At 67.3% G+C, this 57,671-nt stretch carries 44 protein-coding genes (1 of these 44 running past the window's edge); 27 read left to right on the forward strand and 17 right to left on the reverse strand.

All coding sequences use genetic code 11. The features are described 5' to 3' along the window. On the forward strand, positions 1 to 108 hold a 108-nt coding region (locus tag PO605_RS09480; RefSeq protein ID WP_272206511.1), incomplete at its 5' end, for an IS3 family transposase. Positions 109 to 171: 63 nt separating this feature from the next. Here PO605_RS09480 and PO605_RS09485 read toward each other — a convergent pair. The 4 genes from PO605_RS09485 to PO605_RS09500 form a co-directional block, all read right to left on the reverse strand. Then, positions 172 to 450 (reverse strand): hypothetical protein, encoded by a 279-nt coding sequence (locus PO605_RS09485; RefSeq protein ID WP_016445950.1) that lies wholly within the window; start codon positions 448 to 450, stop codon positions 172 to 174. A 701-nt stretch (positions 451 to 1,151) separates the two neighbouring features. Further along, complete coding sequence (locus tag PO605_RS09490) at positions 1,152 to 2,567, reverse strand: HD domain-containing phosphohydrolase (RefSeq protein ID WP_272206365.1); 1,416 nt, start codon at positions 2,565 to 2,567, stop codon at positions 1,152 to 1,154. A gap of 97 nt (positions 2,568 to 2,664) precedes the next feature. After that, positions 2,665 to 2,862, reverse strand: coding sequence for a hypothetical protein (locus PO605_RS09495; RefSeq protein WP_156135960.1), 198 nt, complete (start codon positions 2,860 to 2,862; stop codon positions 2,665 to 2,667). A gap of 305 nt (positions 2,863 to 3,167) precedes the next feature. Then, on the reverse strand, positions 3,168 to 3,398 hold the full coding sequence (locus tag PO605_RS09500) for a hypothetical protein (RefSeq protein ID WP_197065089.1): 231 nt from the start codon (positions 3,396 to 3,398) through the stop codon (positions 3,168 to 3,170). Between PO605_RS09500 and dusA the strand changes: the two genes are divergently transcribed. From dusA to rsxB, 3 genes are all read left to right on the forward strand, one after another. After that, the gene (dusA, locus tag PO605_RS09505; RefSeq protein ID WP_047468283.1) at positions 3,388 to 4,365 is read left to right on the forward strand and encodes a tRNA dihydrouridine(20/20a) synthase DusA; all 978 of its coding nucleotides are present in this window, start codon (positions 3,388 to 3,390) and stop codon (positions 4,363 to 4,365) included. The genes PO605_RS09500 and dusA overlap by 11 nt on opposite strands. Before the next feature lie 168 nt (positions 4,366 to 4,533). Beyond that, positions 4,534 to 5,907 (forward strand): polyhydroxyalkanoate depolymerase, encoded by a 1,374-nt coding sequence (locus PO605_RS09510; RefSeq protein ID WP_047468286.1) that lies wholly within the window; start codon positions 4,534 to 4,536, stop codon positions 5,905 to 5,907. Between the two features lie 23 nt (positions 5,908 to 5,930). Continuing rightward, complete coding sequence (gene rsxB, locus PO605_RS09515) at positions 5,931 to 6,647, forward strand: electron transport complex subunit RsxB (RefSeq protein WP_047468288.1); 717 nt, start codon at positions 5,931 to 5,933, stop codon at positions 6,645 to 6,647. 36 nt (positions 6,648 to 6,683) lie between these two features. Here rsxB and PO605_RS09520 read toward each other — a convergent pair whose 3' ends face one another. Further along, positions 6,684 to 8,222 (reverse strand): methyl-accepting chemotaxis protein, encoded by a 1,539-nt coding sequence (locus PO605_RS09520; protein ID WP_047468292.1) that lies wholly within the window; start codon positions 8,220 to 8,222, stop codon positions 6,684 to 6,686. 188 nt (positions 8,223 to 8,410) lie between these two features. Between PO605_RS09520 and dapC the strand changes: the two genes are divergently transcribed. From dapC to PO605_RS09595, 15 genes are all read left to right on the forward strand, one after another. After that, on the forward strand, positions 8,411 to 9,616 hold the full coding sequence (dapC, locus tag PO605_RS09525; protein WP_272206370.1) for a succinyldiaminopimelate transaminase: 1,206 nt from the start codon (positions 8,411 to 8,413) through the stop codon (positions 9,614 to 9,616). Positions 9,617 to 9,667: 51 nt separating this feature from the next. Next, positions 9,668 to 10,492 carry a 2,3,4,5-tetrahydropyridine-2,6-dicarboxylate N-succinyltransferase gene (dapD, locus tag PO605_RS09530; RefSeq protein ID WP_012205450.1) on the forward strand — a complete coding sequence of 275 codons (825 nt, stop codon included), beginning with the start codon at positions 9,668 to 9,670 and terminating at the stop codon, positions 10,490 to 10,492. A gap of 180 nt (positions 10,493 to 10,672) precedes the next feature. Continuing rightward, on the forward strand, positions 10,673 to 11,842 hold the full coding sequence (locus PO605_RS09535; RefSeq protein ID WP_016445943.1) for a PilT/PilU family type 4a pilus ATPase: 1,170 nt from the start codon (positions 10,673 to 10,675) through the stop codon (positions 11,840 to 11,842). Positions 11,843 to 11,928: 86 nt separating this feature from the next. After that, positions 11,929 to 13,089, forward strand: coding sequence for a succinyl-diaminopimelate desuccinylase (dapE, locus tag PO605_RS09540; RefSeq protein WP_034363910.1), 1,161 nt, complete (start codon positions 11,929 to 11,931; stop codon positions 13,087 to 13,089). A gap of 22 nt (positions 13,090 to 13,111) precedes the next feature. Continuing rightward, positions 13,112 to 14,089 carry a 50S ribosomal protein L3 N(5)-glutamine methyltransferase gene (gene prmB, locus PO605_RS09545; protein ID WP_046238306.1) on the forward strand — a complete coding sequence of 326 codons (978 nt, stop codon included), beginning with the start codon at positions 13,112 to 13,114 and terminating at the stop codon, positions 14,087 to 14,089. A 1-nt stretch (position 14,090) separates the two neighbouring features. Then, positions 14,091 to 15,098, forward strand: coding sequence for a LysR family transcriptional regulator (locus PO605_RS09550; RefSeq protein ID WP_016453487.1), 1,008 nt, complete (start codon positions 14,091 to 14,093; stop codon positions 15,096 to 15,098). 179 nt (positions 15,099 to 15,277) lie between these two features. Beyond that, on the forward strand, positions 15,278 to 16,870 hold the full coding sequence (locus PO605_RS09555; RefSeq protein WP_272206375.1) for a class I adenylate-forming enzyme family protein: 1,593 nt from the start codon (positions 15,278 to 15,280) through the stop codon (positions 16,868 to 16,870). 1 nt (position 16,871) lies between these two features. Beyond that, the gene (locus PO605_RS09560) at positions 16,872 to 18,095 is read left to right on the forward strand and encodes an acyl-CoA dehydrogenase family protein (RefSeq protein WP_012205444.1); all 1,224 of its coding nucleotides are present in this window, start codon (positions 16,872 to 16,874) and stop codon (positions 18,093 to 18,095) included. Between the two features lie 65 nt (positions 18,096 to 18,160). Beyond that, on the forward strand, positions 18,161 to 19,171 hold the full coding sequence (locus tag PO605_RS09565; RefSeq protein ID WP_272206377.1) for a tripartite tricarboxylate transporter substrate binding protein: 1,011 nt from the start codon (positions 18,161 to 18,163) through the stop codon (positions 19,169 to 19,171). A gap of 94 nt (positions 19,172 to 19,265) precedes the next feature. After that, the gene (locus tag PO605_RS09570; protein ID WP_017405039.1) at positions 19,266 to 21,338 is read left to right on the forward strand and encodes an ABC-F family ATP-binding cassette domain-containing protein; all 2,073 of its coding nucleotides are present in this window, start codon (positions 19,266 to 19,268) and stop codon (positions 21,336 to 21,338) included. A gap of 283 nt (positions 21,339 to 21,621) precedes the next feature. Next, complete coding sequence (locus PO605_RS09575; RefSeq protein ID WP_231574450.1) at positions 21,622 to 22,551, forward strand: MurR/RpiR family transcriptional regulator; 930 nt, start codon at positions 21,622 to 21,624, stop codon at positions 22,549 to 22,551. Beyond that, positions 22,548 to 23,585 (forward strand): amino acid ABC transporter substrate-binding protein, encoded by a 1,038-nt coding sequence (locus tag PO605_RS09580; RefSeq protein WP_047472629.1) that lies wholly within the window; start codon positions 22,548 to 22,550, stop codon positions 23,583 to 23,585. The genes PO605_RS09575 and PO605_RS09580 overlap by 4 nt, the downstream gene beginning before the upstream one ends. Positions 23,586 to 23,641: 56 nt before the next feature. Beyond that, a complete protein-coding gene (locus PO605_RS09585; protein WP_231574449.1) occupies positions 23,642 to 24,655 on the forward strand; it encodes an ABC transporter permease subunit in 1,014 nt (337 codons plus the stop codon). A 17-nt stretch (positions 24,656 to 24,672) separates the two neighbouring features. After that, a complete protein-coding gene (locus PO605_RS09590; protein ID WP_047218122.1) occupies positions 24,673 to 25,755 on the forward strand; it encodes an amino acid ABC transporter permease in 1,083 nt (360 codons plus the stop codon). Beyond that, complete coding sequence (locus tag PO605_RS09595; protein WP_272206381.1) at positions 25,752 to 26,726, forward strand: isoaspartyl peptidase/L-asparaginase family protein; 975 nt, start codon at positions 25,752 to 25,754, stop codon at positions 26,724 to 26,726. Before PO605_RS09590 ends, PO605_RS09595 begins: the two co-directional genes overlap by 4 nt. Before the next feature lie 712 nt (positions 26,727 to 27,438). Here PO605_RS09595 and phbB read toward each other — a convergent pair. From phbB to PO605_RS09610, 3 genes are all read right to left on the reverse strand, one after another. After that, positions 27,439 to 28,176 carry an acetoacetyl-CoA reductase gene (gene phbB / locus PO605_RS09600; RefSeq protein WP_026062290.1) on the reverse strand — a complete coding sequence of 246 codons (738 nt, stop codon included), beginning with the start codon at positions 28,174 to 28,176 and terminating at the stop codon, positions 27,439 to 27,441. Positions 28,177 to 28,388: 212 nt separating this feature from the next. Then, positions 28,389 to 29,570: an acetyl-CoA C-acetyltransferase gene (locus PO605_RS09605; protein ID WP_047470659.1), complete on the reverse strand. Its 1,182-nt coding sequence runs from the start codon at positions 29,568 to 29,570 to the stop codon at positions 28,389 to 28,391. A gap of 123 nt (positions 29,571 to 29,693) precedes the next feature. Next, positions 29,694 to 31,583 (reverse strand): PHA/PHB synthase family protein, encoded by a 1,890-nt coding sequence (locus tag PO605_RS09610; RefSeq protein WP_272206383.1) that lies wholly within the window; start codon positions 31,581 to 31,583, stop codon positions 29,694 to 29,696. 144 nt (positions 31,584 to 31,727) lie between these two features. On the opposite strand from PO605_RS09610, the gene PO605_RS09615 reads away from it, so the two are divergent. Continuing rightward, complete coding sequence (locus tag PO605_RS09615) at positions 31,728 to 32,072, forward strand: hypothetical protein (protein ID WP_016445926.1); 345 nt, start codon at positions 31,728 to 31,730, stop codon at positions 32,070 to 32,072. Here the strand turns inward: PO605_RS09615 and PO605_RS09620 are convergent. After that, the gene (locus PO605_RS09620) at positions 31,992 to 32,885 is read right to left on the reverse strand and encodes a polyphenol oxidase family protein (protein WP_126312832.1); all 894 of its coding nucleotides are present in this window, start codon (positions 32,883 to 32,885) and stop codon (positions 31,992 to 31,994) included. The genes PO605_RS09615 and PO605_RS09620 overlap by 81 nt on opposite strands. Next, the gene (gene maiA / locus PO605_RS09625) at positions 32,882 to 33,547 is read right to left on the reverse strand and encodes a maleylacetoacetate isomerase (RefSeq protein ID WP_016445924.1); all 666 of its coding nucleotides are present in this window, start codon (positions 33,545 to 33,547) and stop codon (positions 32,882 to 32,884) included. Before maiA ends, PO605_RS09620 begins: the two co-directional genes overlap by 4 nt. A gap of 87 nt (positions 33,548 to 33,634) precedes the next feature. On the opposite strand from maiA, the gene PO605_RS09630 reads away from it, so the two are divergent. The 3 genes from PO605_RS09630 (at position 33,635) to PO605_RS09640 (ending at position 38,099) form a co-directional block, all read left to right on the forward strand. Then, positions 33,635 to 34,330, forward strand: a complete 696-nt coding sequence (locus PO605_RS09630) for a fumarylacetoacetate hydrolase family protein (protein WP_046982570.1) — start codon at positions 33,635 to 33,637, stop codon at positions 34,328 to 34,330. A gap of 147 nt (positions 34,331 to 34,477) precedes the next feature. Then, a complete protein-coding gene (locus PO605_RS09635) occupies positions 34,478 to 35,041 on the forward strand; it encodes an NUDIX hydrolase (RefSeq protein WP_016453500.1) in 564 nt (187 codons plus the stop codon). 247 nt (positions 35,042 to 35,288) lie between these two features. Continuing rightward, a complete protein-coding gene (locus tag PO605_RS09640; protein ID WP_272206389.1) occupies positions 35,289 to 38,099 on the forward strand; it encodes a chemotaxis protein CheW in 2,811 nt (936 codons plus the stop codon). A 19-nt stretch (positions 38,100 to 38,118) separates the two neighbouring features. On the opposite strand, the gene PO605_RS09645 is transcribed toward PO605_RS09640, so the two are convergent. From PO605_RS09645 to PO605_RS09665, 5 genes are all read right to left on the reverse strand, one after another. Continuing rightward, positions 38,119 to 39,126: a patatin-like phospholipase family protein gene (locus tag PO605_RS09645; RefSeq protein ID WP_016445920.1), complete on the reverse strand. Its 1,008-nt coding sequence runs from the start codon at positions 39,124 to 39,126 to the stop codon at positions 38,119 to 38,121. Then, a complete protein-coding gene (gene ligA, locus PO605_RS09650; RefSeq protein ID WP_047473871.1) occupies positions 39,126 to 41,261 on the reverse strand; it encodes an NAD-dependent DNA ligase LigA in 2,136 nt (711 codons plus the stop codon). The genes PO605_RS09645 and ligA overlap by 1 nt, the downstream gene beginning before the upstream one ends. Before the next feature lie 47 nt (positions 41,262 to 41,308). Then, positions 41,309 to 42,649 (reverse strand): cell division protein ZipA C-terminal FtsZ-binding domain-containing protein, encoded by a 1,341-nt coding sequence (locus tag PO605_RS09655; RefSeq protein WP_016445918.1) that lies wholly within the window; start codon positions 42,647 to 42,649, stop codon positions 41,309 to 41,311. 57 nt (positions 42,650 to 42,706) lie between these two features. Then, positions 42,707 to 46,234, reverse strand: coding sequence for a chromosome segregation protein SMC (gene smc, locus PO605_RS09660; protein ID WP_272206391.1), 3,528 nt, complete (start codon positions 46,232 to 46,234; stop codon positions 42,707 to 42,709). A gap of 133 nt (positions 46,235 to 46,367) precedes the next feature. Continuing rightward, the gene (locus tag PO605_RS09665; RefSeq protein ID WP_047474542.1) at positions 46,368 to 49,649 is read right to left on the reverse strand and encodes a bifunctional diguanylate cyclase/phosphodiesterase; all 3,282 of its coding nucleotides are present in this window, start codon (positions 49,647 to 49,649) and stop codon (positions 46,368 to 46,370) included. Between the two features lie 581 nt (positions 49,650 to 50,230). Between PO605_RS09665 and prpF the strand changes: the two genes are divergently transcribed. Continuing rightward, positions 50,231 to 51,442, forward strand: a complete 1,212-nt coding sequence (gene prpF, locus PO605_RS09670) for a 2-methylaconitate cis-trans isomerase PrpF (protein WP_047474540.1) — start codon at positions 50,231 to 50,233, stop codon at positions 51,440 to 51,442. A 34-nt stretch (positions 51,443 to 51,476) separates the two neighbouring features. Here the strand turns inward: prpF and PO605_RS09675 are convergent, their stop codons facing one another. Further along, complete coding sequence (locus tag PO605_RS09675; RefSeq protein ID WP_047474539.1) at positions 51,477 to 52,409, reverse strand: pyridoxal-phosphate dependent enzyme; 933 nt, start codon at positions 52,407 to 52,409, stop codon at positions 51,477 to 51,479. Positions 52,410 to 52,476: 67 nt separating this feature from the next. Here PO605_RS09675 and PO605_RS09680 point away from each other — a divergent pair, with 67 nt between their 5' ends. Next, positions 52,477 to 53,397 carry a LysR family transcriptional regulator gene (locus PO605_RS09680; protein ID WP_272206393.1) on the forward strand — a complete coding sequence of 307 codons (921 nt, stop codon included), beginning with the start codon at positions 52,477 to 52,479 and terminating at the stop codon, positions 53,395 to 53,397. Here the strand turns inward: PO605_RS09680 and prpR are convergent, their stop codons facing one another. Further along, on the reverse strand, positions 53,398 to 55,395 hold the full coding sequence (gene prpR / locus PO605_RS09685) for a propionate catabolism operon regulatory protein PrpR (RefSeq protein WP_272206395.1): 1,998 nt from the start codon (positions 55,393 to 55,395) through the stop codon (positions 53,398 to 53,400). Positions 55,396 to 55,614: 219 nt separating this feature from the next. Here prpR and PO605_RS09690 point away from each other — a divergent pair, with 219 nt between their 5' ends. Next, a complete protein-coding gene (locus PO605_RS09690; RefSeq protein ID WP_272206396.1) occupies positions 55,615 to 56,622 on the forward strand; it encodes a tripartite tricarboxylate transporter substrate binding protein in 1,008 nt (335 codons plus the stop codon). A 47-nt stretch (positions 56,623 to 56,669) separates the two neighbouring features. Next, positions 56,670 to 57,671: the 5' portion of a Bug family tripartite tricarboxylate transporter substrate binding protein gene (locus PO605_RS09695; RefSeq protein ID WP_047472440.1), read on the forward strand. The gene runs 3 nt beyond the window's last position; only the first 1,002 of its 1,005 coding nucleotides appear in the window; its start codon is at positions 56,670 to 56,672; its stop codon lies off the right edge, out of view.

A 57,671-nucleotide genomic window follows, 5' to 3' on the forward strand; every position in this document is an offset into this window, starting at 1 on the left:
CAGCGCGGCCTGCGCCGCTACATTCATTACTACAACCACCAACGCATCAAGCTCAAACTAAAAGGCCTGAGCCCGGTGCAGTACCGAACTCAGGCCTTGAGCCGCTAGCTTCCAACCGTCCAACTTCTTGGGGTCAGTTCACAACTGCGGGCCTTTCCTTTGTCCGGGCGTCTACAGGCGGCGCGCGGCGATCAGCAGGCGCTCGGCCAGGGTGGGCTTTGCAGCCAATCGTCCTGCCGTTCCCAATACACCGTCGCGGCCCGTGGCCGCGCGCGCTATCAGTGCCGTGCCCAGCGCACCACTCACAAGGCGGCCCATGCCACTTTCCGCGCGCCGGGCATGGCGCAGCGCCAAGAGGCCGGCACCGAGCACAAGCCAATGCTCTCCCGTGAATCCCTTGCGAGAGTCATCCCACTTGCGCAGGTCCTGGATCTTTTCTGAAATCGCCATTCATTACTCCTGTTGCTTCAGAGCTGTCATGGTGTGCCAGCAACAGGCTGCAGGCTGTCGGTCCCTGGGCAAGATTCCGGTGGCGAGAGTCCTACGGACGCGCAGCGAGGACCGGCTCCAGCAATCCCGCTTGATGCGCTCCCACTGCGGCGCCTGCATGTGTTCCTTGCTCATCCTGCCGAAGGTGGCAGCCTTGGTAGGCACGACGTCGAGATTTACGCCAAGTGACCATCCGTGTTTCCACGTATATCCAGATACTACTCTTGCCAAGCGTGATTTTGATAATAAATTATCAAAATCAATTACTTTGTCAAATTTTGCATCAATTGAAATATCGAGCGGCTTTCATAATAACATTTCATGCTCAAGAATTGGCATGGTGGCGCCAATAATAAATCACAGCACAGCGAGGCATAAAATGATCGAAGGCGGATGGTGGAAAGCCTATACAAAAAAATGGCCGGTATATAGGAATAATCGAAGGAGATGAATTCATAGTCGGAAAAACGAGGATTTTATATAGAATAAGCAAAAACAAGCTGTATTCAACAGAAGTACCGCCTTCACTTATAGCTGACATATCAGAAAAACAAGCAATTACAACCAATGGAGAAATTCTACTCAAATTCTCAAAAACAACCAGAGAGCGAAGGCCATAAAAAACTGGACCAAGTCCAGACCAAAATAATTACTCAATCCAATCAAACAGCCGTCGCTACAGCACGAATTGGAAACTTTCGACCAAGATCAACACGCAATTGCATTCTGCGTATCAACTCTTGCGTCAAAACTCGACCTGCTGTAAGCAAGATCAAGCCTTCCCTCGATACGAAGTCTTGAGCCAAAATCATCCCTAGCCTCAGTTCTGAACAGGGAACATTAATTGGAGCCGGGTCGGTAGCAGGGGTCGCCTGAATCACAATTTGCAAGAAAGCATCCACCACCTCTGGATCAAATTGTGCTCCTCTACTATGCGAAATGAGCGTTCTTGCCTCTGCGCAAGTTAGCGGCTTACTGCTCAAATGCCCCACCATCAGGTCATCGTAAAAATCAGCAACCGCAATTATGCGAGCACCTATTGGAATATCCTTCCCCTTTAGGCCATCAGGGTAACCTGCTCCATCGAATCGCTCATGGTGAGACCTGACTAGAGTAGCGACAAGATGCGCATCATCTATCGACAGAAGCAGCTGCTCCCCCAAACTGCTATGGTTTCTATACTTATCCAGTTCCTCATGACTTAAACTTGGGACGGGCTTGCTTAACATCCCATCGGGAAGAGTAATATGAGCGATATCATGAATGAGCGCAGCGACAAAAGCATTCTGCTGCTCTGCTTCACTTAGCTGCATAATACTTGCGGTTCGGCGGGTTAGATCCGCAACGCGTCTTGAATGTCCGGCAAGTATCCCCCCTCGCCACTCAAGCAGATTTGAAAACATTCGGATCGATGCGACGAAGCTTTTTTTAAGTTTCCTATGCGCCTCCAACAATTCGTCGTCATGCTCATGGGCAGTCAGCTCAACAGCTGCATTTAGTTCTGCCAACTCCTTCGTCAGCGCTCTATTTTTTTGCTCTAGCCGAATATTCTCATAGCGTGTAATTTTTTGATCATTCAGTTGCTCAATGACAGCCAAAAATTGCTCACTATTCCAAGGTTTGACTATATGGCGGTGCAAGCCCAGCAACCGACCAAGGCCTTTCGTAATTGCCACGGGACTGCATTCCGAAAGAAAAATCACGAACAGATCAGGGGACTGCCCAACGAGATTTTCCAGCCACTGCCCACCATCCTTGTCAATTACACGCGTATTGCATATCAACAAATCAATTCGTCCACCAGCAAACTCAGCCAACGCTTCCGGCGCACTTGCCGCCATTCGCGTATCATATCCAGCCTGACCGAGCAACAGGCCCAACCCTGAAAAATCTTCCACCTCGCAATCAACCATCAATGCTTGCAACCGCGATTGCGGCGCGAATGATTCTTGCCTCTCTCTAACATTCATTTGGCGTGCCTCCATTTGTCTTATTCGATGCATGGCCTCGTCAATATGCCATCGAAAAGCAATGTGCAGATAGAAATTCTTTACCAACACCAAATGAATGAAGATCAAATTTATCCGCTTCTCGCCACTCACTTACATCTAGCTACCATTACCCCAGTTTCGCGCAATGGATGAAATTTGCTCCAGGGAGAGCTCTCACTTGGATTCAAGGCAGTCTTGTCGGCCACGCTTGAAGCCCTGCCGCGTAGGCGGGCACCCGCGTGCGCAGCAGCTTGAGCCTGGCGCGATCCAGCACCTGCAGCGGCGCATCAATGCCGCGCGCGGCCGAAGCATGCAGGAAGACCTGGCGCAGCCACACCATGTCATTGAGCACGGCGGCGGGCCGGCCTCGTCCTCCGTGCACCGCTTCTTGGTGTGGCCCATCAGATCCTGCACCGTGAGCTTGGCGGCCTGGAGGTCGGCCCGACCAGAGGCCTGCAGTCGCGCGATGCCGGCCTTTTTGCAACGGCCCCACTCAGTCACGTTTTTGACCGCACTGACATAATCCCGCAGTGGCTCCCCCACTGAAATTTTCTTGTGCACGGCCTGGCGCCTGGCCAAAAGCGTGCTCCCGGTCCATCTCGTGCTCGCGCCTGCGCAGCCACCCATTGGCCAGCACTTTCCGACGATAGGCCTGGCTTTCGCGGTGGACAAACGTGCCGTTCTCCATCAGCCGGATCTGTGCGGTGCAGGCAAGCGAGCAAGCAAGCCGTGTGCGCGCTTGCGTGAAGTGATGGTTCCATCTGTTTTGCGACAGGTGAAGGATGTGGCAAAGCCAGCGAGAAAGTCAGCAAAAACGGGGTTGGATGGCGAAGAACCAGGCAACGACGCCAGAGCAAAAAACCCAATCAGATCAATGACAAACGTAGAAAACCAAGCACCTGCCAGCATGTGGCGCATGTCCGTTGCACCCATGATGGACTGGACTGACAAGCACTGCCGCTACCTGCACCGACTGCTGAGCCGCCATACCCTGCTGTATACCGAGATGGTGACCACGGGCGCACTGCTGCACGGTGATGTGCCACGGCATCTGCGGTTCGAGGCCGAGGAGCATCCGGTGGCGTTGCAGCTCGGCGGCAGCGAGCCGTCGGATCTGGCGCAGGCTGCGCGGTTGGGAGCGCAGTGGGGATATGACGAGATCAATCTGAACTGCGGCTGCCCCAGCGAGCGGGTGCAGCGCGGCGCGTTTGGCGCATGCCTGATGAACGAGGCGCCGCTGGTGGCCGATTGCGTGAAGGCGATGGTGGATGTGGTGGATGTGCCCGTCACGGTGAAGCACCGCATTGGCATCGACAAGGATGAGAGCTACGAGTTCGTGCGCGATTTCGTTGGCACGGTGGCGGATGCGGGCTGCCGCGTGTTCATAGTTCACGCGCGTAATGCCTGGCTCAAGGGCCTGTCGCCCAAGGAAAACCGCGAGATCCCGCCGCTGCGCTACGAGATCGTGGCCCGGCTCAAGCAGGATTTTCCGGAACTGACCATTGCCATCAACGGCGGCATCAAGGCAGATGCCACGGTGCAGGAACTGCTGCAGCAGGTCGATGGCGTGATGGTGGGCCGCGAGGCCTATCACAACCCCTGGTGGCTGGCCTCGTGGGATGCGCTGTACTACGGCGATGCGAGCATGGAGCACACGCGCGAGTCCATCGAGGAGCAGATGGTGGCCTACATGGAGCGAGAGGCGCGCACGCATGGCACGCACTGGTACTCCATCGCACGGCATATGTTGGGGTTGCGCAACGGGCTGGCGGGGGCGCGCCGCTGGCGCCAGGTGTGGAGCAATCACCAGCTCAAGCAATTGCCGCCTTCAGAGGTGATGCGGCTTGCGCGCACCAAACCGGCCGAGGCGGCGCTTGCCGCCTAGCGCGGGGGACTGCATTGCAGGATGGCCAGGGCTGAGGCGGCCGCTCGCCCAGGCCTATCGGTAGAAACTATCACTTACGCGACAGCATCAAAGGGGTTTTACTACCAATTTTCTTAGCTTGCTGCTGATATATTGCACTGCAACATATCCAAACAACCCCTTGTATCCATGCTCTATCAGCTCTACGAAATCCAGCGCGCCATGGTCGAGCCCTTTGCCGATTTCGCGCAAGCTGCAGCCAAGCTCTACAGCAACCCCCACTCGTTGCTGAGCCAAGGTCCGATGTCCCAGCGCATGGCCGCCGGGTTCGATCTGTTCTACCGCCTTGGCAAGGATTACGAGAAGCCCGAATTCAACCTGCACAGTGTGGATGTGGGCGGCGTTGACGTGACCATCCGCGAGCGCGTCGAAGTGGACAAGCCGTTTTGCGAGCTGCGCCGCTTCAAGCGCTTCTCCGACGACACCGATACGCTGCAGACCATGCTGAGCCAGCCCGTGGTGCTGATCGTGGCGCCGCTGTCGGGCCACTACGCCACGCTGCTGCGCGATACGGTGCAAAGCATGCTGGGCGACCATAAGGTCTACATCACCGACTGGAAGAACGCCCGCCTGGTGCCGCTGGCCGATGGCGAGTTCCACCTCGACGACTACGTGAACTATGTGCAGGAGTTCATCCGCTACCTGCAGGGCAAGTACGGCCAGTGCCACGTGGTCAGCGTGTGCCAGCCCACGGTGCCGGTGCTGGCTGCCGTGTCGCTGATGGCCAGCCGTGGCGAGACGCCTCCGCTGTCCATGACCATGATGGGCGGCCCCATCGATGCGCGCCGCTCGCCGACCTCGGTGAACAACCTGGCGCAGAACCGCAGCTTCGAGTGGTTCGAGAACAACGTGATCTACCGCGTGCCCGAAGGCTATCCGGGCGTAGGCCGCCGCGTGTACCCGGGCTTCCTGCAGTACTCGGGCTTCGTGGCCATGAATCCGGACCGCCACGCCAAGAGCCACTACGACTACTTCAAGGACCTGATCAAGGGTGACGACGCCAGCGCCGAGCATCACCGCAAGTTCTATGACGAGTACAACGCCGTGCTCGACATGGATGCCGACTACTACCTCGAGACCATCGCCACGGTGTTCCAGGACTACAAGCTGGTCCATGGCACCTGGGAAGTGCGTTCGCCCGAGGACAAGGTTGAACTGGTGCGCCCGCAGGACATCAAGGGCAGCGCCCTGCTGACCGTCGAAGGCGAGCTGGACGACATCTCCGGCTCGGGCCAGACGCGCGCAGCGCACGATCTGTGCACGGGCATCGCAGCCGAGCAGCGCAAGCACCTTGAAGTGCCGGGCGCCGGCCACTACGGGATTTTCAGCGGCAGGCGCTGGAGAGAGATCGTCTACCCGCAGGTGCGCGAGTTCATCAGTGCCCACCAGCCCGAAAGCGCCACGGCCGCCAGCGCGGCAGGTCACACCAGCAGCCTGAGCGATGACGCGCCCTCGGCCACCGAGCAGCCGCGCAAGCGCGGTGCCAAGGTGCAGGCAGGCTGAGCACCGAGCAAGCCCGGCACGCCATGCCCGCCTTCGCAATCCTTGCCCGCGACGATCTGGCAGCACGCATAGACGCGGCGCTGCCGCAGACACAGTGCACGCGTTGCGGCTACCCTGACTGCGCCAGCTACGCCCAGGCCGTGGCCTCGGGCGAGGCTGGCATCAACCAGTGCCCACCGGGCGGCGCTGCGGGCGTGGAGCGGCTGGCCGCATTGACGGGCCGGCCCGTTGTTGCGCTGAGCGCCGAGCACGGCATGGAAGCCCCGCGCACCGTGGCCGTGATCGACGAGGCCTGGTGCATCGGTTGCACCCTGTGCATCAAGGCCTGCCCCACGGATGCCATCCTGGGGGCCAACAAGTTCATGCACACGGTGATCGCAGCCCACTGCACGGGATGCGAACTGTGCATTCCCGTGTGTCCGGTCGATTGCATCGAACTGCACAATGCCAGCGGCCCGGCCACAGGCTGGTCTGCCTGGAGCCCCCAGCAGGCCGAGCATGCGCGCCAGCGCTATGTGCTGCGCCGAGAGCGTGAAGTGGAGCGCGAGCGTTTGAGTGCAAGCCGGGCACCGACGCCTCGTGCGCAGGCAGAGCAGGCAGCCGACGACGACGCCAGCCCTCACGCACCCTGCCCCGCACCTCCCGTGGCCGAGAGCAAGCAGGCCACCATCGCCGCCATCCTGGCCCGCGCTCGTGCCCAGCGCGCGGGCGGCGGTTCATCGCCGAACGCGTGCCAGTGAAGCCCGCCAGGCGGCAGTCTGCCTTCCAGGCCAAGGCTATGCCGCCAGCGCCAGACTCTTGTAGACCCCGCATCCCCAGTACAGCCCGCCATGCTTGCAGACGAAGGACATCTTGGTCTGCACCTGCTGCGTGGCCGGGTTTCTGAAGTCGTACTCCACCCAGCCCGGCCCGCGCTCGGCCTGGGCAATGATGTCGGTCAGCAGCTGTTCGCCACGCACGCCGGGCAATTCCTGGACTCGCACGCCCACGCGCGCAGGGTTGCCGCCAAAGGCACGGTAGCTGCCGTCGGCTGCCAGGGCGAAGACGTACATGTCACGGTCATGGAAGGGCTGGGCCGGATCGTTCACAGCGGCCAGCAGTGCCTCGGTGGCCACTCCGCGCCGCGCCAGGCCCAGGGCCGACTCGACCAGGGCCACGGCCTCCTCCGCCGTGCCCTGCTGCAGCCGAAAGCGCGACACCGCCCCTGACAGCATCTGCGCGCGGTGCTGCAGCGCCCGGGCCTGGTCCAGCGCGTGGCCCACCATCTGCGCGTTGTGCTGGGTGATCTCGTCGATCTGGTGAACGGCGCGGCTGATCTCGGCCAGACCCGTGCTCTGGCTGCCGGTGGACTGCGACAGCTCTCCCATGTGCTCGGCCACCTGGCGAATGCCTTCGGTCACGCGCTCCATGCCACGTCCGGCCGTGCGGATCAGTTCGGTGCTGTGCTCCACCTGGGCCAGCGCATCGCCGATCAGGTGGCGGATCTCGCGCGCCGCCTCGGCCGAGCGGCCGGCCAGGGAGCGCACCTCGCTGGCCACCACGGCAAAGCCGCGGCCCTGCTCGCCCGCACGCGCCGCTTCCACGGCAGCGTTGAGGGCCAGGATGTTGGTCTGAAACGCAATGCCGTCGATCACACCGATGATCTCGCGCATGCGGCCGGCGCTGCTTTCAATGGTCTCCACCGACTCCACGGCGCGGCCCATGGCCACCACGCCTTCATCGGCGGCGCCGCGCACGGCGCTGGCCTGGTGATGGACCACGCCCACCACATCGGCGTTGTGCTGCACGGCGCTGCTCAACTGCTCCACGCTGACCACGGTCTGGGCCAGGTTGGTGGCCTGCAGTTCGGTGCGATCGGACAGTGCCTGGTGCTCGTTCACCAGTTGTTGCCCGGCCTGCGCCACCAGGGCCGCATTGCTGCGCACATCGGCCACCATGCCAGACAGCGAGGTCACCATGCCGCCCAGCAAGGCCTTGGGCGTCTGGACGGCGCCTGCGCCCTCCTGGGAGGCCGCAGCCTCCACGGCCACGCGCTGGCTCAGGTCTCCCTGGGCGATGCCCTGCATGGCCTGCTGCAGCAATTCGCGCTCGCCGATCACCCGCGACCAGAGCCTGTGCAGGCCGCCCAGCAGCAGCCCGGCCCACAGCAGCAAGGCTGCCCAAACCCAGGGCCCCAGGCCCATCGAATCGGCCACCAACGCCAGCGCCGGTCCCGCCAATGCCCACACCGTGCATACGAGGAAGCCGGCACCTGGGCCGGATGTATGCTTACGATGCCTGCTTCCATCTTTTTCCATGCCAGCGCCTGCCTGCATAGCTGTCTGCCTCTCTTGTCATTGGTATCTGGAATTCACCGTTTGCGAGGCCCCGCCACACGAGTTGGCATGGCCCCAGTCGAGACCATGCCAGAATAGGTAACAGAATGCAAAAAAGCCAGCGTGCAGACCCGCAGTCCCCTGTGACAACGGCATGCCGAAAGCGCATCAATCCATAATGCGAGCCCATGAATCCCCTGCTCTCCCGACTCCAGCCCTACCCGTTTGAGCGTCTTCGCAAACTGTTCGCCGGGGTCCAGCCACCGGCGGGCGTGCGCCCCATCAGCCTTGGCATCGGAGAGCCCCGCCATGCCACGCCGCCCTTCATCGAACAGGCGCTGAGCGCCGACCTGGGCGGCCTAGCCAAGTACCCGGCCACAGCCGGCGAGCCCGCGCTGCGCGAAGCCTGCGCCCAGTGGGCGCGCCAGCGCTACGGCATTGCGCTGGACGCCGCCGCCCAGTTGCTGCCGGTCAACGGCTCGCGCGAGGCCCTGTTCTCCTTCACCCAGGTCGTGGTGGACGCCAGCCAGGACGGCGCGCGCGTGATCTGCCCCAACCCGTTCTATCAAATCTACGAAGGCGCCACCCTGCTGGCCGGCGCCCAGCCGTACTACGCCCCCAGCGATGCTGCGCGCAATTTCGCGGTGGACTGGGACAGCGTTCCCGCCGACGTGTGGGAAAAGACCCAGCTGATCTTCGTGTGCTCTCCCGGCAACCCCACGGGCGCGGTGATGCCGCTGGCCGAATGGGAAAAGCTGTTTGCGCTGTCCGACCGCCATGGCTTCGTGATTGCCAGCGACGAGTGCTATAGCGAGATCTACTTCGACGGCACGCCTCCCCTGGGCGGACTGGAAGCCGCGCAGCGCCTGGGCCGCACGGACTACAAGAACCTGCTGATGTTCACCAGCCTGTCCAAGCGCAGCAACGTGCCTGGCCTGCGCAGCGGTTTCGTGGCGGGCGATGCGGCCCTGATCAAGGCCTTTTTGCTGTACCGCACCTACCACGGCGGCGCCATGAGCCCCGTGGTGCAGACGGCCAGCATGGCGGCCTGGGCCGACGAGGCCCATGTCGAGGAAAACCGCCGCCTGTATCGCGAAAAATTCAATCAGGTCACGCCCGTGCTGGCGCGCGTGATGGATGTGCGCCTGCCCGACGCAAGCTTCTACCTGTGGGCCGGCATTCCCGAATCGCTGGGCCTGGACGACGCCGACTTTGCACGCGAGTTGTATGCCGCCACCGGCGTGACCGTGCTGCCTGGCAGCTACTTGGCGCGCGAGGCCAATGGCCGCAACCCCGGCGCCGGGCGCGTGCGCATGGCCCTGGTGGCCGAGACCGCAGAATGCCTGGAAGCCGCCCAGCGCATTGCACAGTTCATAGAATCGCGCCAGCGCTGAGACAGCCCTGCACTCCCCTTTCCTCACAAACCCTTTGATCACCAAAGCCATATGACGCAACAGCTGCAATCCATCATCGACACCGCCTGGGACAACCGTGCCAGCCTCTCCCCCGCTGCCGCCCCCAAGGAAGTGACCGAGGCCGTGGACCACGTGATCGAAGCCCTGAACAACGGCCAGCTGCGCGTGGCCACGCGCGAAGGCGTGGGCCAGTGGACCGTGCACCAGTGGATCAAGAAGGCCGTGCTGCTGTCCTTCCGCCTCAAGGACAACGTGCTGATGCAGTCCGGCGACCTGAACTTCTTCGACAAGGTCCCCACCAAGTTCGCCGGCATGACCGAGGCCGAGATCGCCGCCACCGGCGTGCGCGTCGTGCCTCCGGCCGTGGCCCGCCGTGGCAGCTTCGTCGCCAAGGGCGCCATCCTGATGCCCTCCTACGTGAACATCGGCGCCTACGTGGACGAAGGCACCATGGTCGACACTTGGGCCACCGTGGGCTCCTGCGCCCAGGTCGGCAAGAACGTGCACCTGTCCGGCGGCGTGGGCCTGGGCGGCGTGCTGGAGCCGCTGCAGGCCAACCCGACCATCATCGAAGACAACTGCTTCATCGGCGCGCGTTCCGAAATCGTCGAAGGCGTGATCGTGGAAGAGAACTCCGTGATCTCCATGGGCGTGTACATCGGCCAGTCCACTCCCATCTATGACCGTGCGACCGGCGAGACCAGCTATGGCCGCGTGCCTGCCGGCTCGGTGGTGGTGTCGGGCAACCTGCCCAAGGACAACGGCCGCTACAGCATGTACGCCGCCATCATCGTCAAGAAGGTCGATGCCAAGACACGCTCCACCACGAGCCTGAACGACCTGCTGCGCGATTGACCTGCATCCGGACCGCGCCAAAGGCGTGGTTGCGGCGCCAAAACATCCCCTGTTCAGGGGATGGACCAAGGCATACTCTCTAGGGCGTCCCCGGCCACCAGGCAGCGGACGCCCGTTTCACGTCAAAAGCGCGTGACAACGATCCAAGAACAGCGACAGCACACGAATTTGGGGGAACACATGGGCACGATGGAGAGGATTTTGCGCCTGATGGGCGAGAAGCAGGCGTCCGACGTCTACCTGGCGGTCAACGCGCCGGCGCTGATCAAGATCAACGGCGAATGCGTCCCCATCAACAACCAGCTGCTGCCGCCCGATGCGCCGCGCAGCCTGCTGGCCGAGATCGTGCCGGCCGAGCGCCTGCAGGAGCTGGACGAGACGGGCGAGCTCAACATGGGCGTGCCGCTGCGCGGCGTGGGGCGTTTCCGCGTCAGCGCCATGCACCAGCGCGGCAGCTGCGCCGTGGTGATCCGCTTCATCGCCCAGCACATCCCGCCCATGGACACGCTGAACCTGCCGCCCGTGCTGGGCGAGCTGATCATGCAAAAGCGCGGCCTGCTGCTGGTCGTGGGCTCCACGGGCTCGGGCAAGAGCACGACCCTGGCCTCGATGATCGATGCACGCAATGAAAAGCTCACGGGCCACATCCTCACCATCGAGGACCCCATCGAATACCAGTTCCGCAACAAGCGCTCCATCGTCAACCAGCGCGAAGTGGGATCCGACACGGCATCGCTGCAGGTTGCGCTCAAGAATGCGCTGCGCCAGGCGCCCGACGTGATCCTGATCGGCGAGATCCGCGACCGCGAGACCATGTCCTCGGCCATGGGCTTTGCGCAGTCGGGCCATTTGTGCCTTGCCACGCTGCACGCCAACAACAGCTACCACGCGCTCAACCGCATCCTGTCCTTCTTCCCCGAGGAAATCCGGCCGACCATGCTGGGCGAGCTGTCGGCAGCGCTCAAGGGCGTGATCTCCCAGCGCCTGGTGCGCACCGTGGATGGCGGCCGCATGCCGGCCGTCGAGGTGATGCTCAACACCAAGCTGATCGCCGACCTCATCGAGCGCGGCAACTTCTCGGGCGTCAAGGAGGCCATGGAGAAATCCATGGCCGAAGGCTCGCAGACCTTTGAAGAGGCGCTGGCCCAGCTGATCCGCTCGGGCCGCATCGACCGCGCCGAGGGACTGGCCTTTGCCGACTCGCCCACCAACCTGATGTGGCGCCTGGAAAACGACGTGGTCAAGGCCGGCCATGCCGCGCCGTCCAGCCAGTTCGCCGAACTGGCCACGCCCGGCGAGGACGACATGCCCTCGTTCACCGAAATCATGCTGGAAGTCAAGCCGAACTGAACAGCCGGGCCTGCAGCGTTCACAATGTCGGAGCACGCTGGCGCCAGCCAGCCCTCCGACTTTTTTGTTTTTTTGACCTTCCCACCATGTCCCGCACCTTGCAACTGACCGAGCAGCTGATCAGCCTGCCCTCCGTCACTCCCGAAGACGCCGGCTGCCTTGAACTCCTGGCCGATGCCCTGCTGCCCATGGGCTTTGCCTGCGAGCGCATCGATAGCGGCCCAGACAGCTTTCGCGTGCGCAATCTCTGGGCCAGGCGCTCCGGCGCAGGCACCGACCGGCCCGTGCTGGTCTTTGCCGGTCATACCGACGTGGTGCCCACCGGCCCCCTGGAGCAGTGGAACAGCCCGCCCTTCGTGCCCACGCACCGCGACGGCAAGCTGTACGGCCGCGGCGCCAGCGACATGAAGACCTCCATCGCCGCCTTTGTCGTGGCACTGGAGGAGTTCCTGGCCGAGACGCCAACTCCCTCCTTCGACATTGCCCTGCTGCTGACCAGCGACGAGGAAGGCCCTTCGGTGGACGGCACCAAGGTCGTGGTCGAGCTGCTGCGCGAGCGCGGCGAGCGCTTGGACTGGTGCATCGTGGGCGAGCCCACCTCCGTGGACCGCACGGGCGACATGATCAAGAACGGCCGCCGGGGCACCATGAGCGGACGCCTCACCGTCAAGGGCATCCAGGGCCACATCGCCTACCCGCAGCTGGCGCGCAACCCCATCCACCAGGCCCTGCCGGCCCTGGCCGAACTGGCCGCCACGCGCTGGGACGAGGGCAACGCCTTCTTCCCGCCCACCAGCTGGCAGATCAGCAACATGCATGGCGGCACGGGCGCATCCAACGTCATCCCCGGCCATGTGACCATCGACTTCAACTTCCGTTTCTGCACCGAGTCCACGGCCGAATCGCTGCAGCAGCGCGTGCACGCCGTGCTGGACCGCCATGGACTGGAGTACGAGCTGGCCTGGACCATCGGCGGCCAGCCCTTCCTGACCACGCCGGGCACGCTGGTGAATGCCGTGCAGGCGGCCATCCGCGCCGAGACCGGCCTGGAGACCGAGCTGTCCACCACGGGCGGCACCAGCGACGGCCGCTTCATCGCCCAGATCTGCAGCCAGGTCGTGGAAGTGGGCCCGCCCAACGCCAGCATCCACAAGATCGACGAGCACATCGTGGTGGCCGACATCGAGCCCCTCAAGAACATTTACCGCCGCACGCTCCAGGAGCTGCAGCGCCAGCAGGCCGCCTGAACGCGCGCCCAAGGAGCCGACGATGACATCCGCCCCCACCCCTGCCAATATTCCCGCCATCTCGGGCAGCACCATCGCCGACCTCGTGGCCTCGGGCGCCGCAGCGCTCACGGCGGCCGGCGTGGCCTTTGGCCACGGCACGGCCACGGCCGAAGACGAATCGGCCTGGCTCACGCTCTGGAAGCTGGGCCTGCCACTGGACAGCGAACTGGCGCCGGGCGCGCCCGAATCCCTGGCCAGCCAGCCGGTGAGCGCCGAGCAGCAGGCCGAAGTGGCCGAGCTGTTCGCCGAGCGCATCCGCACACGCAAGCCCGCCGCCTACCTCACGCGCGAGGCCTGGCTGCAGGGCGTGCCCTTCTACGTGGACGAGCGCGCCATCGTGCCGCGCAGCTTCATTGCCGAACTGCTGGCCGACGGCAGCATCGACGGCTGGCTGTCCGACCGCACGCGCCGCGTGCTGGACCTGTGCACGGGCAACGGCAGCCTGGCCTGCCTGGCGGCCATGGCCTGGCCCGAGGTCGAGGTCACGGGCGCCGACATCTCGGCCGACGCGCTGGCCGTGGCGCGCATCAACGTGGACCGCCATGAACTCGCCGAGCGCGTGCAACTGCTGGAGAGCGACGGCCTGGCCGCCCTGCCCGGCCCCTGGGACCTGGTGCTGTGCAACCCGCCCTATGTGAACGCCGACAGCATGTCGCGCCTGCCCGCCGAGTACCAGGCCGAGCCCGAGCTTGCGCTGGCCGGCGGCGCCGACGGCATGGACTTCATCCGCCGCCTGCTGCAGGACCTGCCCTCGCGCCTGGCCAAGGAAGGCGTGGTCGTGCTGGAGATCGGCAATGAAAAGGACTTCTTCGAAGCCGCCTTCCCCGACCTGCCCGTGTTCTGGCTGGACACCAGCTCGGGCGACGAGCAGGTGCTGCTGATCACCCAGGAGGCACTGCGCGCCTGGACCGAAGGCGATATCGAGGCCCTGCGCCCGCAATACCGCCCCCTGGGCTGAGATGGACCTGCGGGCGCTGCGCTACTTCATCGCCGTGCTGGAGGCTGGCAGCCTCTCGCGCGCCGCGCACTCGCTGTACGTGGCCCAGCCTGCGCTCACGGCGCAGATCAAGAAGCTGGAAGGCGAGCTGGGTGCGCAACTGCTGGAGCGCAGCCACGCCGGCGTGACCCCCACCCCGGCCGGCGCGCAGCTGTACGAGGACGCCCGCCGCCTGCTGTCCGACGCCGATGCCATGCGCGAGCGCATACAGCGCCTGCCCCAAGGCCCCGAAGGCTCGGTCACCATCGCCCTGCCCTTTTTGCTGACCAGCCTGCTGGCAGGCCCCCTGATTGCCAGCCTGCGCCACAGCCACCCGCGCATACGCATCTTCGTGCTCGACGACCTGAGCCTGATGGTGCAAAAGGCCATGCTGGACCGGCGCGCCGACTTGGCCATTCTTGTGGACACGGCCAGCCTGCATGACCTGCAGGTGCAGCCCATGGCAGAGGAATCCATCTACGTCTGCGGCCAGGATGTCGATGGCAGCGTGGCCCCGCTGCTGCGCCCGGCGCCGGACGGCGGCCTGCCGCACATGGACTTTGCCCATGCCTGCCAGCTGCCGCTGGTGCTGCAGTCGCGCCGCTTTTCCATCCGCCAGACCGTGGAGGCCGCCGCCGATGCGCGGGAGCTGCGGCTGAACATCGTCCACGAACACGATTCCGCGCGCGTCATCCGCTCGCTCTACCACTGCGGCGCGGGCTTCACCTTCACGCCCGCCTGCTCGCTGAGCGATGCGCCCGCCTGGCTGCGCGAGGGCGCCAAGGCGGCGCCCACGGGCCTCCAGCCCGGCTGGATCGTGGCCCAGGTCGCGGCGCCCGCGCTGCTGCGCCGCTACTTCCTGGCCGTGCAGGCCAACCGCGGCGGTGACCCGGCACTGCAGGTAGTCCGGCAGGCACTGCTGGACCAGGCCCGGCAACTGATCACGGCGGGCCTCTGGCAGGCGCGCTGGCAGCATCCGCAGCAGATGTGATGCAGCAGCCCAGCGTAGTGCGGCAGTCCGATGGTCATCAGCAAAAACGGCAAGGGTTGGTCTGGACATCAATTTTTCTGATGCAACTGAATCACTAATCGGTATTTCCCGGCCCGGTCCTCTTCTGCAACAGTGCATGGCACGCCGCGCAAAACGCGCGGCTTCAGCCAAGGAATGCCATGCACGAGACATCCCGGCCCACCGCAGGCCACCCCCATTCCCTCCCCATACCCAACGTCGGCGAACTCGTCGCACGCAGCTGCAGGGCCCATGCCGAGCAACCTGCGGTGACCAGCGCCACACGCAGCATCAGCTACGCAGAGCTTGAGCAGCGCTCCAACCGCCTGGCGAACGCCCTGCTTGCCCAGGGGCTGGCCCGCGGCGACCGCGTGGGCATCTACCTGCCCAATTGCGTGGAAATCGTGGAGATCGAGATCGCCTGCTACAAGGCCGGGCTCATCAAGGCGCCCTTCAACGCACGCCTGTCTCCACGCGAAGTAGGCGATATCGCGGCCAACAGCGATGCTTCCATCATCGTGACCACGGCCGCGCGCGCCGAGGCCTTCAAGCCGCACCTGCAGTCTGCCGACGTGCGCCTGCTGCTGCTGGACGGCCCTGCCGACAGCAACTACGAAGCGCTGCTCGCCCGCGCCAGCGACCGCTTCCAGCCCGTGGACGTGCACGAGCATGAGGTGGCCGTGCTGCACTACACCTCGGGCTCGTCGGGCGTGCTCAAGGCCGCCATGCAGACCTTCGGCAACCGCCTGGCCCAGCTGCGCAAATTCCTGATGCGCGGCGAGGGCATGCAGGCCGGCCATGTGCTGGGACTGGTGGGGCCGGTCACCCACGCCTCGGGCATGCAGATGGTGCCGGCGCTGTGCACGGGCGCCACCATCCACCTGTTCTCGGGCTTCGAGCCTGGCGCCTTCATGGCCGAGATGCAGGCGCGGCGCGTCACCCATACCTTCATGGTGCCCACCATGATCAACATGCTGCTGGCCGAGATCGGCGGCCGCTACCGCCCGCTGCCCGACCTGCAACGCCTGGGCTACGGCGCAGCGCCCATGGCGCCCGCGCGCATCCTGCAGGCCATGGACGTGTTCGGCCCCGTCCTGTCCCAGGGCTACGGCGCGGGCGAGACCACCTCCGGCGTCTGCGGCCTGACGGTGCAGGACCACCTGCAGGCGCGCGCATCGCGCCCCGAGCGGCTGGCATCCTGCGGCCGGCCCTTTCTGGAATCCCTGGTGGAGGTGGTGGACGACGAAGGCCGCCGCGTGCCCGAGGGCGAGATCGGCGAGATCGTGGTCAGCGGCGCCGATGTCTTCGCAGGCTACTGGCGCGCGCCCGAGCTGACGGCCGAGGTGCTCAAAAACGGCCGCTACCACACGGGCGACCTGGCCCGCATGGACGAGCAGGGCTTTGTCTACATCGTGGACCGCAAGAAGGACATGGTCATCAGCGGTGGCTTCAACGTCTATCCGTCCGAGGTGGAGTCCGTGCTCTACGAACATGCCTCGGTGGCCGATGCCTGCGTGTTCGCCATTCCCGACGACAAATGGGGCGAGGCCGTGGCCGCCCACATCGTGCTCAAGCCCGGCCTGGCCGGCGACAGTGCCGCGCTGGACAGCTTTTGCGCCGAGCGCCTGGGCGGCTTCAAGCGCCCGCGCCACATCGAATTCGTGCAGCAGCTGCCCAAGAACCCCAACGGCAAGGTCATGCGCCGCGCCGTGCAGGCGCCCTACTGGGCCAACCACGCCCGCAAGGTGAACTGAGATGAACGCCAAAGACACACTCCCCGCCGCCAACGCTGCCCTGCTGGAAATGCCCTTTGAAGGCTCAGAGCGCGCAGCCGGCCTGATCGACGCGCTCAACGCCTTCATCCACGGCGAACTGGCCGACCTCGCCCGCGCGCATGGCGTGGACCATGAAAACAGCGCCTCCACCGAGCTGCTGCGCCAGGTCTGGAAGCTGTCGCATGCGCGCGGCTTCTACGGCATGACCCTGCCCGAGGCCATGGGCGGCGCCGGCCTGTCCGTGCTCGACCAGGTGCTGGTCAAGGAGGCCATCTACGCCACTGGATCGCCCTTCGCGCCCCATGTGCTGGGCGAACTCAGCGGCCCGCCGCGCATAGGCGCGCTGATCCGCAAGGCCACGCCCTTGCAGATGGAGCAGTTCATCCTGCCCGTGGCACGCGCCGAAAAGTCCATCTGCTTTGCGCTGACCGAGGCGGCGGCCGGCTCGGACGCGGGCGCGCTGGAGACGCGCGCCGTGCTGGAAGGCGACCATTACGTGCTCCACGGCCGCAAGCGCTTCATCTCGGGCTCGCCGTTTGCCGACTTCGCCGTGCTCATGGCCTCGACCGCGCCCGAGGGCAGCCCGCAGCGCGAGATCAGCGCCTTCTTCGTGGACCTGCATGCACCGGGCGTGCAGGTGGTCAGCGGCTACAAGACCATGGCCGGTCAATCGAGCACGGGCGACATCGTGCTCGACGGCTGCCGCGTGCCCGCTGCCCAGTTGATCGGCGAGCCGGGCCGGGGCCTGGCCCTGGCGCTGGGCCGCATCACCGTCAACCGCCTGCTGCACTGCCCGGCCATGCTGGGGCTGGCGCAGGTGGCGCTGCGCGATGCGCGTGACTATGCGCTGGGGCGCCAGCAATTCGGCCGCAGCATTGCCCAGTTCCAGTCCATACAGCACATGCTGGCCGACATGGCCACCGAATGGATGGCCGCGCGCGCGCTGATGGTGCAGACGGCCCGCGCCATAGACGCCGGCATCGACGCGCGCGCCCAGGCCTCGATGAGCAAGCTGTTCTGCTCGGAGACGGCGTTCCGCATTGCCGACCGCGCCGTGCAGATCCATGGCGGCGAAGGCATCGTCCAGGGCCGGCGCGTGGAATTCCTGTTCCGCATGCTGCGCATGTACCGCGTGCTCACGGGCACCAGCGAGATACAGCGCAACACCATCGCCAAGGAGCTGCTGGAGCGGGCCGGCGCCTGAGGCTGGCCGGCAGCCCCAGCACTCCCCCAGCAAACAGAAAAGACAAAAGACCAGGAGACAAAGCCATGCCACACATCACCAGCAGCGGCCAGGACCGCCGCCAATTCCTGCGGGCTGCAGGCGCCGCATCGCTTGCGGCAGGCCTGCCCTGGGCCGCCACAGCCTCAGCGCACGACAGCGCCTGGCCCACGCGCCCCATCAAATGGGTGGTGCCCTACCTGGCCGGCACCAGCCCCGACACGGCCGCGCGCATCGTGGCCGAGGCGCTGTCGGCCCAGCTGGGCCAGCCCGTGGTGATAGACAACCGCGCCGGCGCGGGCGGCAACATCGGCGCCCGCCAGGTGGCCAAGGCGCCGGCGGACGGCTACACCCTGCTGTACTCGGGCTCGCCCATGGCCGCCGCCATGCGCATGTACAAAAGCCCGGGCTACGACGTGTTCAAGGACTTCCGCCATGTGCTGGGCATGTCGCGCTCGGACATCCTGGTCGTCGTGCATGCCGACTCCGGCATGCGCACGCTGGACGACCTGGCCGCCCGCGCCAAGGCCAGGCCGGGCGCGCTGGACTATGCCTCGGGCGGCGTGGGCACGCCATCGCACCTGGGCGTGGAGATGCTGGCCTCCAGCATGGGCCTGCAGGTCAACCATGTGCCCTACAAGGGCGCGTCCGAGCTGGTCAATGCCGTGCTGGGCCAGCAGGTGGCCTTCGGCGCCCCGCTGTTTTCCGTGGCCTATCCCCAGGTGCTGGCGGGCAGGCTGGTGCCGCTGGCCATTGCCGGCCCCCAGCGCAACGCCAAGCTGCCCCAGGTGCAGACCCTGGCCGAGCTGGGCGTGCCCGACGTCAACCTCACGTCCTGGGGCGGTGTGTCCGTGCCGGCCGCCACGCCCGATGCCATCGTCCAGCGGCTGCGCACGGCGCTGGAGGAGGTGCTCAGGCAGCCCAAGGTCATCGCCTCGCTGGAGCAGGAAGGCGGCAAGGTCGCCATCACCAGCGCCGACGCCTATGCCAAGGGCTTCGAGCGCGAGATCCAGTTCACCCAGTCCATGATGCAGCGCGTGGGCATACAGCCGATCTAGGGCCTGGTACCAGGGCTTTGCACCGTGGCCGGGCACGGGCATGGCGGGCGGCAATCCTGCCCTGGCGCAATCGCTGGGATAATCCTGCCCATTCATGATCAGCCTTCGCAACATTACCCTGCGCCGCGGCACCCGCGTGCTGCTGGACAGCACCTCCGTCTCCATCAACCCCGGTGAAAAAGTCGGCCTTGTCGGACGCAATGGCGCCGGCAAGTCCAGTCTGTTCGCCCTGCTCAACGGCAGCCTGGCCGAGGACGGCGGAGAGTTCTCCATCCCCTCGCAATGGCGCCTGGGCCAGGTCGCGCAGAACATGCCCGAGACCTCGGAGACGGCCACCCAGTTCGTGCTGGACGGCGACACCCGCTTGAGCGAGCTCAACGCCCAGCTCGCGGCCGCCGAGGCCAGCGAGGACGGCATGGCCATTGCCCACGCCCACGTGGACCTGGCCGATGCCGGCGCGCACGACGCCGTGCCGCGCGCACAGGCCCTGATCCTGGGCCTGGGCTTCAAGGTCTCCGAGCTGGAGCACCCCGTCAACAGCTTCTCGGGCGGCTGGCGCATGCGCCTGCAGCTGGCGCGCGCGCTGATGTGCCCCTCCGACCTGCTGCTGCTGGACGAGCCCACCAACCACTTGGACCTGGACGCCCTGGTCTGGCTGGAAGCCTGGCTCAAGCGCTACCCCGGCACCCTGGTCGTGATCAGCCATGACCGCGAATTCCTGGACGCCATCACCAACACCACGCTGCACATCGAAAACGCGCAGGTCACGCGCTATGGCGGGAACTACAGCAAGTTCGAGGAACTGCGCGCCCAGCAGATGCTGCTGCAGCAGGCTTCGTTCGAGCGCCAGCAGGAAAAGATCGCCCACCTGCAAAAATTCATCGACCGCTTCAAGGCCAAGGCCTCCAAGGCCAAGCAGGCGCAAAGCCGCGTCAAGCAGATCGAGCGCATGGAAAAGGTCGCGCCCATGCTGGCCAGCGCCGATTTCACCTTCGAGTTCAAGCCGCCCGCCAACCTGCCCAACCCCATGCTGGCGATCACGGACGCCGCATTCGGCTACCTGGACGACGAAGGCCAGGCGACCACCATCCTGCGCGGCGTCAACCGCTCGGTGCTGGCGGGCCAGCGCATCGGCATCCTGGGCGCCAACGGCCAGGGCAAGTCCACCCTGGTCAAGACCATCGCGCGCGAGATGAAGGCCCTGGCCGGCACCGTGACCGAAGGCAAGGGCCTGAACATCGGCTACTTCGCCCAGCAGGAACTGGACGTGCTGCGCCCCGGCGAAAACCCGATGGAGCACATGATCCGCCTGGCACGGGACACCGGCGCCACCGGCCCGCAGGCGCGCGAGCAGGACCTGCGCAGCTACCTGGGTACGTTCAACTTCAGCGGCGACATGGTCAAGCAGGCCGTGGGCAGCATGAGCGGCGGCGAGAAGGCGCGCCTGGTGCTGGCCATGATCGTCTGGCAGCGCCCCAACCTGCTGCTGCTGGACGAGCCCACCAACCACCTGGACCTGGCCACGCGCGAGGCCCTGGCCATGGCCATCAACGACTTCGACGGCACCGTCATGCTGGTCAGCCACGACCGCGCCCTGCTGCGCTCGGTCTGCGAGGACTTCTGGCTGGTCGGCCGTGGCGTGGTCGGCCCCTTCGACGGCGACCTGGACGACTACCAGCGCTACCTGCTGGAAGAATCCCGCCGCCTGCGCGAGGAAGCCCGCAAGGCCGAACAGGCGGCTGCGGCCACCAGCAAGGCGGCAGCGCAGGTGGAGCCCGCAGCAGGTGCAGCAGCTGCAGCACCTGCAGTGCAGGCCCCCGTGGCTGCTGCGCTGGCACCGGCTCCCGCTGCCCCGCCCACGCCGCCGGCCGCCAGCGCCGGAGACCAGCGCGAGCAACGGCGCCTGGCCGCCCTGGCCCGCCAGCAGATGGCCGAGAAGACCCGGCCGTTCAAGAAGGAACTGGAACAGCTGGACAAGCGCCTGCCCCAGCTGCAGGCCGAACGCACGCGGCTGGAGGGCCTGCTGAGCCAGCCCATCTCGCCCGCCGAGATGGCCGAAGCAGGCCGCAGCCTCAAGGCCTGCAACGACGAGATCGACAGCCTGGAAGAACGCTGGCTGGAACTGAGCGAGCAGATCGAGCAGCTGTCGGCCGCGATGTCCGACTGATTCCAGTCGTTCTCGAAAATCAGGCGGCCCCATGGGTGCGAGGCCCTTGCTCGCACCCATGACCGTCTGCCACAAGCGTCGTCCCGCGTGAAGACGGCGCTCCACTTCGGCTCCGCCCAAGTGCGGCCCTGAGGCCCCGCCCTCCCCCCCACTCCCCTCACGCCCTCGCACTCCCCCGCAGCCAGCGGAACGCATGGATCGTTCGGTTCAGGGTTTCCCCTGAATGAAAGATTTCACTCCTAAAAAATAATGAATGAAAGATACCATTCAATTTCATTCATTCATGGAACTCCACCCCCACCCCGCCGTACAGGAACTGCTGCGCGCCAGCGTCGATGGCTCGCCCGCCGTCGCCCGGGTAGGCCGCTGGATGGCCGCGCATCCGGTCCTGGCCGTCACGCTGAGCGCCGAGGAAGTGGCCAATGCCTGCGGAGGCTCCCTGGCAGCCGTCAACCGCTTCGCCAAACATGCCGGCTACGAAGGCTTTGCCGATCTGCGCCTGCACCTGGGCCGCCAGCTGCAACAGGCCCTGGAGCCCGTGAACAAGCTGCGCGCGGCGCACGAGCCTGCCGCAAGCGCCGTGGGAGCGCAGGCCTTCGAGCACACGCAGCGCAATCTGCAGGCGGCCGCACAGGCCTGCGACCCCGGCCTGCTCGACCAACTGGCCCAGCGCATCTGCCGCGCGCGGCGCGTCCTGTTCATGGGCTTTGGCAGCTCCCACCATGTGGCAGCCTTTGGCGCCGACGCGCTGCAGCCCTATCTGCCACAGGTGCTGGAAGTGGCCTGCGCAGGCGGCACGGAGCAAGCCGTCCGGCGCATGACGGGGCTGACGGAGCAGGACGTGCTGATCGCGATCTCGCTGCCGCGCTACTCACGCGAAGCGGTGGAGCTGACGGCGCATGCGCGCCAGCGGGGCGCCCTGACCATCGCCATCACCGACGAGGCCACCAGCCCGCTGGCCGGCCAGGCCGACTACGTGCTGCTGGCCCCTGCCGCCCACCCTCTGCTCCCATCGTCGGTGCTGGCGGCCATGGCCATGGTCGAAGCGCTGGCCACCCAGGTCATCCGCGCCACGCCCCAGGCCGTGCGCAGCCTGGTCGAACTGTCCGAGTCGGTGCTTCCCTACCTGACACCGGACAGCAGCCCCGCTTCACCTGCGGCGAGCAAGCCGCAACCCCAGGCCCCCCATCCCGCCGCAAAGGACTCCGCATGAATGCCCCTGCCCGTTTCCGCTTTCTTTTCGCCTCGATGGCCGCCGCGGCCACGCTCGCTGCCGCGCCGGCCCACGCAGGCAAGACGCTGGATGGCATCAAGCAGCGCGGCGCCGTGGCCTGCGGTGTGCACACGGGGCGCGCAGGCTTTGCACTGGCCGACGGCAGCGGCAACTGGTCCGGGCTGGACGTGGATCTGTGCCGCGCCGTGGCGGCCGCCACCCTGGGCGACGCCACCAAGGTGAAATTCATCCCCACCAGCAGCCAGACACGCATCACGGCGCTGCAGTCCGGCGAGATCGATCTGCTGGCACGCAACACCACCTGGACCTTCACGCGCGACAACGGCCTGGGCCTGATGTGGGCGGGCATCAATTTCCACGACGGCCAGGGCTTCATGGCCAGGAAGAAGCCCGGCCTGAACAGCGTCAAGCAGCTCTCTGGCGCCACCATCTGCGTGATCAGCGGATCCACCACGGAAAAGACCCTGTCGGAGTACTTTCGCGCCCACAAGCTCAACTACAAGGCGGTGGTGTTCGACAACCCCGAAGCCGCCCTGCAGGCCTTCAGCAGCGGGCGCTGCCAGGCGTATACCGGCGACCTCGGCGCCCTGGCCGTGCTGCGCGGCAAGGAACTGGCCAACCCCGACGACTACGTGATCCTGCCCGAAGTCATCTCCAAGGAGCCGGCCGGCCCGGCCGTGCGCCGCGGTGACGACGAATGGTTCGCCGTCGTGCGCTGGACACTCAACGCCATGATCGAGGCCGAGGAACTGGGCATCACCCAGGCCAATGCCGACGAGCTCAAGACCCGCTCCGACAGCATTCAGGTCAAGCGTTTCCTGGGCCAGAGCGACGACCTGGGCAAGCAGCTGGGGCTGGACAAGGAATGGGCGCTGCGCATCGTCAAGGCCGTGGGCAACTATGGCGAGAGCTATGAGCGCAACCTGGGCGCCAGGTCGGGCCTGAACGTGCCGCGCGGCAAGAACGCGCTGTTCACCAAGGGCGGCCTGATGATGTCGCCGCCGATGAACTGACGCGCCGAGGGCACCCTGCCATGAATGCCGCGAACGCTGTAGATGCTGTGAAAGCCGTGAATGCCATCGACACCGGGGCACGGCAGCCACCGGCCCCCACCCGGCCACGCTGGGGCCGGCTGGCCTTGCAGCTCGCCATCGGCTGGCTGCTGATCTTGCTGCTGGGCTGGCTGGCGCACAACGCCAGCCGCAACATGGCCGCACGCGGCATTGCCGGGGGCTTCGGCTTTCTGGAGCAGACGGCCGGCTTTTCCATCTCCGAAGGGCTGCTGCCCTACGAGCCCGGCGACAGCTACCTGCGTGCGGTCGCGGCCGGCGTGGCCAACACGGTTCGCGCCGCCGTGCCCGCGCTCGTGCTGGCCACCGTGCTGGGCCTGCTGCTGGGCGTGGCCGCAGTGGCAAGGCATCCGCTGCTGCGCGGCGCCGTGCGCCTCTATGTCGATGTGGCGCGCAACATCCCGCTGCTGGTGCAGGTGCTGCTGTGGTATTTCGCGCTGACTTCGCTGCTGCCCGACGTGGACCGGCCTCTGGCCATCGGCCCCCTGGGCTTTCTGAGCAAGGCGGGGCTGGCCCTACACGGCCCGGTGTACGACAGCGCGGCGGGCTGGCACTGGAGTTCCCCGCAACCGGGCATGTTCGGCATCGACGGAGGACTGGCGCTGACGCCTGAATTCCTGGCCCTGGTGGGCGCCCTGGGCCTGTATGCCGCCGCCTATTGCGCTGAAATCGTGCGCGCCGGTCTGCAGGCCGTACCGCGCGGGCAATGGAATGCTGCCTCGGCCCTGGGCATGCGCCGCGGCCAGCAGCTGCGCCTGGTCGTGCTGCCGCAGGCCTTGCGGGTGATCATTCCCCCCTATACCAACCTGGCGCTCAGCACCATCAAGAACTCATCGCTGGCCGTGGCCATCGGCTACCCCGACGTGGTGATGGTCGCCAACACCGCCATGAGCCAGACCGGCCAGGCCATCGAATGCGTGACCATCATCGCGGTGGTCTACCTGGCCATCAACCTGCTGACCTCGCTGGCACTGAATGCCTTCAACCAGCGCAGTGCCTTCATCACACGCTAGCCGGGAAAGACCTGCCCATGAGTGCCGTACTCCGCGCACCGGCCCTGCCGGTGGCCCCGCCCCGGGTTCCGCTGGCACAGCGCCTGCGCGCCAGCCTGTTTCCAGATGCGCTCTCCGGGCTCATCACCGCCACGCTGCTGCTGGCCGCGCTGTGGGCAGGCTGGAAGCTGCTGGCCTGGGGCCTGCTCGACGCCGAAACCGCAGCCAACCCCGACACATGCCGCGCTGCGGCCGGCGCCTGCTGGGGCGTGGTGCGCGAGAAATACCGCCTGGTATTCCTGGGCCGCTATCCCGTGGCAGAGCAATGGCGCCCCGTCGCCGCCAGCCTTTGGCTGCTGGGCAGCGTGGGCGTGGCGGCACTGCCGCGCTTCTTCGGCCGCGCCGGCATGGCAATGCTGCTGGCCGGGTTGACCGGCTTTGGCGTGCTGATGGCGGGCGGTGTGGCCGGTCTGGCACCCGTGCCCAGCGATCTGTGGGGCGGCCTGCCGCTGACCCTGTTCCTTGCCGTGATCGCCTGCCTGGCCGGCGTTCCGCTGGGCATCCTGCTGGCACTGGGCCGGCGCTCCAGCCTGCCTTTGCTGCGCGTGCTCTGCACGTTGTTCATCGAAGCGGTGCGCGGCGTGCCCCTGATCACGCTGCTGTTCTTCGGGGCCTTCGTGCTGCCCATGCTGGTGCCCGCGCAATGGCGGGTGGACCCCATGGTCCGCATCGCCGTCTGCCTGGCGGCCTTCAGCGCGGCCTATCTTGCCGAGGTGTTTCGCGGCGGGCTGCAGGCCGTGCCCCAAGGCCAGGTCATGGCGGCCCAGGCCATGGGCTTCACCAGGGTGCAGGTGCTGCGCCACGTGGTCCTGCCGCAGGCGCTGCGCGTGACCATCGCGCCCACGGTGAGCAACTTCATCGGCGCGGTGAAGGACACCTCCCTGGTGGCGATCGTGAACATCTACGACATCACTGGCTCCCTGAAGATGGCCATGAGCGACCCCCACTGGATTGCGTACTTCGTGGAGATGTACATGGTGGTCTGTGCCGTCTACCTGCTCATCGGCCTGGGCATCGCCCGCTATGGCCGCTTCCTGGAATCGCGCTACGCACTCCAATGAACATGCCCCAGAACTCCCGAAAATTTTCCATTGCCGTGCACGGCGGCGCAGGCACCGTCATCCAGGGCCAGGCCGACGAGGCCCCCTACCACGCCGCGCTGGCCCAGGCGCTGGAGGCGGGTGCCGCCCTGCTGCGGCGCGGCGCCAGCGCGCTGGACGCCGTCCAGGCCGCGTGCCAGTCCCTGGAAGACTGCCCGCTGTTCAATGCCGGGCGCGGCTCCGTCTACACGCGCGACGCGCGCCACGAGATGGACGCCGGCCTGATGGACGGCAGCAACCTGCGGGCCGGCGCAGTCGCCTCCGTCAGCCAGGTGCGCAATCCGATTGCGCTGGCGCGGCATGTTCTTGACGATGGCCAGTGCGTGCTCCTGGTCGGCGAAGGGGCGCAGCGGTTTGCCGATGAGCGCGGGCTCGCGCGGATGGATGCAGGCTACTTCGACTCTGCCGAGCGCCTGGCACAGCTGCGCCGGGTGCAGGCGCAATCCGGCCAGACCGCGCTGCTGGACCACGACGCCAGCGGACTGGCGGCGCCCCCTGCTCCGCTGAACGAGAACGGCAAGATGGGCACGGTCGGCGCCGTGGCGCGCGATGTGCATGGCAACCTGGCCGCTGCGGCATCCACCGGCGGGCTGACCAACAAGCGCCCCGGGCGCGTGGGCGACACGCCCGTGGTGGGCGCAGGTTTCTACGCCGACAGCACCACCTGCGCCGTGGCGGCCACCGGAACCGGAGAGCATTTCCTGCGCGCAGCCATCGCGCACGACATCCATGCGCGCATGCGCTACCTGGGACAAAGCCTGGAACTCGCAGCCGACGCCGCAGTGCGGGGCACGCTGACACACATCGGCGGCCAGGGCGGCGTGGTGGCCGTGGACAGCCAGGGACGCGTGCACTGCCCCTTCAACAGCGCCGGCATGTACCGCGGCTACATCGTGGACGACGCGCCTGCCGTGACCCTGATTTTTGCCTGATGGACGTTTTCACCCCGGGTTGACCTGTGCCCACGCATTGCGGGCAACGAGGCGTAACAGCATCGACATTGGCCCGCCCCGCCCGTAAGCCTCTGTCAGGAAACGGATTTTTTCTCACCGCGCCAGAAATCTGTCTTCAAACTGACAGATCACCACCTCCGGGCTTGCAATTGCTTGCGTCCTGGGGCAATCCCTGAGTCAACCTGCCGCCACTGCCCCGCGTTGAACACGCAAAGGAGTGACTGCAATGACCGACATCTTTTCCCACACCGCCCTGCAGACCCGCTTTGCAGCCGCTGCGCTGGCCCAAGCTGTCTGGCCATGGGATGACCGTGACCGCAAGCGCGGTCCCCGCAGCGCCTGAAAACCGGGTCACAAAAAAGTTTCGACTTCCTCCGAAAATTTTTTGAAAACCTGTCAACCAGCTGAATCCAGCCCGCGTTAAGAGAGCAATACAGGAGAAGTTTCCATGCAAACGAACGCCATCATGTCCATCTGGCCCGAAGACGAACGCGATCGCAAGCGCTAAGGCGCTGGCTGGCGCACACGGTGCCCCAGTCTCTGACACCACCGGTCTGACGGCCTTCCGTGCAGACCCCCTCTTCCACAGAACCCGCTTCAGCGGGTTTTGTCATTTCTGGGACATTTGCCGCGGGGCTGCCCCACAAAAAAGGAGCCCGGAGGCTCCTTTGCAGTGCGAACCCTTGCAGGTTCAATGCATGTGCAGGCCACCGTTGACCGAAAAATCGGCGCCGGTGGAGTAGCCGCCTTCCTCCGAAGCCAGCCAGGCGATGATCGATGCGATCTCGCTGGGCTCGCCCAGGCGCTTGACGGGGATGGTGCCCACGATCTTCTCCAGCACATCGGGACGGATGGCCTTGACCATGTCGGTGCCGATGTAGCCGGGGCTCACTGTGTTGACGGTCACGCCCTTGGTGGCCAGCTCCTGCGCCAGCGCCATGGTGAAGCCGTGCATGCCCGCCTTGGCGGCCGAATAGTTGGTCTGGCCGGCCTGGCCCTTGGCGCCGTTGACCGAGCTGATGTTGATGATGCGGCCCCAGCCCTTTTCCACCATGTCGCCCACGACCTGCTTGGTCACGTTGAACATGGAGTTGAGGTTGGTCTCGATCACGGCCTGCCAGTCTTCGGGCGTCATCTTGATGAACATGCGGTCACGCGTGATACCGGCGTTGTTGACCAGCACATCGATGTTGCCGTGCTCGGCCTTGGTCTTGCTGAAGGCTTCGACGGTGGAAGCCCAGTCGCCCACATTGCCCACCGATGCATGGAAGGTGAAACCCAGCGCCTTTTGCTCGTCAAGCCACTTCTGGAAGTCGCGCGACGGACCACAACCTGCGATGACCTTGAAGCCTTCCTTGTGCAGACGCTGGCAGATGGCCGTTCCGATGCCTCCCATTCCCCCTGTGACATACGCTACTTTTTGAGCCATTCTTCTCTCCTGTCAATCAATGGTTGCTTCAGATCAATCTATCCATGACAACCGGAACATTGACGCCGGTTATCGCCAAGGGTGCCTGAGCCTCTGGGCCCGGCCCCCTCGCATGGCTAGTATGCAGCGCGTGCGCTGCGCTCCTCTTCGGGCAGGCCCTAGTCAAGCCTAGGATCTACCCTGAAAGCTTGCTAACGTTTTCCCGGAGCCTTTCAGACGCGCTCCACGGTCATGGCCACGCCCATGCCGCCGCCGATGCACAGGCCGGCCAGACCCTTCCTGGCGCCGCTGCGCTGCATCTCGTGCAGCAGGGTCACCAGGATGCGGGCGCCCGATGCGCCGATGGGGTGGCCGATGGCAATGGCCCCGCCGTTGACGTTGACCTTGGCCGGATCGATGCCCAGCTCCTGGTTCACCGCACAGGCCTGTGCCGCGAAGGCTTCGTTCAGCTCGAACAGGTCCACGTCCTGCGCAGACCAGCCGGCGCGCTGCAGCGCCTTGCGCGAGGCGAACACCGGGCCCAGGCCCATGGTGGCGGGGTCCAGACCGCTGGTGGCATAGGAGACGATGCGCGCCAGCGGCGTCAGGCCCAGGGCCTTGGCCTTGGAGGCGCTCATCACCACCACGGCGGCCGCGCCATCGTTCAGGCCCGAGGCGTTGCCGGCCGTCACCGAGCCGGCCTTGTCGAAGGCCGGGCGCAGGCCTGCCAGGGCGTCGGCATTGGTCTTGCGGTTGATGTACTCATCGGCCGCGAACACCACGGGATCGCCCTTGCGCTGGGGAATGCTGACGGGAACGATTTCGTCCACGAACTTGCCTGCGTCCTGTGCGGCCGTGGCCTTTTGCTGGCTGGCCAGGGCCAGGGCATCCTGCTGCTCGCGGCTGACGCTCTTTTCCTTGGCCACGTTCTCGGCCGTGATGCCCATGTGGTACTGGTTGTAGACGTCCCACAGGCCGTCCACGATCATGGTGTCGGCCATCTTCCAGTCACCCATGCGCTGGCCGTCGCGCGAGCCCGGCAGCACGTGGGGCGACAGGCTCATGTTCTCCTGGCCGCCGGCCACGACGATCTCGCTGTCGCCCGTGGCCACGGCCTGGGCCGCCAGCATCACGGCCTTCAGGCCCGAGCCGCAGACCGCGTTGATGGTCAGGGCCGGGGTTTCCTTGGCGATGCCGGCCTTCATCATGGCCTGGCGTGCAGGGTTCTGGCCTGCGCCAGCGGCCAGCACCTGGCCCATGATGACTTCACCGACCTGGTCGGTGCCGACCTTGGCGCGGCTCAGAGCCTCGCGGATCACGATGGAGCCCAGTTCGGTGGCGGGGATCTTGGCAAGGGTGCCGCCGAACTTGCCAACGGCAGTGCGGACAGCGGAAACGATGACGATGTCTTCCATGATGACGGACCTTTCTTTGGACTCTTGAAGGGATGCCCGGGTGCGCACTGCCGAAGCTGCGGCAGCGGCACCCTGCATTCAAGCCGCAGCGTTATTGCGCTGCAGCATCGAAACGATTGTGCCTCAGGCCTTGACCAGCACGTAGCGGCCCGGGGCCGGCTCGATGGCCGTGTATTCCCTGCCCTTGCCGTACTGCTTTGGCGCCGCGACCAGCTTGCCGCCGTGCTCGGCCAGCCAGGGGCTCCAGTCGGCCCACCAGCTGCCCGGGTACTCGTCGGCGCCGGCCTGCCACTCCTTGAGCGTGGGCGGCAGCTGGCCGTCCTCGCGCAGCCAGTAGCTGCGCTTTTTCTTGGCCGGCGGATTGATCACGCCCGCGATGTGGCCGGATGCGCCCATGACGAAACGCTTGTCGCCACCCAGCACCTGGGTCGATGCATAGGAGCCGCCCACGGGCACGATGTGGTCCTCGCGCGAGCCGTAGATATAGGCCGGCAGGCGCAGCTGGTGCATGTCGATGCGCTCGCCGCAGACGGTCAGCGCACCGGGCTGGACCAGCTTGTTTTCCAGGTAGAGGTTGCGCAGGTACCAGGCGTAGTACGGGCCGGGCAGGTTGGTGCAGTCGCTGTTCCAGTACAGCAGGTCGAACGGCGGCGGTGTTTCGCCCTTGAGGTAGTTGCCCACCACGTAGTTCCAGACCAGATCGTTGGGACGCAGAAAGCTGAAGGTCGATGCCAGGTCCTGGCCCTTCATGAGGCCGCCCTCGCCCATCTGCATTTCGCGGAAGCGCACCACGGACTCGTCGATGAAGACATCGAGGATGCCGGTGTCGCTGAAGTCGATGAAGGTGGTCAGCAGCGTGACGCTGGCCACGGGAAACGGCACGCCGGCCGGCGCCGTGGCGCGGGCTGTGGATGTGCGAGCGGCGCTGCGGCTGCCAGCCGCGCGCTTGGCCGCAGGCGCCTTGGCCGCCGGAGCAGCAGCTGCGCCATGCTCGCGGTCGTGGCGTGCCTGCAGCACGGCCAGCGCGGTGGACAGCATGGTGCCGCCCACGCAAAAGCCCAGCACGTTGATCTGCTCGGCCCCCGCGATCTCGCGCGCCACGCGGATGCCGGTGAGCACGCCGTCTTCGATGTAGTTGTCCCAGGTCTTGTGCGCCAGGCTGTCGTCGGGATTGCGCCAGCTCATCACGAAGGTGCGGTGGCCCTGGCTGACGGCATAGCGGATCAGCGAGTTGTCGGGCTGCAGGTCCAGGATGTAGAACTTGTTGATGCACGGCGGCACCATGAGGAAGGGACGCTCGTGCACCTTGTCCGTCAGCGGCTTGTACTCGATGAGCTGGAACAGCTCGTTCTCGAACACCACGGCGCCTTCGGTGGTGGCGACGTTCTTGCCCACGGTGAACAGGCTCTCGTCGGTCATGGAGACATGGCCCTGGCGCATGTCGGCCAGCAGGTTGGCCACGCCCAGGGCCAGGCTCTCGCCCTGGGTTTCGATGGCCTTCTTCTGCGCCTCTGCATTGAGTGCCAGGAAGTTGCTGGGCGACATGGCCGCCAGCCACTGTTCGACAGCGAAGCGCACGCGGTTGCGGGTCTTCTCGTCGGCCTGCACGGCCTCGGCCAGGCCCATGAGCATGCGGCTGTTGAGCAGATAGGTGGCTGCGGTGGCCGCCGTCAGCGGGTTGTCGGCCCAGGATTGGGTGTTGAAGCGCTTGTCCTTGGCCAGCAGCGCCTGGGCGCCGCCCTGCTCGCACATGGCCTTGGCGCCGTCCAGGTACTGGCGCTGCAGCTCCAGCAGCTTTTCGGGGTCCAGCGACAGCGCGTTCTCGGGCAAGGCGCCGGGTTCGGGGACTGCAGCCTTCCAGGCCTGGGCCATGTCCGGCATGCCCGCGCCCTGTGCTCCCGGCATTCCCGGTGATCCCATCTGCTGCAGTATCTGCAGCGTCCGGCTCCATTGCTCGTTCCAGAATTGCTGGATGGGTTGGCCTGGCAGGCCTGCGAGTGGGTCAAAATTCATGCTGCATCCTTGTTCGCGGATGCCGTTCGCAATAGCCTGGGGCTTGCGGGGCATCCGTTTTGATTGTGACCCAGGCGAGCCCCCCGTTGCCCGGCACAGCCCTCCACAAAAACCCGTGCCCGGTGCGCCTTTTTCGAATCGACCATGTATCTCGTTGTTATCGCCTGGTTGTATGTCACGCTGATGATGGCCGTGGCCGAAGCCGCCAGCCCCACGGGCAGCATACTCGGCGCCCTGGTCACTTTCGCACTGTATGGACTGCTGCCGCTGTCCATCGTGATCTACATCATGGGTACGCCCGCGCGCAACCGAAAGCGCCATGCGCGCGAACTGGCCGAGCGCCAGGCCTGGCTGGCGCAGCAGCAGGCCTCGCAGGGCACGGCGGACGCACCGGACGCGCCCGCGCCCTCAGTCCTTCCAGATGCAGGCGGCGAATCGGCCGCTGCTGCCCAGGCGGGCAGCGTCGCGCCGGTGCGAAAAGAACCGTGAGTCGTTGAGCACCGTGCACCATGCGTCGCTGCCGTCATTGCCATGGATGGCAGTGATGCCCAGCGCCGCCAGGCGCTGGCGCGCAAGCCCGGCCAGGCTGGCCAGGTACTTGGGGGTGCCCTCGCCCGCCTGAGGTATGGCGGTGAAATGCGCGGCGGCGGCGGCGTCATGCGCGATGAAGGCAGCGCGCACCTCGGCACCGACCTCAAAGGAACGCGGACCGATGCAAGGGCCCAGCCATGCCAGGGTCTGCGGCGCCACCTGCTCGGGCGCGGTCCGGAGCTGATCGGCAAAGCGCTTGAACAGAGACTCCAGCACACCGCCTGCCAACGGCTGACCCGCATGGCCAGGCGGCATTCCGGCCAGACCGCGCCAGCCCGCATGGGCCGCGCCCACCACGGCGCCGCTGCGATGGGCCAGCAGCACGGGCAGGCAGTCGGCCACCATGATGGTGCAGACCACGCCCGAGGCGCTGGTCACGCAGGCATCGAAGGCCTGGCCCTGCGCGCTGCCTGCATCCAGTGCGATGACATCCACGCCATGCACCTGCTGCAGGAACACCGCGCAGGCATCCGGCGTATCCGCACGCACGATCTCCTGCAGGCGCTGGCGGTTGGCGCGCACGGCCTGCGGGTCGTCTCCCACATGGTCGCCCAGGTTCAGGCTGCCCCAGGGCGCCGTGCTGACGCCGCCTTCGCGCGAGGTGCACAGCGCGTGCACGCCGGGCGGCGCGGGCCAGTCGGGCACCAGCCAGGATACGGGGATGGTGCCGGGGAGGTTGCCGGGGATGGAGTCAGGCCGGGCCGCGCTCATTCCGCGTCGGGGCAGGCCGAGGGATGGGCCTTCTGGAAGGCCGGCAGCGCCTCGCAGCGATCGACGATGGCCGCCAGGCGCGGCAGGCCGTCCAGGCTCACGTTGAAGCGGCGGCCGTTGAAGATCTGCGGCACCAGGCAGCAATCGGCCAGCGTGGGCGTGTCGCCCCAGCAAAACAGCGAAGGCGGCAGGCCGGCGGCCTCGCGCTCGGCGGCCAGCAGGTCCAGCTGGCGCTCGAAGGCCTCCAGGCCCGATCGCACCCAATGCACGTACCAGCCGCTCTTGGCCTCGTCGGAGACACCCAGGTTGCGCACCAGGTACTTGAGCACGCGCAGGTTGTTGAGCGGATGGATCTCGCAGGCCACCATCTGGGCCAGTGCGCGCACATGGGCACGGCCCAGGGCGTCACGCGGCAGCAGCGGTATTTCGGCATGGGTCTCATCGAGATATTCGATGATGGCCATGGACTGGGTCAGCCAGTGGCCGTCCTCGGTCTCCAGCGCCGGCACCAGCGCATCGCCGACATGCTGGGCATAGGCCGGCGCCTTGTGGTCGCCGCGCAGCAGGTGCACGGGTACGGATTCATAGTCCAGGCCCTTGATCTGCAGCGCAATGCGCACGCGGTAGGAGGCCGACGAGCGGAAGTAGGTGTGGAGCTTCATAGACCGCAAAGCATACCGTGCAGCAGCGCCGATGCATGGCACACTTGCGGCGGCGCCCAAGAGACAAGGCGCCAGAGGAACACCGACATGAGCTACGTTTTCAACCCGCCCGCCGTGGCCAGCGTACCCGTCCTGGGCCGCCCCGAGCGCTTCCCCGTGCACCGCATCTACTGCGTGGGCCGCAACTACGAAGAACACGCCAAGGAGATGGGCTTCACCGGCCGCGAGCCGCCCTTCTTCTTCCTCAAGCCTGCCGACGCCATCGTGCCCGTCGAGGCCGGCACCACGGGCACCATGCCCTACCCCACGCTGACCTCCAACCTGCACCACGAGATCGAGCTCGTCGTGGCCATCGGCAAGGCGGGCAAGAACATCCTGGCAGCTGATGCGCTGGACTACGTCTGGGGCTACGCCGTGGGCCTGGACATGACGCGCCGCGACCTGCAAAACGACATGAAGAAGCAGGGCCGACCCTGGTGCATCGGCAAGGCCTTCGAGCATGCCGCACCCATCGGCCCCATCACCCCGGCAGCCGAGGCCGGCGACATCGCCAAGGCCGCGATCTCGCTGCAGGTCAATGGCGCCGACCGCCAGCGCAGCGACATCGGCAAGCTGATCTGGAACATTGCCGAGACCATCGAGCACCTGTCGGCGGCCTGGGAACTGCAGCCCGGCGACCTGATCATGACGGGCACGCCCGAAGGCGTGGCCGCCGTGGTGCGCGGTGACCTGCTGGAAGGCCGCATCGACGGGCTGAGCCCCTTGAGCGTCAAGATCGCCTGAGTTTTCTCTGAGCCTGGCGACAGGCCGGCAAGGCAGCAGGGAGCACGCTCCCCGGCCTGCCGGCCTTTGTGTTTGAACCCACGGTCCGCCGCACGGAATGCCTTACTGCCTTCCGTCTGGCGGCGCTTTCACTTTCATGGTGTCGGCATGATTTTTCGCAGCCCCATCAAGTTCTGCCGAGCCTGCGGCACGGCGGTGGTCTACCGCCTTCCTGACGATGGCGACACGCGCGAGCGCGCCGTGTGCCCGCACTGCCACACCATCCACTACGAGAACCCGCTGAACGTGGTGGGCACCATCCCCGTGACCGACGACGGCCGCGTGCTGCTGTGCAAGCGCAACATCGAGCCGCGCCGGGGCCTGTGGACCCTGCCCGCAGGCTTCATGGAACTGGCCGAGACCACGGCACGCGGCGCCCAGCGCGAGACCGACGAGGAAGCCGGCGCCGACATCGAGATGGGGCCGCTGTTTTCCATCGTGGACGTGCCCAAGGTCAGCCAGGTCCATCTGTTCTACCGCGCCCGTCTGCGCAGCGAGCAGTTCTATCCCGGCCCCGAGACCATGGAGGCCCGCCTGTTTGCGCAGGCCGATGTTCCCTGGGAGGAACTGGCCTTCCGCACCGTGCGCGTGACGCTGGAGCGCTACTTCGCCGACCGGGCTGCCGGCCTGCTGGACGCGCACCGGGTGCACTCCATCGACCTGAGCCTGTAGGCCTGCACGGCCGCCAGGCACCACCGTGCTGCACGGCGCCGGCGTACGCACTGCGGTGATGCCGGGCCATGCCCCGGTGTGGCACCGGACGGGCTGCGGACGGGGAGCAGGCGGCGGTCCGTCATCCCTATGTCACCTTGCAGACACATTTAGTCACAAACTGGCCTCCTTCTTGCTCTTTGCATAGAGCTTTTCCCTGAGCGGAAAAGTTGGTTTACCGAACCTGAACCTGACTGCGGAGCGCCCCATGGCCACATCCCTGCCCACCGACCTGATTCTTCCCCACCTGCGGGAACTCAACCGCAACGCCGCCGACCTGCGCGAGATCCGGCTCATGTGGCGTCTCATCGAGGCTTCGGCCCGCATGCAGGCCTCGCAGCAGGGACAGGCCCTGGTGTCCATGCTGACCGACACGCGCCAGGGGTTGGAGCAGCTGGAGCAAGGCCTGCTGCAGTCGCAACTGGCCCAGTCCGCGCAGGAAGCCATGGCCCAGTTGGGCATGCAGTCCAGCCATGCCATTGACCTGCTGGTGCGCAGCCTCTACGAGCGCACGGCCGATGTCGGCTTCCTGGCCGCCGATTCCGTGCTGTGCGAGGCCATGGCCCAGCTCGGCGATGGCGACATCCTGCTGGACATGGCCGCGGGCGGCCTGCACGCCTGGCAGGCTCCGCTGCAGCTGCACCTGCAGGCCTACCGTGCCAAGTACACGGTCTACGACGACATCCTGCTGCTGGACACCCAGGGCCAGGTCTGTGCACGCGCCCAGGCAGGCGACAAGCCGCTGCCGCCCTGCGCCGAGGGCTGGTTCCAGCAGTGCCTGCAGCAGGCCGGCCATGTCAGCCATTTCGGCGCCAGCTGCGTGCTGCCCGGCGCAGACCGCCTGATCTACGCGCAGCGCCTGCTGCATCCACGCACCATGGCGGTGCTCGGCGTGCTGTGCCTGAGCTTCGACTTCGCGGCCGAGATGCAGGCCATCTTTGCCTCGGGCGGGCCGCGCGCCCAGGTGGGGCTGCTGCTGGATGCGGCTGGAGTGGTCATTGCCAGCAGCGATGACCACTGGATCGCCCCCGGCAGCCGCGTGCCCATGCACCACGGCGATGCCGTGCAGCCGCTGATCCACGCCGGCCGCACCTATCTGGTGCGTACGGCCCGCGCCCTGCCCTACCAGGGCTATGCGGGCCCCGAGGGCTGGCAGACCCAGGTCATGGCGCCGCTGGACCTGGCCTTCGCCACCCAGCAAAGGCCGCAGGTCCTGCAGGCACTGGAGCCTGCCATCGCCGAAGGACTGATGGCCCAGTCCCGGGGCTTTTGCCCGCCCCTGCACGCCATGGCACGCGCGGCCGACGACATACGCCGCGTGGTCTGGAACGGCCAGGTGCTGGCTGCCAGCCAGGCGCCGGAGTCCCCCGTGCAGGGCACGGCCCACCCGGACCCGCTGCAGGCCGTGCTGGAGCAGATGAGCGAGACCGGCGACCTGACCCATGCCGTGTTCACGCGCGCCATCCACGGCCTGCACGAGACGGCGCTGTCCACGCGGCTGCAGGAGCACACCACGCTGAACCGGCTGCTGATGGACCTGCTGGAGCGCAATCTCTACGAACGCGCCAACGATTGCCGCTGGTGGGCCCTGACGCCAGGCCTGCAGAAAGTGCTGCAAGACAACAGCGGCTGCCTGGCCCTGTCGGTACAGGCACACGACGCCGCGCAGCGTCTGCTGGAGCAGCTCAATGCGCTGTACACCGTCTATGCGCGCATTGCGCTGTATGACGCCCAGGGCCTGGTGCTGGCCTGCAGCCATGAGGACGAACCCGGTCTGCCGCTGTCACCCGGCGTGCGCGTGCAGGCCTCGGCACTGCAGGCCACCATGGCGCTGCGCGATGCCCAGGCCTATCACGTGCAGGAGCTGGACGATGGGGGCCTGCCCGTCCACGTCTACCACGCCGCATTGCGCGCCCCCTCAACCACCAATGGACATGGGCATGGGCAGGGCGCAGATCAGGGCCCCGCCATCGGCGGCATTGCCCTGCTGTTCCACACGCGCCGAGAACTGCAGGCCATGCTGCAGGCCGCTGCACAGGAGCAGTCCGAAGACGCCGGCCCCGAAGACCACGGCCTGCCCCGTTTGCCGATGGAGGCTTTCTACGTGGCACGCGACGGCCGCATCATCGCCGCCAGCCACGGCGGTCGGCCGCTGGGCAGTTGCATAGAAGGCGTGGCCGGGCTGGCAACGCTGGCCGATGGAGAGGTACGCAGCAGCATCGAGGAAATCGAAGGCCACTACTGCATCGTCGGCATGGCCGCCGGGCGAGGCTACCGCGAGTTCCGGCTGGACCAGGGCGCGGCACGCGATGCAAAGGAAAGCGCAACGGAGGACACACTGGCCGGCCTCGTCAGCCTGAGCCTGCAGCGGCTGGGGCCTGTGCATGCCGATGCGCGCAACCGCGCCCTGCGCCTGGCGCCGGCCACGCGGCTGGATGGCTCGCGTCCTGTCGCGCGTGCGCTCGCCGCGCACGGCGGCGGCGATGCGCCGGTGGAACTGGCCAGCTTCTACGTGGGCGCCAGCCTGCTGGCCCTGCGCGCGGCCGATGTCTGCGAGGCCCTGCCCGCCAGCGCCATCTCGCCCGTGGCGGCAGGGCGGCTGCCCTTTTGCGTGGGTGCGCTGGCGCGGCGCAGCCAGGGCAGCGTCAGCGGCTATGTCTGGGTGTTCGACCTGGCCGCGCTGCTGCAGGGCCGGCCCGGCGTGGTCACCGAGCAGTCGCAGGTCATCGTGGTCCAGCACGGCGGCCTGCGCGTGGGGCTGCTGGTCAGCGCGCTGCAAGGCGTGCACCGGCTGCCGGCCAGCGCGCTGGTGGAATCGCCCATGCTCAGCGTGGCCTCCACGACGCCGGCCCTGGTGCGGGAGCTGGTGCATGCCGGCGCGGGCCTGCCGCTGATCCAGTGCCTGGATCCGGCTGCATTGATGCAACGGCTGCAGCCTTCGCGCGGCGCGGCGGCCAACGCAGACCGCAGCGCGGCAGCAGTGGAGCGCGAGGCGGCCTGGGATGCCCAGGCGGCATAGGGCGCGTTCCCCCGGGGCCTCACAGACCCCAGTGGCGCAGGCCCGGAAGCGCGGCCTGCGCCGCCTCGTAGCCTTCGTCGATGGCCTCGCGGGCGCGGTGGAAGTCCAGCAGGCCCAGGTGGGACAGGCGCGGGGCGATCACCAGCTCGGGCGGGTCACCCGCCATGCGGCTGCGCGTGATGCGCATCTGCATGATGTTGACGCTGGTCATCACCACGTCCAGCAGCGAGGGCGGCCGGGGCGGGGGCTCGGTCTCGCGGCCTGCCTCATCGCGGTGGTGGCCGGGCATCCACCCCATCACGCCGCGCTGCAGCCGGCGCATCCAGGCCGAGCCGGCCACGGCGCTGGCCTGGCCCGACAGGTCCTCGGGCGCCACGCCCTGCTCCACGGCGGGCGGGGCCTCCTCCAGCGGCGGCGCAGCGGCCATGGCGGCAGCGGGCGCCAGCGGCCGCATGTGGCGCCGCATGATGTCGGCATTGAGATCGACCGCGATCACGATGTCCGCGCCCATGGCGCGCGCCAGCGAGGCGGGCACGGGGTTGACGATGCCGCCATCGACCAGCAGCCGCCCTTCGCGCTGCACGGGCGTGAACAGGCCGGGCAGCGCGATGGAGGCGCGCACGGCATCGGCGATGGAGCCCTTGCGCAGCCAGACCTCGGCACCCGAATGCAGGTCGGTGGCCACGGCGCCGAAGGGAATCTTCAGATCCTCGATGGCCGAGTCCACGAAATGCTCGCGCCAGAACGAGATCAGCTTCTCGCCCTTGAGCATGCCGCCCGCGATGTTGAAGTCCATGAAGCCGAAGACCTTGCGCATGCCCAGGCCCAGCACCCATTCCTCGAAGCGCTGCATTTCACCGGCCGCATAGGAGGCGCCCACCAGGGCGCCGATGGACGAGCCGCAGATGATGTCGGGCCGCAGGCCCGCATCCTCCAGCGCGCGCAGCACGCCGAAATGCGCCCAGCCGCGCGCCGACCCGCTGCCCAGCGCCAGGCCGACCACGGGTTTGCGCGGACTCAGCGCCATCAGCCCTGCTCCGCTGCGGCTGCAGCAGGGGGATCACCTGCCAGCAGGGCCAGCATGCCGGCCTCGTCCAGCACGGGCACACCCAGTTCCTCGGCCTTGGCCAGCTTGCTGCCGGCCTCGGCGCCCGCCACCACGTAGCTGGTCTTTTTGCTGACCGATCCGGAGACCTTGGCGCCAGCGGCCTCCAGCATCTCCTTGGCCTGGTCGCGGCCCAGCGTGGGCAGCGTGCCGGTGAGCACCACGGTCATGCCGGCCAGGGGCTGGGCGGTCTGCTCGCGCGCCGCGCCCTCTTCCCAGTGCACGCCGCAGGCACGCAACTGCTCGACCACCTCGCGGTTGTGGGGCTGGGCGAAGAAGGTGTGGATGCTCTCGGCCACGATGGGCCCGACGTCGCGCACCTGCAGCAGTTGCTCGACGCTGGCGTCCATGATGGCGTCCAGCTGGCCGAAATGGCGGGCCAGATCCTTGGCCGTGGACTCGCCGACCTGGCGGATGCCCAGGCCGAAGAGGAATCGCGCCAGCGTGGTCTTCTTGGATTTCTCCAGCGCATCCAGCACGTTCTGGGCCGACTTCTCGGCCATGCGGTCCAGCGATGCCAGGGCCACCAGGCCCAGGCGGTAGAGGTCGGGCAGCGTGCGCACCACATGGCCGTCCACCAACTGGTCCACCAGCTTGTCGCCCAGGCCCTCGATGTCCATGGCGCGCCGCGCGGCGAAGTGCAGGATGGCCTCCTTGCGCTGCGCCGGGCAGAACAGGCCGCCCGTGCAGCGGTGGTTGGCCTCGCCCTTGGGGCGCGACACCGCGCTGCCGCAGATGGGGCATGCAGCGGGCATGCGGAAGTTGGGCACATAGGCCGGCCGGTCGCCGGGCACGCGGCCCACGACTTCGGGAATCACATCGCCGGCGCGGCGCACGACCACGGTGTCGCCGGTGCGCACGCGCTTCTTGCGGATCTCGAACAGGTTGTGCAGCGTGGCGTTGGTGACGATGACACCGCCCACGGCCACGGGCGCCAGGCGCGCCACGGGGGTGAGCTTGCCCGTGCGGCCGACCTGTATGTCGATGCCTTCCATGCGCGTGGGCATTTCCTCGGCCGGGTACTTGTGGGCCACGGCCCAGCGCGGCTCGCGCGAGACAAAGCCCAGCTGGCGCTGCTGGGCCAGGCTGTTGACCTTGTAGACCACGCCGTCGATCTCGTAGGGCAGCGTGGCGCGCTCGGCGCCCATGCGCTGGTGGAAGGCCACCAGCTCGGCCGCGCCCTTGGCAATGCAGACCTGGGGCGCCACCGGGAAGCCCCAGTCGCGCAGCGTCTGCAGCATGGCGTAGTGGGTGCCGAAGTCGGGGCCGCCCTGCGCGGCCGGCGTGATCTCGCCCAGGCCATAGGCGAAGAAGGACAGCGGGCGCTGGGCCGCAATGCCCGAGTCCAGCTGGCGCACCGAGCCTGCCGCCGCATTGCGCGGATTGGCAAAGCTCTTGCCGCCGGCGGCCTGCTGGCGTTCGTTGAGCCGGACGAAGTCGGCGCGGCCCATGTAGACCTCGCCGCGCACCTCGACCACGGGCGGCACGCCCTTGCCTTCGGGCAGGGACAGCGGAATCTTGCGGATGGTGCGGATGTTGTGTGTGACGTCCTCGCCCACCTCGCCGTCGCCGCGCGTGGTGGCCTGCACCAGGCGGCCATTCTGGTAGCGCAGGTTCATGGCCAGGCCGTCGAACTTGGGCTCGGCCACGTATTCCACAGGCGGTGCGCCTTCGGCCAGTTCCAGCTCCTTGCGGATGCGTGCGTCGAAGGCCTCGGCACCCGTGGCCTCGTTGTCGGTCTCGGTGCGGATGCTGAGCATGGGCACGGCATGGCGCACGGGCATCAGGCCGTCGAGCACGGCGCCGATCACGCGCTGCGTGGGCGAGTCCGGGGTGACCAGTTCGGGGTAGGCACCTTCCAATGCCTGCAATTGCTGGAAGACGCGGTCGTACTCGCCGTCGGGCACGGTGGGCGTGTCCAGCACGTAGTACTCATGTGCCCATTGGTTGAGCTGGGCGCGCAGCGCCTGCACCTTGGCCAGCACCTTGTCGGGGGCGGCCCCGGACTCCGGCGCCGCGGGGGCTGCGCCGGAGAAGAGATCCAGATTGTCGTTCATGGGGTTGAGGCCAGGAGCCTGTTGTGCACCAGGGGCACCGCGCCGCGTCAGCTGAACAGTCGCCGCGCCAGCATGGAGCCCGCCGACAGCTCGCGGCTGTCGAGCTTGTCATAGAGTTGTTCCAGGTCGTGCTGGATGGGGTCCAGCGCCATGGCCGGCAGCAGGTAGCCGTTCTGGTCGCAGAGCACTCCATCCATGGTCTGGCACAGACGCTCGGCCACCTGGCGCAGCTGCACGAAGGCCTGCTCGCCGCGCGGCACCTGGGGCACGTCCAGGCTCAGCAGGAACTCGCGCACCACCGAGGTGTCCAGGTCGTCGGCCATGGCCGCCTGCGGGTCGTAGTTGAGCACCAGCACCGGCGGCATGCCGGGCGTGGGCGAAGGCAGGGCCATGCGCCCGGGCATGGAGCCCGGCAGAAAGCCCTGGCGCGATGCGTTCTGCTGCACATAGCCCGCGCTCCAGGAGGCCTGGCGTGCGCGCAGCATGAAGGTGAGCTGGGCATCGTGCTCGCTGGCGAACTGGTCGAGCTCGCGCGCACGCGCCACTTCCTGCAGCATGTCGGGCACGTCGGGCGTGGCGCCCAGCGCGTCGGCAAAGCGCTGCACCTTGGCAACGAACTCGGAGAACTCGATCTCGTTGAGCGCACCCGTGCGGTTGGCCAGCTGCACGCCGGCCTGGAAACCCAGGTAGCGCTGGCCGGGCTGCAGCGGCTCCCACTGGTGGGTGGACTGGTTCATGCCTTCGATGGCAAACGGCTTGTTGCCCGCGCGCCGCGTGGCCGGCTGGGCCTGCAGCGCCAGTTCGCCAGGCACGGCCTGGCCGACCTGCACGGGGGCAATGGCATCGATCAGCGCATCCAGGCCCGGCCGGCTGGCCGCAGCGCTGGTCAGGGCCGCGTCGTTGAGGGAAGGCTCGATGGACTGCGGTGCCAACGGGGATGGCGCAGGCACTGACGCAGATGCGGGTGCCGATGCGCTGGCGTCTTCAGCCGCCTGCAGGGCATGGGCAGCCTGCGCGGTCTGCACCGCCTGGGCTGCCTTGGCCGCCAAAGCGGCCTGGGCCTCGGCCTGGCGCTGCTGCTCTTCGAGCTGGACCAGATGGGCCAGTTCGGCATCGGTTTCGGCAAAGCGGTCCACGGCGGCAGGGCTCTGGCCCGGGGCTGCCGTGCCGAAGTCGCCCAGCACGGGCTCGCGCAGGCTGTGCGTCAGGTCCGGGCCGTGGCCCACGGTGTCCATGCCGGGTTCATGGCGCGAGGGATCGCGCTGCGCCTCTTCGACGGGGTCGGCGCGCTTGGGTGCGTTGCGGCGTGCGGACCAGCTGTTGTAGGCAATGATCAGGGCCAGCACCACAAAGCCCAGGACGGCCAGACTGATTTGCAGGTTACTCATGGAATGAAGGAATGAAACGTCGTTCCAGCAAATGGGTTCGGAAGGTTGCGGACATGCTCAGGATAGCTCAGCCATGGACAGCGCGGACTCCATGTCCACGGCCACGATGCGGGACACGCCCTGCTCCTGCATGGTCACGCCGATGAGCTGCTGCGCCATTTCCATGGCGATCTTGTTGTGGCTGATGAACAGGAACTGCGTGCCCTTGCTCATGCTGGCCACCAGCTTGGCATAGCGCTCGGTGTTGGCGTCGTCCAGCGGCGCGTCCACCTCGTCCAGCAGACAGAACGGCGCCGGGTTGAGCTGGAAGATGGCGAAGACCAGGGCAATCGCCGTCAGCGCCTTCTCGCCACCGGACAGCAGGTGGATGGTCTGGTTCTTCTTGCCGGGCGGCTGCGCGATCACCTGCACGCCCGAGTCGAGGATTTCATCGCCGGTGATCACCAGCTTGGCCTGGCCACCGCCGAACAGCTCGGGGAACATGCGCCCGAAATGCCCGTTCACGGTCTCGAAGGTGCCCGACAGCAGTTCGCGCGTCTCGGCGTCGATCTTGCGGATGGCATCTTCCAGCGTGTTCATGGCCTGGGTCAGGTCCTCGGTCTGCGCATCAAGGAAGGTCTTGCGCTCGCGCGCCAGCTTCAGCTCGTCCAGCGCCGCCAGGTTGACGGCGCCCAGGGCGGCGATCTCGCGGTGCAGCCGGTCGATCTCGCCCTGCAGGCCGTGCATGCGCACATTGGCCTCGGCAATGGACTGGGAGACGGCGGCCAGGTCGGCACCGGCCTCCTCCAGCAGGGTGGAGTACTGCTCCAGGCCCAGGCGCGCGGCCTGCTCCTTGAGCTGGAATTCGGTGATGCGCTGGCGCAGCGGGTCCAGCGCCTTCTCCAGCTGCTGGCGGCGTTCGTCGCTGGCGCGCAGCTTGTTGGTCAGGTCGTCATATTCGCTGCGGCGCGCGGCCACGGCCTGCTCGCGCTGCATCTTCAGATCCAGCGCGTCCTGCAGGCCGCCCTGGGCGGCGGCATCGGTCAGGCGCGTGAGTTCGTCCTGCGCGCGCTGCTGCTCGTCGGCCAGCGAGCGGGCCTGCTGGCTGGCCGTCTCTATGGTGCGGCTGAGTTCGCCCCGGCGCGCCTCCAGGCTGCGCCGCGAGAAGGTGGCCTCCTGGGCCTGGCGCTCCAGCGTGCGCAGCTGCTCGCGCGATTCGTTCAGGCGCCGCTCGGACTCCAGCACCTTGTCGCCCAGCTGGGCATGGCGCTCCTGGCTGTCGGCCAGCTGCATGTCCAGTTCCTCGAAGCGGGCTTCGGCCGCCACGCGGCGCTCCTCGATGTCGGACAGTTGGGCCTCGACCTCGGCCAGGTCGGCACTGATCTGGGCATTGCGCGCGCGGGCCTGCTCGGCCAGCTGCGACAGGCGCAGGGTCTCGACCTGCAGCTCATGGGCGCGGCCTTGCGATTCGCTGGCCTCGCGCCGGGCGCTGACCAGGCGCTGCGAGGCCTCGGCATAGGCGCTTTCGGCACGCACCAGGGCCGTGCGCGATTCGTCGGAGATCAGCGCCTGGGCGCGCACTTCCTTTTCGAGGTGCTCGATTTCCTGGGCGCGTGCCAGCAGGCCGGATTGCTCCGAGTCCTGCGCATAAAAGCTCACGCTGTGGCTGCTGACGGCATGGCCCGTGGGCACATAGACCGTCTCGCCGGGCCGCAGCTCGCCGCGGCGCGACAGCGCCTCTTCCAGCGTGGGCGCCGTGTAGCAGTCCTGCAACCAGTCGCCGAGCACGGCGCGCAGGCCGGCATCGTTCACGCGCAGCAGATCGGACAGGTGCTGCCAGCGCCCCGGCGCGGGCGCGGGGGCGCCCTGCGGCGGGCTGAAGAAGGCCAGGCGCGCGGGGGGCGCATCGTGCCCGCCTGCGCCCAGGAAGCCGCGCACCATGTCGAGCCGGCCCACTTCCAGCGCGCCCAGGCGTTCGCGCAGCGCGGCCTCCAGCGCGTTTTCCCAGCCGGGCTCGATGGCAATGCGGCTCCACAGGCCCTGCATGCCGTCCAGGCCGTGCTTGGCCAGCCAGGGCTGGAGCTTGCCGTCGGTCTTGACCTTTTCCTGCAGGGCCTTGAGGGCTTCCAGCCGCGCCGACAGGTCGGCATGGCGCGCGGCCTCGGCATTGACGGCCTGCTGGCGCGTGCGGCGGTCCTCGTCGAGCTGGGGCACGGAGTCCTGCAGCTCGTTGAGCACGGCATCGGCCATTTCGGCCAGTTCGCGCGCCTCTTCCAGCTGGGACTGCAGATTGTTCAGGCGGGCCTCGTCGGGTGTCTCCAGCGCATTGCGGTCGGCGCGCAGTCGCTCGAAGCGGGTCTCGAACTGGCGGCGCTGCTCGTCCAGGCTGCGCTGCTCGGCGGCCAGCACCTGGATCTGCTGCTGCACCTGCACCACGCTGGCGCGCTGGTCGGCATCGGCCTTCTGGGCATTGCGCAGCGCCTCTTCCAGGTCGGGCAGGCGCATGCTCTGCTCCTCGACCTGGGCGGCCAGCATCTCGGCCTGTTCCTCGGCGTCCATGCCGGCGCCGTCGAGATTTTCGATTTCGGCTTCGGCCTCCTCGCGGCGGCTGTTCCACAGCAGCACCTGCTCGGACAGCTGCTGCAGCCGCTGCTGCACGCGCTGGCGGCCTTCGAGCACGTAGCGGATCTCGGCCTCCAGCTTGCCGACCTCGGCCGTGGATTCGTAGAGCTTGGCCTGGGCCTGGTTGACCTGGTCGCTGGCGTCGTAGTGGGCCTGGCGCAGGGTTTCGAGTCCGCTTTCGTTGTTGCGGATGTCGGCCATGCGCTCTTCCAGCTCGTTGACGGCCTTCAGGCCCTCCACGCGCACGCGGTCCTGCTCGGCCTCGGCCTCGGCGCGCTTGAGAAACCACAGCTGCTGCTGCTTGAGCGTGACCTGGGACTGCAGCGCGTTGTACTGCGCCGCCACCTCGGCCTGCTTCTCCAGCCGGTCGAGGTTGTTGTTGAGCTCGCGCAGGATGTCCTCCACGCGCGTGAGGTTCTCGGTGGTGGCCGAGAGCCGGTTCTCGGTCTCGCGCCGGCGCTCCTTGTACTTGGACACGCCTGCGGCCTCTTCCAGGAACAGGCGCAGTTCCTCGGGGCGCGACTCGATGATGCGGCTGATCGTGCCCTGGCCGATGATGGCGTAGGCGCGCGGGCCCAGGCCCGTGCCCAGGAACACGTCCTGCACATCGCGGCGGCGCACGGCCTGGTTGTTGATGAAGTAGCTGCTGTTGCCCTCGCGCGTGAGCACGCGCTTGACGGCGATTTCGCCGAACTGGCCCCACTGGCCGCCCGCGCGGTGGTCACTGTTGTCGAACACCAGCTCCACGCTGGAGCGGCTGGCCGGCTTGCGGTGCGTGGTGCCGTTGAAGATCACGTCCTGCATGGACTCGCCGCGCAACTCGCTGGCCTTGCTCTCGCCCAGCACCCAGCGCACCGCATCCATGATGTTGGACTTGCCGCAGCCGTTGGGGCCCACCACGCCCACCAGTTGCCCCGGCAGCATGAAGTTGGTGGGCTCGGCGAAGGACTTGAAGCCGGACAGCTTGATGGAATTCAGGCGCACGATGCAGGCAGATGGCGGTCCGCGGCGAACGGACGAATGAGGACGTGGGGGAACAACAGGGAAGCTCGGAATGATACCGCGCGCCACCCCTGCTCAAGAATGGAAAGCGGCCCGCGCGGGGCCGCTCCGAATGTCAAGAATGGTTTGAAGGGACCTCTGGCCCCGTGCTGGCGTCGGTGCATTCCACCACTACGGGCCGGTGTTGCGCCGGATGGGTCAGGCATGCGGGGCTCAAGGCCGGGGGGCGCTGCGCGGGGGCGGCCTCGCGCACCAGGGCCTCGAAGCTGCGCACGGGCACGGGCGGGCTGAGCAGGTAGCCCTGCCAGACGTGGCAGCTCTGGTCTTCGAGGAATTGGCGCTGCGCCTCGGTTTCCACGCCTTCGGCGATGACCTGCAGTCCCAGGCTGGTGCCCAGGGCGACGATGGTGCGCGCAATGGCCGCGTCGTTGGGGTCGCTGAGCACGTCGCGCACGAAGCTGCGGTCGATCTTGAGCTGGTCCAGCGGCAGGCGCTTGAGATAGGCCAGCGAGGAATAGCCTGTGCCGAAGTCATCCAGCGAGAAGCCGACACCGTGGGCCTTGAGCGTGGCCATCTTGGCGGCCGTGTCGTCCACGTCGGCCAGCAGCAGGCTTTCGGTCAGCTCCAGCTTGAGCAGGCGCGGGTTGGCGCCGTGCTCCTTGAGCGCCTGCAGCACCTGCTCCACGAAGCGCGCCTGGTGGAACTGGCGCGGGCTGACGTTGACGGCCAGCACCATACAGGCCATTTCGGGGTCCGCCGCCCATTGCGCCAGCTGCCTGCAGGCCTCGCCCAGCACCCATTCGCCCAGTTGCTGGATCAGGCCGGTCTCCTCGGCCAGCGAGACGAAGAGCGAGGGCGGCACCAGCCCTTCGCGCGGGTGGTTCCAGCGCAGCAGGCCTTCGGCGCCCACGATGCGTCCGTGCGCCATCTGCGGCTGGTAGTACAGGACGAACTGGCTGCGCACCAGGCCCTCGCGCATTTCCTGCTCCATGGCCGTGCGCGAGCGCAGCACGGCCTGCAACTGCGGATCGAAGAATTGCAGCGTGTTGCGCCCCATGCCCTTGGCCTGGTACATGGCCATTTCGGCGCGGCGCAGCACCTCGTCGGCGCTCAGTTCCTGCTCGCCGAACAGGCTGGCGCCAATGCTCATCGTGATGTGGCAGGACTGGCCTGCCAACTGCAGCGGCTGCTGCAGCAGCGAACGCATGCGCTGGACCTCGCCTTCCAGTTGCGAGGCCGCATGCATGGAGTCCTTGCCCAGGTCCTCCAGCAGCACGACGAAGTCATCGCCGCTGTGGCGGGCCAGCGTGGCCTCGGGCCCCAGGGACTGCGCCAGGCGCTCGGCAATCATGCGCAGCAGCACATCGCCAAGCTCCAGCCCCAGGCTGTCGTTGAAGGCCTTGAAGTTGTCCACGTCCAGCAGCATGACGGCGCCGCAGCGCCCGCGCCGGCGGCTGGAGGCCAGCGCCTGCTGCAACCGGTCCACCAGCAGGCGGCGGTTGGGCAGGCCGGTGAGCGCGTCGTGGAAGGCCAGGCGGCGGATTTCCTCTTCGGCGGTCTTGCGCTGGCTCTGGTCCTGCAGGATCAGCAGGCAGCCTTCGTCCAGCAGCATGCCGCCTATCGATACGGAACGCGTGCGGCCATCGCTGCCCATGAGCTGGTATTCCTCGCAGTTGAGGGTGCCGCAGCTGTCGGACTCGCCGCTGTGCAGGCTCTGTGCCACGCGCGCCCTCGCCTGCGCGGCCTCGAAGCGGCGCTGCATGCGCAGGCGGCGGGCTTCATCGGGACACATGTTGCACCACCAGCCATCACCATCCATGCCGGCCGTGGCACCGTGGCCCGCCAGGCGCATGAATTCCTCGTTCCAGTAGGCGAAGCGGCCATCGTCCTGAAGCATGGCCAGGCCCAGAGGCAGGCGCTGGATGACCATGCGCAGATGGCGCGATCCATCGCGCTGCATCTGCTGCAGGTGGCGCCGCGCGCTGATGTCCTGCACCAGTGCCATCAGCCGCCGGGACGGGCCATGGCCCAGCGCGGAGATATGCAGCTCCACCCAGACCAGGGTGCCGTCGCGGCGCCGCAGCTGCCGCTCGATCTGCAGCGCCCCGCGCTGGCCCGCCGTCAGTTCCTGCAGCAGCACCCGGTCGCCCTCCAGGGTTTCGGCCGCCAACAGGGCCAGCAGGGGCCGCTGGCACAGCTGCTGCGCCTCATGGCCCGTAATGTCGCAGTACCTGCGGTTCACATGCAGGACGTTGCCGCTGGCCGCATCGACCTGCACCACGCCCACGGCAGCCTGCTCGAACAGGGCCTGAAAGCGGGCATCGCTCTCGCGCATGCTGCGGGAGGAGGCGCGCAGCTGGGCCCAGCTGGAAGGATGGCGCCGCCACCAGGCTGCCGCCAGCGACGCCAGCAGGGCCGACACGAGCATGCCCAGCGCGAAAAGAACCAGGGGCTGGACACGCTCGGTCCAGGACAGGGCCGTCCCCATGGGAATGAAGTTCAACCGCCACAGCCGGTCCTGGGCCTGCAGCGTCTGCTCCAGCACCACCTGGCCGGTGTCGCCCATTCCGGCCGCCTCCTGCCCGCGCTCCGGCCAGGCCGCGCCCAGGTACAGCGGCAGCGGCGATATGCCGGCCGGCGGCAGGGGCGAGGTCGGGCCTGCGTCATGCATGGCCAGCGCAAGCCGGCGCAGAAAGCCGCGTTCATGCAGGTCCTGCACCAGGTCGTGCACGCGCACGCTGACGTCGGCAGTCCCCAGAAACAGCGGCTGCGCGGCCTCCCCGTCCGGGGACTGGTGGTCCACAAGCGCAAAGACAGGCGCGCGCACCAGCACGGCGGTGGCATGCTCGCCGGGCTGCTTCAGCGCAAACGGTGCCGAGACCACGGCGGCCGCGCTGTCGCGGCTGCGCACCATGCTGGCCATGAGGCTGGGGCGGTCGTGCATGTCCAGGCCGGCAATGGACTCGTTGCCCTCCAGCGGCCAGAGATAGTCGATGAAGAAATAGTGGGGCCCGGGCCGGGCGGTGAAGGCCTGATCCTGGCCGGGCAGACCGCGCTGCGTTGCGGCCCGTGTAAAGGACAGCGCCTGCATGCCCGGCTGCGCCTGTATGCGCAGCGCCTGCGCCATGCGCGCGAAGGCCGATTGCCCCATCTCGGGAGAGGCGGCCAGCTGGTTGGCCACATGCTGGACCATGACCGCGTAGGCATCCAGGCGCATCTCCAGCGCCTGGCGGGCCGACTGGGCCTGCTGGGTATGGCGCTGCAGGTCGATACGCTCCAGCGCCCGCTGCTGCTGCAAGGCAAGCACAGCGCTCAGGCACATGCCCACCGCCATGACGGTTGCGGCTGGCCAGGCGGCCCGGATGGCTACAAGCGTGCGCTGGGCAAAAACTGACATGGAGCGGCTAAGGCGGAATAGGCGGTCACGGGAAATCGGTCCAGGAGCACGGAACCGCTCGTTGCCAGCCCCATGGCAGGTTCACCGGAAAGGGCAGTACAGGCCATGTGGAGCAGAGCGCGAGGATAAATGGATTTCGGCACGCGGCAGGCGAACAATGGATAAGACAAATCCTACAAACACCCTTCCTCTATCGTCTGCAAGCACACTTGCTGAAGGCTGGCCCGGGCAAACCCTAGAGAGCTCCGCAGGCCGGCGTGGGACTGGGGGACCGAACCGTTGCACGCTCCCTCATCCATGAAATCAAAAGCAGCAATTTTGAAACGACAGTGAAACGAATGTTGCGGCGGCAGCCAGCACCGCAGTGCACACGCCCTGTGCTGGCGCGCTGCAAGGCTTGCACGGGTTTTCCCTTGATGCGGATGGCATGGCGCTTGCAACAAACCTGGCCTACTGACATCGCCTGACACCGCAGGGGACACCGTCCATGGGCATCAACCGCCGCCAGAGGCTGCGCGCTCCGGCGATCGGCAGACCGCAAGAACAGACACAGATACGAACAACAGCACAGGAGGCCTGAGATGGGCGCGATCCCCGAAACCTTTCTTCCCCAGTTGCGCATCCCTGCCACCTACCTGCGCGGCGGCACCAGCAAGGGCGTGTTCTTTCGCCTGCAGGATCTGCCCGAGGCGGCCCGGCACCCCGGACCCGTGCGCGACGCCATCCTGTTGCGCGCCCTGGGCAGCCCCGACCCGTACGGCAAGCAGATCGACGGCATGGGCAATGCATCGTCCAGCACCAGCAAGGCCGTGATCCTGGCTCCCAGTACGCGGGAAGGCCATGACGTGGACTATCTGTTTGGCCAGGTCGCCATCGACCAGCCGTTTGTGGACTGGAGCGGCAACTGCGGCAACCTCTCGGCCGCCGTGGGGCCCTGCGCCATCCACATGGGACTGATAGATCCCGCGCGCATTCCTCGCAACGGCACGGTCACCATCCGCATCTGGCAGGCCAACATCGCCAAGACCATCGTGGCCCATGTGCCCATCACGCAAGGCCAGGTCCAGGAGACCGGCTCCTTCGAGCTCGATGGCGTGACCTTCCCGGCCGCCGAAGTGGCGCTGGAGTTCCTGGATCCCGCCGATGAAGGAGACGATGGCGGAGCCATGTTCCCGACAGGCCACCTCGTGGACCGGCTGGACGTGCCCGGCGTGGGCAGTCTGGCGGCCACGCTGATCAACGCGGGCATTCCGACCATCTTCCTGAACGCCCAGGACCTGGGCTACACGGGCTGCGAGCTGCAGGACGCCATCAACACGGACGACGAGGCCCTGGCCCGCTTCGAGGCCATACGCGCCCACGGCGCGCTGCAGATGGGGCTGATCAAGGACCTGGCCGAGGCCGCCAGACGGCAGCACACGCCAAAGATCGCCTTTGTGGCGCCACCGGCCGCCTACACGGCATCCAGCGGCAAGCGCATTGAATCGGGTGACGTGGACCTGCTGGTGCGCGCCCTGTCCATGGGCCAACTGCACCACGCCATGATGGGCACGGCTGCCGTGGCCATCGGCACCGCAGCGGCCGTGCCGGGCACGCTGGTGAATCTGGCGGCAGGCGGCGGCGAGCGCAGCGCCGTGCGCTTTGGCCACCCCTCCGGAACGCTGCGCGTGGGCGCCGAGGCCCGTTTGGTGAACGGCCAGTGGCAGGTGACCAAGGCCCTGATGAGCCGCAGCGCACGTATCCTGATGGAAGGCTGGATCAGGGTCCCCGGCGAGGTGTTGAACGCCGCATGAATGCGCGGGCCGGGACTTCAGGCCGCAGCCGTGCTCACGCCTCGGCTGCCAGCGCCGCCCCACGCCACGCCTGGAGCTGCTCCAGCGTGTTCGTCGTGCCGCCGCAGGCCACCACCAGCACGCGCTGGAAGCCTTGCAACGCAGGAGCGCGCCCGTAGGCCAGGGCCAGCGCGGCGCCACAGGCCGGCTCCACATGCAGGCGATGGTCGTCAATGAAGCGCAGGCAGGCCTGCAGCGCCTGCGCATCCGTCACCACGGCGCTGCGCACGGGGTGCACCTGCGCCAGATCGAAGGCCCTCTGGCAGACCTGGCGCGCGCCCAGCGAAGTAGCCACGCTGGTGATGCGGTCCAGCAGTACGCGGCGGCCCTGGGCCAGGGACTGCGCCAGGGAATCGGCGCCGGCCGTCTCCGCCGCGATCACGGGCACATCGGTCCAGCCATGGCGCTCCAGGCCCTGCACCACGCCGGCCAGCAGGCCGCCGCCGCCCACGGCCAGCACCACGGCGTCGGGCTTGAAGCAGGCTGCGGCCAGTTCGTCGACGAGGGTGGAATGCCCGGCCCACAGCAGCGGATCGTCAAACGGGTGGACAAAGGCATCGTCGGCACCCAGCAGGGACTGGGCCAGCGCATTGGCCTCGTCCCAGACGGAGCCATGCACGATCAGCTCGGCGCCCTGGGCGCGGATCAATGCCCGTGCATGCTCGGTCGTGGTCTGGGGAACGACCACGGTGACGGGCATCGACAGCTGCCGTCCCGCATAGGCCACGGCAATGCCGGCATTGCCGCCCGACGAGGCCACAAAGCGCTTCTTGCCCTGGCCCGCCAGGGTCTCGCAGGCATGGCCTATGCCGCGCAGCTTGAATGATCCGCAAGGCTGCAGCGCGTCCAGCTTGAGCCAGATGTTCTGGCCGCTGGCCTGGCCCAGGGTATGGGATTCGATGAGGGGAGTGGAGGTGTGCAAAGGCATGGAGCGGCAGTGTAGAACCGGGCTGCCATCGCGATAATCCCCCGGTATTCCAAATATTCTTTGCGCCATGGGCACAAATCAAGCCCTGCATCTGTTCGGGGAAATGGCCATCTTCGTCAAGGTGGTGGACACGGGCAGCTTCTCCGAGGCCGCGCGCCAGCTGGGCAGCACGCCATCGGCCACCAGCCGGGGCGTGGCGCGGCTGGAAAAGGCGCTGGGCCTGCGCCTGCTGGAACGCACCACGCGCAAGCTGCGCCTGAGCGAGGCCGGCCGCGAAGTGCATGCGCGCTGCCTGGACATGGTGGGCGCCGCGCAGGCCGTCATGGCTGCATCCCTGCTTCAGGACGCGCAGCCGCGCGGCCTGGTGCGCATCAGCGTGCCCAAGGCCGTGGGCCATACCGTGGTCCATCCCCACATGCCCGACTTCCTGGCCCTGTATCCCGAGGTCGACGTGCAAATGCGGCTGGAAGACCGCTACATGGACCTGATCGATGACCCCGTGGACCTGGCCATACGCATCACCAACCACCCGCCGCCAGGGCTCATGGGCCGCCACCTGATGGACATCGACCATCTGCTGTGCGCCTCGCCCCAGTACCTGGCCCGGCACGGCACGCCCGTGCATCCGCTGGACCTCAAGGCCCACAGCTTCATCTACCTGGGAGAGGAGCCCGGCGACGCGCACTGGAAGCTGCGCGGCCACGGCAAGACCGTCACCGTGGCCGTGCGCGGGCGCTATGCGGCCAACCACACCGGTGTGCGGCTGGACGCCGTGCTGCAGCACATCGGCATCGCCAGCCTGCCCCGCTTCACGGCACGGCAGGCCCTGGCGGACGGGCGCATCGTGCAGGTGCTGCCGGACTGGAGCTTCCTGCCCAACTACAGCGGCCAGCTGTGGATTCTTCACCCGCCCACCAGACATCTGCCACTGAAGCTGCGCGTGCTGATGGATTTCCTGGCCGAGCGGCTGGGTGGCCATGCACCCTGATCAGTCCGGCGCCCTGAGCCTGCGCCACAGCGTGGCCCGGCTGATGCCCAGGATCTCGCAGGCGCGGCGCTGGTCGCCCTGTACCTGCTCCAGCACTTCGCGCATGCGCTGGCGCTCGGCATCGCGCCGGGCCTCGCGCAACTGCAGTTGCCGCTGCTGCGCTGGCAGGGCCTGAACGGTACCCTGCCCAGCCCCGTCGCATTCAGGAAACAGCTCCCGCAAGCGGCCCATGTCCACGCGGCCCGCGCTGTCGCGCAGGTCGTGGCGGCAGGCCAGCAGGCGTTCCACCCAGTTGTCCAGCTCTCGCGCATTGCCGGGCCAGCGGTGGCCGGATGCCAGCTCCAGCAAGGCCGCCAGCAAGGGCTCCAGCGATGGCCCTTCCGCCTGCAGCGACTGCGTGCGCAGGCGCCGCGCCAGCATGGCGCGGGCCAGGGCCTGGACATCGGCCGGGCCGCGTTCGTGCAGTCCGGGCATGGACAGGCGCAGCACGGCCAGGCGGTAGAACAGGTCACGCCGGAATTCACCGCGCTCGACCAGGGCCGCCAGATCGGCATGCGTGGCGGCGATGACGCGCAGGTCCACGGGCACGGGCGTGGTGGAGCCCACGCGCAGCACTTCGCGCTCCTGCAGCACGCGCAGCAGGCGGGACTGCAGGGCCAGCGGCATGTCGCCGATCTCGTCCAGGAACAAGGTGCCCGTATGGGCCGCCTCGATCAGCCCGGTCTTGCCGCCGCGCCGCGCGCCGGTGAAAGCGCCTTCGTCGTAGCCGAAGAGTTCGCTCTCCAGCAGGCTTTCCCCCAGGGCCGCGCAGTTCACCGCCAGGAAGGGCTGGGCCGCGCGCCGGCTGGCGCGGTGCATGCCCTGGGCCAGCAACTCCTTGCCCGTGCCGCTGTCGCCCTGGATGAGCACGGTGGCATCGCTGGCCGCGAACTGGCGCGCCAGGCGGCGCACGCGCTGGGCGGGCCCGCTGTCGCCCGCGTAGTCTTCGATGCGCCAGCGCACGCCCGCGCCGCGCAGGCTGCGGTTGGCGCGCAGGTGGCGGTCGGCACGCTGGATGGTGGCCGGGTCGCGGCACACCAGCAAGGCGCCCGTGAGCTGGCCGTTTTCCACGATGGGTGCACGCCGCACGACCAGGGTGCGCATGGCCAGCTGGACCACGTCTTCACTGCCTTCGGGCTCCAGGGACTGCGACTGCAGCGCCTGTGCCAGTGCCAGCGCGGGTGCCACCTCGTCCAGCAGCCGGCCATGCAGCGCATTGGCGGGCGCGCCCAGCAGCGCGGCCATGGTGGGGTTCAGGGCCTGGATGCGGCCTTGCGTGTCCACGGCGACCACGCCGTCCTGCAACTGGCCGAGCACGGTTTCCAGCCGCTGGTGGCGGGCGCGCTCGGCATGGCGGTGGCGGGCCAGCAGCACGGCATCACGCAGGGCCTGCAGCACGGCGCCATCGGAGTACAGCAGCACGCTGGGAATGCCGGCCTGCTCGGCCAGGTCGGCCACCAGGCCGGGCGCGACGACGGCGCCCACGCCGGCGGCCTGCAGCGCACGCACGCAGGCCTGGGCATCTTCGGGTCCGTGGTAGCTGAACTGCGCAATGCCGGCGCCGAACAGCGCGTCGAACTGGGCCAGATGCGGCGAGGGATGGTCGAACGACACCAGCCCGATGCGCGGCGTGCCGCCGGACTGGGCCAGTGCACGCGCGCTGGCCAGCGCCTGCAGCAGATCGAACCCCCGCACCTCGATCATGACGACGGGGATATCGACCCGCTCGCGCACCCAGGCGCCGCTGGCCCCTGCGGCCACCAGGGCGTCTATGGGCTCGACCGCCTGCAGCGCACGCACGGCCTGCACGGCATCGTCAAAGGCCGCGCTGACATGCTCCACGCGCACCTGGTCGCCCACGGCCAGCGACATGCGCTCCAGCACGCGGCCGATGCGGTGGCGGCCCACGGTGACGACGCGCGGCCAGGCTGCGCGGGGGCCGGCAGGGGTTGCATGCATGGAAGGCACAACTGATTCATTCATGCAACCGATTATTTCATTCATGCAACACCGCACCGGGCGAATCGGTGAATGCCTGCAGAGCAGGCTTTTCAACAATCACAAAACCCATTCACATCAACAACTTGCGAAATCAAGGGTTTACCCTTTGATCCGGTGGCATGCCACTTGCAAACAGGCCAGGCGTTTCAATCATTTCAAGCATTTCCAGGAGACCCCATGAACCAGCCATCCCGCCTGCCCCGCCGCACCGCCCTGGCCACCCTGCTTGCCGCCGCGCTGCCGCTGGCCGGCGTGACCTGCTCCGTCGCTGCACGGGCTGCCAGCGCCGCCGATGCCTGGCCCACCCGCCCCATTCGCCTGGTGGTGCCGTTCTCGGCCGGCGGCGCCAATGACCTGATGGCACGCTCGGCTGCCGAAGGCGCGTCCAGGATCCTGGGCCAGCCCGTGGTGGTCGACAACCGCGCGGGTGCGGGAGGCACGGTGGGCGCCGACATCGTGGCCAAGGCCCAGCCCGACGGCTACACCCTGCTGGTGAGCGCGGCTGGCGTGATCTCCAACAGCATGATCAAGAAGACCATGCCGTTCAAGGACGATGCGCTGGTGCCGGTGGCCATGATCGGCCTGGCGCCGTCCGTGATCGTGGTTCCCAAGAACGCGCCCTACCAGAACCTGCGCGATTTCGTCGAGGCATCGAAGAAGGGCCAGGGCTTCAATTTCGCCACGGCCGGCACAGGCAGTACGCCGCATTTCGTGGCAGAGATGCTGAACGTGAAGTACGGCGCCCAGCTGCAGCCCGTGCCCTACAAGAGCGGGGCGGAGAGCACGACGGCCGTGCTGGGCGGGCAGGTGGAGGGCACGTCGGAGGCCAGCATCATCGCCCTGCCCCACATCCTCAACGAAGGAAAGTTCAAGGCCCTGGCCACCACCTGGACGCAGCGCATCTCGGCCTATCCGCAGCTGTCCACCGCCGTGGAGCAGGGCTTTGCCGAGCTGCAGATCGCGCACTGGGCCGGCATCCATGCGCCCAAGGGGACGCCGCCCGCCATCCTGGACAAGCTGGCCGCCGCCGTGGACAAGGCCATGAAGGAGCCGGCCACGGTGGAAAAGCTCAAGGGCCTGGGCATCGAGCCCATCGGTGGCACGCGCGCCGAGTTCGTGAAATTCACCGATGCCGAACGCAAGCGCCTGGGCGAGATCGTCAAGGCCGCGAACATGCAGGAATAGTGAACCGCTTGCGCCATCACCACCGATCCCAACCGAGACAAGACACCATGAATACCCGCCGCAACACCCTCCGCCTGGGCATGGGCCTGGCCCTCAGCGCCATCGCCACCGCTGCCGCCCTGCTCGCCGCCCCCGCCGTGGCCCAGGGCGCAGATGCCTGGCCCTCGCGCCCCATCAAGCTCATCGTGCCCTATGCGGCCGGCGGCTTTGCCGATACACGGGCCCGCAAGATCGCCGACAAGATAGGCCAGAGCCTGGGCCAGCCCATCGTGATCGACAACCGCGGCGGCGCGGGCGGCGTGACGGGCACGGATGCCATCGCCAAGGCCACGGACGGCCATACCTTCGGTTTCGGCTCGCCGGGTCCGCTGGTGACCAATCCCATGCTGATGAAAAAGCTGCCCTACAACGCCGCACGCGACCTGCAGCCCATCATCCTGATCGAAGAGGCGCCGCTGATCCTGACCACGGCGCCCAACCAGCCGTTCAAGACCGTGGCCGAACTGGTCGCGGCAGCCAAGGCCAAGCCCGGCACGCTGACCTATGGATCGTCGGGCGTGGGCGGTGCCCACCACCTGTCGGGCGAGCTGCTGGCCTTCCAGACGCGCACGGAAATGGTCCATGTGCCCTACAAGGGCGGCGCGCTGGCGGCCACCGACCTGATGGGCGGCCACCTGGCCTTCATGTTCGAGATGGGCTATGCGGCCCTGCCCGCCATCCAGGGCGACAAGGTCAAGGCGCTGGCCGTGTCCAGCAAGCAGCGACTGAAGGTGCTGCCCGGCGTGCCCACGCTGGATGAGGCGGGCATCAAGGGCTTCGAGTCATACAACTGGCTGGGCATGATCGCGCCGGCCAGCACGCCGCCGGCCGTGATCGAGCGCCTGAACAAGGCCGTGAACGAGGCCCTCAAGGACGCGGAGGTGCGCGCCATGATCGAGAACACGGGCGGCATGGTCATGGGCGGCACACCCCAGGCCTACGGCAATTTCATCGAGGCCGAACGCGCCAAGTGGGGCCCGGTGATCAAGAACGCCAACATCACGCTGGAC

Origin of the sequence: Delftia sp. DT-2 (assembly GCF_028401915.1) — a bacterium.
In the GTDB taxonomy this organism is placed as follows: Bacteria; Pseudomonadota; Gammaproteobacteria; order Burkholderiales; family Burkholderiaceae_C; genus Comamonas; species Comamonas tsuruhatensis.

Excerpts from the sequence above, each read along its gene's own strand:
- PO605_RS09485 (WP_016445950.1), bottom strand. The coding sequence starts at position 450 with ATGGCGATTTCAGAAAAGATCCAGGACCTGCGCAAGTGGGATGACTCT.
- dusA (WP_047468283.1), top strand. The coding sequence starts at position 3,388 with ATGTGGCGCATGTCCGTTGCACCCATGATGGACTGGACTGACAAGCAC.
- PO605_RS09500 (WP_197065089.1), bottom strand. The coding sequence starts at position 3,398 with ATGCGCCACATGCTGGCAGGTGCTTGGTTTTCTACGTTTGTCATTGAT.
- PO605_RS09510 (WP_047468286.1), top strand. The coding sequence starts at position 4,534 with ATGCTCTATCAGCTCTACGAAATCCAGCGCGCCATGGTCGAGCCCTTT.
- rsxB (WP_047468288.1), top strand. The coding sequence starts at position 5,931 with ATGCCCGCCTTCGCAATCCTTGCCCGCGACGATCTGGCAGCACGCATA.
- PO605_RS09520 (WP_047468292.1), bottom strand. The coding sequence starts at position 8,222 with ATGCAGGCAGGCGCTGGCATGGAAAAAGATGGAAGCAGGCATCGTAAG.
- dapC (WP_272206370.1), top strand. The coding sequence starts at position 8,411 with ATGAATCCCCTGCTCTCCCGACTCCAGCCCTACCCGTTTGAGCGTCTT.
- dapD (WP_012205450.1), top strand. The coding sequence starts at position 9,668 with ATGACGCAACAGCTGCAATCCATCATCGACACCGCCTGGGACAACCGT.
- PO605_RS09535 (WP_016445943.1), top strand. The coding sequence starts at position 10,673 with ATGGGCACGATGGAGAGGATTTTGCGCCTGATGGGCGAGAAGCAGGCG.
- dapE (WP_034363910.1), top strand. The coding sequence starts at position 11,929 with ATGTCCCGCACCTTGCAACTGACCGAGCAGCTGATCAGCCTGCCCTCC.
- prmB (WP_046238306.1), top strand. The coding sequence starts at position 13,112 with ATGACATCCGCCCCCACCCCTGCCAATATTCCCGCCATCTCGGGCAGC.
- PO605_RS09550 (WP_016453487.1), top strand. The coding sequence starts at position 14,091 with ATGGACCTGCGGGCGCTGCGCTACTTCATCGCCGTGCTGGAGGCTGGC.
- PO605_RS09555 (WP_272206375.1), top strand. The coding sequence starts at position 15,278 with ATGCACGAGACATCCCGGCCCACCGCAGGCCACCCCCATTCCCTCCCC.
- PO605_RS09560 (WP_012205444.1), top strand. The coding sequence starts at position 16,872 with ATGAACGCCAAAGACACACTCCCCGCCGCCAACGCTGCCCTGCTGGAA.
- PO605_RS09565 (WP_272206377.1), top strand. The coding sequence starts at position 18,161 with ATGCCACACATCACCAGCAGCGGCCAGGACCGCCGCCAATTCCTGCGG.
- PO605_RS09570 (WP_017405039.1), top strand. The coding sequence starts at position 19,266 with ATGATCAGCCTTCGCAACATTACCCTGCGCCGCGGCACCCGCGTGCTG.
- PO605_RS09575 (WP_231574450.1), top strand. The coding sequence starts at position 21,622 with ATGGAACTCCACCCCCACCCCGCCGTACAGGAACTGCTGCGCGCCAGC.
- PO605_RS09580 (WP_047472629.1), top strand. The coding sequence starts at position 22,548 with ATGAATGCCCCTGCCCGTTTCCGCTTTCTTTTCGCCTCGATGGCCGCC.
- PO605_RS09590 (WP_047218122.1), top strand. The coding sequence starts at position 24,673 with ATGAGTGCCGTACTCCGCGCACCGGCCCTGCCGGTGGCCCCGCCCCGG.
- PO605_RS09595 (WP_272206381.1), top strand. The coding sequence starts at position 25,752 with ATGAACATGCCCCAGAACTCCCGAAAATTTTCCATTGCCGTGCACGGC.
- phbB (WP_026062290.1), bottom strand. The coding sequence starts at position 28,176 with ATGGCTCAAAAAGTAGCGTATGTCACAGGGGGAATGGGAGGCATCGGA.
- PO605_RS09605 (WP_047470659.1), bottom strand. The coding sequence starts at position 29,570 with ATGGAAGACATCGTCATCGTTTCCGCTGTCCGCACTGCCGTTGGCAAG.
- PO605_RS09610 (WP_272206383.1), bottom strand. The coding sequence starts at position 31,583 with ATGAATTTTGACCCACTCGCAGGCCTGCCAGGCCAACCCATCCAGCAA.
- PO605_RS09615 (WP_016445926.1), top strand. The coding sequence starts at position 31,728 with ATGTATCTCGTTGTTATCGCCTGGTTGTATGTCACGCTGATGATGGCC.
- PO605_RS09620 (WP_126312832.1), bottom strand. The coding sequence starts at position 32,885 with ATGAGCGCGGCCCGGCCTGACTCCATCCCCGGCAACCTCCCCGGCACC.
- maiA (WP_016445924.1), bottom strand. The coding sequence starts at position 33,547 with ATGAAGCTCCACACCTACTTCCGCTCGTCGGCCTCCTACCGCGTGCGC.
- PO605_RS09630 (WP_046982570.1), top strand. The coding sequence starts at position 33,635 with ATGAGCTACGTTTTCAACCCGCCCGCCGTGGCCAGCGTACCCGTCCTG.
- PO605_RS09635 (WP_016453500.1), top strand. The coding sequence starts at position 34,478 with ATGATTTTTCGCAGCCCCATCAAGTTCTGCCGAGCCTGCGGCACGGCG.
- PO605_RS09640 (WP_272206389.1), top strand. The coding sequence starts at position 35,289 with ATGGCCACATCCCTGCCCACCGACCTGATTCTTCCCCACCTGCGGGAA.
- PO605_RS09645 (WP_016445920.1), bottom strand. The coding sequence starts at position 39,126 with ATGGCGCTGAGTCCGCGCAAACCCGTGGTCGGCCTGGCGCTGGGCAGC.
- ligA (WP_047473871.1), bottom strand. The coding sequence starts at position 41,261 with ATGAACGACAATCTGGATCTCTTCTCCGGCGCAGCCCCCGCGGCGCCG.
- PO605_RS09655 (WP_016445918.1), bottom strand. The coding sequence starts at position 42,649 with ATGAGTAACCTGCAAATCAGTCTGGCCGTCCTGGGCTTTGTGGTGCTG.
- PO605_RS09665 (WP_047474542.1), bottom strand. The coding sequence starts at position 49,649 with ATGTCAGTTTTTGCCCAGCGCACGCTTGTAGCCATCCGGGCCGCCTGG.
- prpF (WP_047474540.1), top strand. The coding sequence starts at position 50,231 with ATGGGCGCGATCCCCGAAACCTTTCTTCCCCAGTTGCGCATCCCTGCC.
- PO605_RS09675 (WP_047474539.1), bottom strand. The coding sequence starts at position 52,409 with ATGCCTTTGCACACCTCCACTCCCCTCATCGAATCCCATACCCTGGGC.
- PO605_RS09680 (WP_272206393.1), top strand. The coding sequence starts at position 52,477 with ATGGGCACAAATCAAGCCCTGCATCTGTTCGGGGAAATGGCCATCTTC.
- prpR (WP_272206395.1), bottom strand. The coding sequence starts at position 55,395 with ATGCATGCAACCCCTGCCGGCCCCCGCGCAGCCTGGCCGCGCGTCGTC.
- PO605_RS09690 (WP_272206396.1), top strand. The coding sequence starts at position 55,615 with ATGAACCAGCCATCCCGCCTGCCCCGCCGCACCGCCCTGGCCACCCTG.